Raw genomic sequence first — 54,942 nt, forward strand, 5'->3', positions numbered from 1 at the left:
ACAGCTGTTCGCCGATCTCGGACACGGTCAGGCCGTCGCGCTCCCACAGCACCAGCATCACCAGGTACTGCGGATAGGTCAGGCCGATGCCATCGAGCAGGGGCTTGTACAGCTTGGTCATGGCCAGCGATGCCGAGTACAGCGCGAAGCAGACCTGGTTGTCCAGGCGCAGAAGCTCGGAGCTGTCGAGAGGAAGGGGGGGGCTGCTGGGCATGGGTTGAATTATTGCTGTCAATTAAATTGTGCACAACTTAATTTGAAAAACCCCTTCGGATCGGAAGGTGAAGATCCGCAGGGGTCGAGGGACCGAGGGGGCCTATCGGCCCGTGAAGCGAGCGGGGCGTTTTTCGATGAAGGAGCGCACGCCCTCGGCCGCATCCTCGCTGCTGGCCAGGCGCTGCTGCACGGGAATGAAGTCGGCCACGGCGGCGGCCTGGCCCAGCTCGATGGCCTTGAGCACATTGAGCCGCGTGGCCACCACGGCCTGCGGGGCCTGGGCGGCAATGCGCTCGGCAATGCGCAGCGCCTCGGCCAGCTCCTCGCCGGCCGGCACCACCTTCTGCACGAAGTTCAGGCGATAGGCCTCGGCGCTGTCGAATTCGTCGGCCGTCAGCAGGTGCAGCATGGCATTGCCCACGCCCGCACGTTCGGCCATGCGCAGCGTGGCGCCGCCCGTGGGCATGATGCAGCGCTGCACCTCCAGCTGGGAAAAGCGGCAGTCATCGGCCGCGACCACGATGTCGGCGCCCAGCATCAGCTCGATGCCCACCGTGAAGCAAATGCCCTTGACCGCCACCACCATGGGCTTGGCGCGGCGCCGGTAGCCGACCAGGCCGTAGTCGTGCGGCTCCACCAGGCCTTGCGGGATGGCCTTCCTGCCCGAGCGCAGGTACTCCGCCATCACCGGCAGGTCCAGCCCCGCCGTGAAATGGCTGCCGAACGCATGCAGCACGCCCACGCGCAATTGCGGGTCGTCGTCCAGCCGGGTATAGGCCTCGGCCAGCTGCTGGAACATGGGGGGCGTCCAGCCGTTGCGCTTGGCGGGACGGTTGATGCCGATCAGCAGCACATGGCCGCGCACTTCGCAGCTGATGCAGCCTTCGGGCGGCGGGGTGGGGGTGTTGATGTCCATGCGTGTCTCCTGCGCATGGACCTTAGAGCAGGCCAGGGATGGGTGCAGTCGCGCAGAGGACGGTTGAAAACGAAATGAATATCTAAGCAATGCTTTCGTTTTCTGAGGTTTGGGAAGCTGATCGATGAAAATCGATAAGTTCGTTTCGATTCATTGCCAGCGCCATTGCCGATCGATAAGATCGAAACCATGCTTTCGATTTCATTGAAGCCATGAAGATCTCCATCGACTCTGTGGATGCACTCGGTGACGCGGTATGGGCCGTTCGCAAGGCGCGGCGCTTGCGCCAGGACGATGCAGCAGGCGCCGCAGGCGTGAGCCATGTCTTTGTGCGGGACGTGGAGCGCGGCAAGCCCACGGTCCAGTTTGGGCGCGTGCTGCAACTGCTGTCCGAACTGGGAATCGAGGTGCTCATCGACCTTCCCGAGGGAACCGAGCAGGCCTATCTGCAGCGCCGCCAGGCCAGGCTGCCACCTGAGTCCCATGGTTCCCACGAGTACCGAACGCGCCAGGGCGCACCGGACGGAGGGCCAGCCGCTGAAGTCAGGGAGGAGCCCGGTGCCCGCGACTCGGACGATGCGTTCTTCCGCACCGCCTTCGAAAAGAACAGGCCGTGACCGCACGCATCCTGGACGTATTCATCAACGGCCGGCTTGCCGGAAAGCTGGTCGAAAACAGGGATGTCTGGGGCTTTGCCTATGAGGAGGAGTGGATGGGCGACCCTCGCGCTTTCCCATTGGCGCCCGGCATTTCCTTGGCAAAGCGCAGGCACATCGACGGATCTACGCACCGCAGCGTCCAATGGTTCTTCGACAACCTGCTGCCCGAGGAAGCACTGCGCAGTGCGATCAGCAAAGAGCTGGAGGTGAATGAGCACGATGCCTTCGGCCTTTTGCAGGCCCTTGGCGCGGAATCGGCCGGATCCCTGGTCCTGCTGCCGCCTGGGGCGGGTGCAGCCGAGCGCGGCGCAAGGAGGCTGGAGTTCGGCGAACTGTCGCTGAGACTCAGGAACTTGCCGCGCACATCCTTGCATGCCGGATCACCCAAGCGCATGTCCCTGGCTGGAGCGCAGCACAAAATGGTGGTGCTGTACGACGAGAAAACCGCTCGCCTGCAGGAACCCTTCCAAGGGACGGCTTCCAGCCATATCCTCAAGCCGGACTCCACGGCCGAAGGCTATCCGCACTCGACCGTCAACGAGGCCTTCACCATGAAGCTTGCCGGGCGCCTGGGGCTTGATGTGCCGCCGGTACACCTGCTGTACACGCCCGAGCCGGCCTATGTCATCAACCGCTTTGACCGCGTGTTTGATGAAGCGTCCCAAGAGTGGCTGCGACTGCATGTGGTGGATGCCTGCCAACTGCTCGACCTGGCCCGGACTTTCAAATATCAAGGAGCCAGCATCCAGACACTGGCGTCGTTGATGGACCGCTGCCGCGAAAAGGCGCAAGCCCGGATGGGCATCTATCAGTGGCTGCTGTTCAACACCCTGGTGGGCAACAGCGACAGTCATCTGAAGAATCTGTCGTTCCTGGTGGACCGGGGCGGCGTCAGGCTGGCGCCGTTCTACGATCTCCTGAGCACCGCCGTCTATCACACGCGGGCTTACGCCGATGAACATGCGGTATGGCCACAGGAGCGGCTGACGGTTCCGCTTGCGGGTGCGGCCTTCTTTGCCGACGTGACCTACGGAAAGCTGCTGGCCGCAGGTACGGCCTTGGGCCTGACCCAGAGCACAAGCGGACGTGTGCTCGACAGGATGCTTGGCATGCTGGCTCCGCAGGCCGATGCGTTGATCGCAGAATTCGAGGCTGGCCAGCTCCACCAGCCTGCCGACTCTGCAATGGACCATTCCACAAGAAGTGCCCACCTGAGAATGCTCAGGTCGATACGTCACATCGTCATCGAGGACATGCTGGCGCTGGTGCGCAAAACCAAGTAGCGCGCGGCCACCAAAACAAAAGGCGAAGGCCAGCCTGAGCTGCCTTCGCCTTCGCCTTCGCTTGGCCTTGGGGGCGGTGTATCAGTAGCTGTACACGCCGCGGCCCGTCTTGCGGCCCAGGCGGCCGGCGGCCACCATTTCCTTGAGCAGGGGGCAGGCGCGGTACTTGCTGTCGCCGAATTCCTTGAGGTAGACCTCCATCACGGCCAGGCACACGTCCAGGCCGATCATGTCGGCCAGGGCCAGCGGGCCGATGGGCTGGTTGCAGCCCAGCTTCATGCCGGCGTCGATGTCCTCGGCCGATGCCAGGCCTTCGGCCAGCACGAAGAAGGCCTCGTTGATCATGGGCACCAGGATGCGGTTGACCACGAAGCCGGGGGCATTCTTCACGGTGATGGGGCTCTTGCCCAGGCGCTCGGACAGTTCCTTGACCGTTGCGTGCGTCTCGTCGCTGGTCTGCAGGCCGACGATGATCTCCACCAGCGCCATCATGGGCACGGGGTTGAAGAAGTGCATGCCGATGAACTTGTCGGCACGGCCCGTCACGGCGGCCAGCTGGGTGATGGAGATGGACGAGGTGTTGGTGGCGACGATGACGTCGGCATCCAGCAGGGCGTCCAGCTGCTTGAGGATCTTGACCTTGAGCTCGTAGTTCTCGGTGGCGGCCTCGATGACCAGTTGCGCGCCCTTGAGCGCCGCGTAGTCGGTCGATGTCTTGATGCGGGCCAGGGCGGCGGCCTTGTCGGCCTCGGTCAGCTTTTCCTTCTTGATCAGGCGGTCCAGGCTGCCCGAGACGGTGGCCACGCCCTTCTGGACGGCGGCATCGGAGATGTCCACCATGACCACGTCGATGCCCGATACCGCGCAGGCCTGCGCGATGCCGTTGCCCATGGTGCCTGCGCCGATGATGCCTACGGTTTGAATTGCCATGACTGTCAGTCTCCTCAAACGAACAAAGTGAATGCGAACGTGAATGCGATCCAGCGATCGTAGCGGGATTCGGAGCATCCACCGGGTTTGCCCCGGCTTGCGGCGCCGCGCAGGCGACTGCAACAGTGGATGGCTACACCGCAGGGGAGGGGGAGGCATGCTGGACTACATCGTGATCGGAGGCGGCTCGGCGGGCTCGGTGCTGGCCGGGCGGCTCAGCGAGGATGCGCAGACGCAGGTGGCGCTGCTGGAGGCCGGGCCGGCCGACTCCAGCGTGCTCATCCACTGTCCGGCAGGCATGGCCGCCATGGCCAAGGGCGGTCGCCACAGCTGGGGCCTGTCCACCGTGCCGCAGCCGGGCCTGGGCGGGCGGCGTGGCCACCAGCCGCGCGGCAAGGTGCTGGGCGGCTCCAGCGCGGTCAACGCCATGGTCTATGTGCGCGGGCAGCCGGCCGACTACGACCACTGGGCCGCCCAGGGCAATCCGGGCTGGAGCTGGAGCGAAGTCCTGCCCTACTTCCTGCGCGCCGAGCACAACGAACGCGGCGCCGATGCCTGGCACGGCACGGGCGGGCCGCTGAACGTGGCCGAGCTGCGCGATCCCAACCCGCTGTCCCGGGCCTTCGTGCAGGCGGGCGTGCAGGCCGGCCATGCGCACAACGCGGATTTCAACGGCCAGGCGCAGGAGGGCGTGGGCCTGTACCAGGTCACCCAGCGCAACGGCGAGCGCCACCACGTCGCCAAGGCCTATCTGGCGCCGCACCGTGCCAGGCCCAATCTGCGCGTGGAAACGGGTGCCCAGGTGCTGCGCATTCTGTTCGAGGGCCGGCGCGCCGTGGGCGTGGAGTACCTGCAGGGCGGTACGGTGCAGCAACTGCACTGCCGGCGCGAGGTGCTGCTTTGCGGCGGCGCACTGCTGTCGCCGCAGCTGCTGATGCTGTCTGGCGTGGGGCCGGGCGATCACCTGCGTTCGCTGGGCATCGATGTGGTCCACCACCTGCCCGGCGTGGGCGCCCATCTGCATGACCACCCGGATGTGGTGCTGGTGGTCGATGGCGCGCAGCTGACCGACAGCTTCGGCCTGTCACTGGGCGGTGCGCGCAGATTGCTGGCCGCCGTGGGCCAATGGCGCAGCCAGCGGCGCGGCATGCTGACCACCAACTTTGCCGAGGCGGGCGGCTTCATCCGCAGCAGCCCCGGCGAGGCCGCGCCCGACCTGCAGCTGCACTTCGTGGTGGCCAAGCTGGTGGACCATGGGCGCAAGACGGTCTGGGGCCACGGCTATTCCCTGCATGTCTGCGTGCTGCAGCCGGCCAGCCGCGGCAGCCTGCGCCTGGCCAGTGCCGACCCGCTGGCCCTGCCGCTGGTGGATCCGGCCTTTTTCTCCGACGCGCAGGACCTGCGGCGCATGGTGAACGGCGTGCGCTGCGCCCGCGAGATCCTGGCCCAGCCGGCGCTGGCGGCCCTGGGCGGGCGCGAGATGCCGGCCTCGGCCGGCGCGCAGGACGATGCGGGCATCGAGGCCTTCATCCGCAGCCATGCCGACACCATCTACCACCCCGTGGGCAGCTGCCGCATGGGGCCGGGGCCCATGGACGTGGTCGATGCGCAGCTGCGCGTCTACGGCATCAAGGGCCTGCGCGTGGTCGATGCCTCGGTCATGCCGCGCATCGTCAGCGGCAACACCAATGCGCCCACGGTGATGATCGCGGAGAAGGCGGTGGACATGATCCGCGCCGCAGCGCGCTGAAGAACGGCCGGATCTCAGGCCCTGAAGCGCCTGCGCGTCATCGCCAGCGCAAACCAGTAGGCCGCCACCGTGGTGGCGGCCAGCACCAGGCCGTGGCGCAGCGGGTGGGCCGGCCACTCGTCCATGAATAGCGGGCGCACCAGCTCCACGGCATTGGTCAGCGGCAGCCAGTCCGAGGCCAGGCGCACGGCCTCGGGCAGCTGCTCGCGCGGGAAGAACACGCCGGACAGGAACATCATGGGCGTGAGCACCAGGGTGAAGTAGTAGGTGAAGAAGTCATAGCCCTTGGCCAGGGCGTTGAAGATCAGCGCGATGCTGGAGAACATGATGCCCACGCACAGCAGCACGGGCCAGGCCACCAGCAGCCTGGGCGAATGGCTGATGCCCAGCGCCAGCATCACGCCCAGGATGGCGGTGACCGTGAACAGCGCCTTGAAGGCGGCCCAGAGCATCTCGGCCAGCAGCACGCTGTCCAGGCTGATGGGCGCGTTCATGATGCCGTCCCAGGTCTTTTGCACATGCATGCGCGAGAAGGCCGAGTACAGCGCCTCGAAGCTGGCGGCATTCATGGCGCTCATGCAGATGGAGCCGCTGGCCAGGAACAGGATGTAGGGCACCTGCCGGCCCGTGGCGCCCACGGTGACGTCGCCCACCAAGGCGCCCATGCCGTAGCCGAAGGCCACCAGCCACATCAGCGGCTCGGCGATGTTGCCGATCAGGCTGGGCAGGGCCAGCTTGCGCCACACCAGCAGGTTGCGCAGGAACACCGGCCACCAGCGCAGCGACAGGTCGGGCGGGCGCCAGATGCTGGGGGTGTCCGATGCGGGTTCGGTCATGGTGGTTCAGCCGTCGGTTCTGATCTGTCGGCCGGTGAGCTTGAGGAACAGGTCCTCCAGGTTGGCCGGGCGGTGCAGGGTGCGCAGGTGGCTGTGCGCGGCCAGCGCCTGCAGCAGCGGGCGCGCGTCGTGCGTATAGAAGAAGACGGTGTCGCCACTGACCTCGGTGCGCCCGGCCAGTGGGCGCAGTGCCGCGTCATGCGCCAGGCCCAGGGCGCCGTTGCCGTAGGCCTCGACCACTTCGGGCTCCAGGTGCTCGGCGATGAGTTCGCGCGGGCGGCCTTCGGCGATCTTGCGGCCGTGGTCCAGCACCAGCAGCCGGGAGCACAGGCGCTCGGCCTCGTCCATGAAATGCGTGGTCAGCAAGATGGCCTTGCCCTGCTGCAGCAGCCACTGCAGACGCTCCCAGATCAGGTGGCGTGCCTGCGGGTCCAGGCCCGTGGTGGGTTCGTCCAGCAGCAGCAGGCGCGGGTCGTTGACCAGGGCGCGCGCCAGGGACAGGCGCCGTTTCATGCCGCCGGACAACTCGCCCGGCCTGGCCGCGGCCTTGTGCGACAGCGCCGCGAAGTCCAGCAGCTGCGGTATGCGGTCACGCATCTGCACCGTACCCAGTCCGAAGTAGCGCGCGTAGACGCCCAGGTTTTCCGCGCAGCTGAAGTCGGGGTCCAGCGTGTCGTTCTGCGAGACCACGCCCAGCCGCGCCTTGATGGCCAGTGCATCGGCAGGCATGTGCAGCGGCGGCGAGCCGTCTTCGGGGTGGTAGAGAACATGGCCCGCATCGGGTGCCGTCAGGCCCAGGCAGATGCGCAGCGTGGTGGTCTTGCCCGCGCCATTGGGGCCGATCACGCCCAGGCATTCGCCGGGAGCGATGGAAAAGGACAGGTCATCGACCACCGTGGTGTCGCCGTAGCGCTTGCGCAGGTTCAGGGCGTCGAAGAGCGCGGGCATGGAGCGTTTTCCTGGGGTCCGGGGCTAGCGCGCAGGCTTGGCGGCCAGGGCGGGCCTGGCCGGCGCATCCGGCGTCTCCGGCGTCTCCGATACAGCTGGCGCATCGGCGCAGGCCTGCTGCTGCGGCGGGCTCAGCCGCACCTGCGTCCAGCAGTCACGCCCGCGGCGCTTGGCAGCGTAGAGGGCGGCATCGGCGGCGGGCAGCAGCATTTCCAGGCGCAGGCCGTCCCAGACCTGGGGCGCGTGGGCGCAGCCGGCACTGAAGCGGACTTCGAAGCCCAGCGTCTGCGTCGAGGCCTGCAGCAGCGCGGACTGCAGCCGGGTGCACAGGGTGTCCACACCGTCGTCCGTGGTGTAGAGCAGCAGGCAGAACTCCTCGCCGCCCCAGCGCGCAGCGATTTCGTCACTGCGCAATTGCTGCTGCAGCAGGCGGGCGAAGAGGCACAGCGTACGGTCGCCCGTGGCATGGCCGTATTCGTCGTTGACATGCTTGAAGTGGTCCAGGTCCAGCATCACCAGGGCCAGGGCCTGCCGGTGGCGCTGGGCATGCGCCAGCATGGCGGGGGCGCGCTCCAGCAGGGCGCGGCGGTTGGGCAGGCCGGTGAGCATGTCCTGCAAGGCCATGTCGCGCAGCTGCTGGTTGGTCTCGTCGCGCCAGGCCACCAGCACGGCCACCATCAGCAGCGTGCTGCTCAACGTGACCAGCAGGGCGAATATCTGGTTGGCGCCGCTGTCGGCCGTGAAGCTGGGCAGGAAGGGCGTGGCCAGGGCCAGGTAGCTGCGCACCAGAAGTACCAGCCCCATGAAGACGGCCACGCCGCACATCAGATAGCGCCAGCTGCGTGCCACGGGGCGGCGTGGCGCCAGGCACAGGCCGGCCAGCGCCAGCAGGCTCAGTCCGTGGGCGGCGCTGAACCAGCCGGTGCGCAAGGACAAGTGGGGCAGCAGCAGGGTGAAGCCCAGCGGCCCCAGAAAGCACAGCGCGATCAGGCCGCGTTCCAGCCAGGGCGGCCGGGGCCCCAGCCATTCGCGCAAGGCGCGCGCCATCTGCCACTGTGCCGATGCCGCGCAGGCTGCTGCGCCCAGCGACAGCAGTTCGCGCGAGAGCAGGCCTTGCGGCAGGCGGCTGGCGATGAGGATGAAGATCCAGGCCCCGGCCTGGATCAGGAAGAAATGCTGGGCATGGCGCGCGGCACCGCTGACGCGCCGCCCCATGGCCAGCGGCAGGGCGGCCGACATGGCCATCATGTTGAGGGCCACGACCGAGGTCATGGAGAAAAAATCCAGGGTGGGCAGCGTGGATGGCATGTGCGTCCCTGGATGGCGGTGCGAAGCGGGGCCCTTGGAAGAAGGTGGCCGGTGGCGGGGCGCTACTGGAACGCCACCTCCGCGAAGCTGCGCAGCTTGCGGCTGTGCAGGCGCTGGGTGCCGCCCTCGCGCAGGATGTCGATGGCGCGCATGCCGATGCGCAGATGCTGGTCCACGCGCTCGCGGTAGAAGTGGTTGGCCATGCCGGGCAGCTTGATCTCGCCGTGCAGCGGCTTGTCGGACACGCACAGCAGCGTTCCATAGGGCACGCGGAAGCGGAAGCCGTTGGCCGCGATGGTGGCGCTTTCCATGTCCAGCGCCACGGCGCGGCTCTGGCTGAAGCGCAGCTGGGGCAGGTTGTTGGGCAGCAGCTCCCAGTTGCGGTTGTCGGTGCTGGCCACGGTGCCGGTGCGCATGATGCGCTTGAGGTCGGGCCCGTCCATCTGCGTGACGTCGGCCACGGCCTGCTGCAGGGCCAGCTGGATCTCGGCCAGCGCGGGAATGGGCACCCACAGCGGCAGCTCCTCGTCCAGCACATGGTCCTCGCGCACATAGGCGTGGGCCAGCACGTAGTCGCCCAGCTGCTGGCTGTTGCGCAGGCCCGCGCAGTGGCCCAGCATCATCCAGGCGTGCGGGCGCAGCACGGCAATGTGGTCGGTGATGGTCTTGGCATTGGCCGGCCCCACGCCGATGTTGACCATGGTGATGCCGCTGTGGTCGGCGCGCACCAGGTGGTAGGCCGGCATCTGCGGCAGGCGCGGCGGCGGCGTGCCCAGCTCGTCATTGGGCTGGGCCGGCAGGCCGGTGCGGCGCGTGACCACGTTGCCGGGCTCGATGAAGGCCACGTACTCGCTGTCCTCCCGGGCCATCTCGGCGTGGCCCAGGCGGATGAACTCGTCGATGTAGAACTGGTAGTTGGTGAACAGCACGAAGTTCTGGAACCACTCCGGCTGGGTGCCCGTGTAGTGGCGCAGCCGGTGCAGCGAATAGTCCACGCGCGGGGCCGTGAACAGCGACAGCGGCAGGGCCTCGCCCGGCTGGGGGCGCCAGGTGCCGTTGGCGATGCCGTCGTCCATGGCCTCGAGGTCGGGCAGGTCGAACACATCGCGCATCAGCTGCCGGCGCTCGCGCGACAGCGTGCCTTCGATGTGGTCGTTCTCGGCAAACGAGAAGTGGATGGGGATGGGCTTGTCGCTCAGGCCCACTTCCAGCGGCACGCCGTGGCTCTTGATCAGCAGGCGGAACTGCTCGGCGTAGTAGCGCGAGAACAGGTCGGGCCGCGTGAGCGTGGCCTCGTGCGTGCCCGGCCCCTCGACGAAGCCGTAGGCCAGCTGCGTGTCCGCGCGTGACACGGTGGCCGTATGCATGCGCACGAAGGGGTAGTAGGCGTGGACGGGGGCGGCCGGGGTTTCACCGGAGACGAAGCGCTGCATGTTCGTGCGCAGGTGCTCTATCTGCTCCCGGTAGATCTGCTGTACGTGCTCCAGGGCCCGCTGGGGGTCGGTGTGCAAGGTGGCTGCGGCCCGTGAGGCCTGCGAGGGGTTGTGAAGCGAAACCATGGGCTATTGTCGTTGGACTGGATGACTGTTGTGCAACTGCCAGGCGCGCGCTCTGTCGGCCGGCATGGGCGGCGCCACAAGGTACCCCTGCATCATGCCGCAGCCCAGGTCGCGCAAAAGCTCCAATTGGGCAGGTGTTTCCACGCCTTCAGCGACGATGTCCAGATGCAGGCTGTGGCCCATCTGCACGATGGCGGTGACGATGGCCGTGTCGTCCTCGCTATCGGGCACGTCGGCGATGAAGGACCTGTCTATCTTGAGCTGGTTGATGGGGTGGCGGCGCAGATAGGCCAGCGAGGAATAGCCGGTGCCGAAGTCGTCGATGGCCAGGCCCACGCCCAGGGCCTGCAGCGCCTGCAAGGTGTCCTGCACCTGGCCGCTGGTGTGCATCAGCGTGGACTCTGTCAGCTCGATGTGCAGCCAGCGCGCTTCCAGGCCGGTTTCCTCCAGCACCAGGGCCACCTCGCGCGCCATGTTGCGCTGGCGAAATTCCAGCGCGGAGACATTCACGGACAGGGGTACGGGCCGCAGCCCCTCGTCCTGCCACTGGCGAGCCTGGCGGCAGGCCTCGCGCAGCACCCAGTGGTCTATGGCCGAGATCAGGCCGCGCGCCTCGGCAAAGCCGATGAACTCGCCGGGCAGCACCAGGCCGCGCTGCGGGTGGCGCCAGCGCACCAGGGCCTCGAAGCCCGCCAGCCGGCCATCGGCCGTGAAGGTCTGGGGCTGGTAGTGCAGCTCGAACTCGCCGCGCTCCAGCGCGCCGCGCAGTTGCTGCTCCTGCATCAGCATCTGGGTGGCCTGGCCGCCGTGGGCGGGTGCGTAGAACTGCAGGTTGCGCCGGCCGCTGTCCTTGGCCGTGTGCGTGGCGCTTTCGGCGCGGTTGAGCAGTTCCTCTGCGCTTTTTCCGTCGCCCGGGTACATGGCGATGCCCATGCATGGCGAGACCACCAGCGGCGTGCCGTCGATGGTGCAGGGTGCCTCGATGATGCGTTGCAGGTGCCTGGCCTGGGTCTCGGTCTCCTGCGGATCGGGATCATCGGTGAGCACGACCACGAATTCGTCGCCGCCCACGCGCGCCACCAGATCATGGGCGCGCACGCTGCCGCGCAGGCGCTGGGCGACCTCGCACAGCAGCAGGTCGCCGGCCTGGTGGCCCAGCGAGTCGTTGATGGTCTTGAAATGGTCCAGGTCGATGAGGAGCACGGCCAGCGTGCGCTGCTTGACCGAGGCCAGCGACAGCGCCTGGCGCAGCATCTGGATCAGGCGCACCCGGTTGGGCAGCTGGGTCAGCTGGTCGTGCTGGGCCAGGAAGTCCATGCGCTCCTGGGCCAGCTGGCGCAGCGTGATGTCGCGCACCAGCACGATGCGGTAGGGCCTGCCCCCGGCCGGCATGGTCTTGGCCTCGATCTCCACGGGAATGCGGTGGCCGTCCTTGTGCTGGAGGGCGCCATCGAAACGGTCCTCGCGGCCGCTGCGCATGTACTGCAGCGCGTAGAGGCGGAATTCCGGGCAGATGTAGTCGAGGATGGGGCGGCCGATCAGCTCGTCCAGCGTGTAGCCGGCCAGGCGGGACAGGGCCTCGTTGCCGTCGATGATGAGGCCGTCGCGGTGCATGACGATGGCCTCGGTCGTGACCTCGGTGAACTTGCGCATGCGCTCTTCGCTGTCACGCACCTTCTGCGCCACATGGTGGTGGTGGCTCACGTCGGTGATCTGCACCACGGCGCCCTGCAGCCGGCCCTGCTCGAAGTGCGGCATCAGCAGCGACTCGATATGGCGAGGCGGGCCGTCCGGCTGGGGCACTTCGCGCTCGTAGCGCACATGCTCGCCGCGCAGGCCGCGCTCCACCTGCGGCGCGATGAGCTGCCACACGGCCTCGCCCACGATCTCGCGCACGGTCTTGCCCACGGCCTCGGCGGGCGTCAAGCCGAAATTGCGTGCGTAGTTGATGTTGGCGAAGCGGCAGCGCAGCGTGCGCGCATCGAAATAGGCCAGCATGGCCGGAGCCGTGTCTGCTATCAGCCGCAACAGCGCATCATCGGGCCCCGTGTCTTGCGCATCGATGTTCTCTGGCATGCGTCCCCCTCGCTGGGGATTTATAGCGGAATCGCAGAGATTTTGATAGCGCTCTTGTGCGAGGGTGAGCGGCCGCTGACGCGTGGGGGCGCGTGCGGCTGTCGGGCATCAGGGGCCGCCGTGGCGGCCTGTCTTTTTTTTGCAGCGCCGCATCAAGGGCAGGCGCGGCCGGGCGCGGTGCGGCGCAGTGTGGTAGCCCTTGCGGGCGCCTTACTTGAGCAGTTCCTGCACCTGGCCCAGCGCGGCCTGGGCGCATTTGTCGTCCAGGTGGCCGCCAGGCGCGCCGCCGATGCCCACGGCGCCGATCACCTCGTTGCCCACCTTCACCGGCAGGCCACCGCCCAGCAGCAGGTAGCCGGGAATATTCACCAGGTTGGCGGCGCCGGGGTTCTTCTGCGCGCCCTCCATGATGGCCAGCGTGCTGTTCTTGGCCGATGCGGCCGTGTAGGCCTTCAGGCGGCTGGCCTCCAGCGTGTGGGGGCCGGCATTGTCGGCACGCTGCACGGCGCGCACGGTGCCGGCGCGGTCCACCACGGTGGCGGTGACGGCATGGCCGTCGGCGGCGCAGGCGGCCACGCTGCGTGCGGCGATCTGGTTGGCCAGCTCCAGCGACATGTTCTTTTCCGTGCGCACGGCATCGGCCTGCGCGGCGGTGGCGATCAGGCCAAGGGTCAGGGCGGCGAGGGTGGCGAGCTTGGTGGTGCGGCGTTGCATGGTCTTCTCCTTGGGGGTCAGGACGGCCCGGGACACAAGCCCGGACGGCATGCATGCACTGTAGAAAATGCCGTCGCCGCGCACCATTCGGACGGTTACGCGCGCCGCTGCGTAGAAATACGGAGAAGCCAGGCGCGCTGGGCGCGGCGGTGGAGCTTCAGGCGCCTGCCGCCGGATCGGCCAGGCTGGCGTAGCGGCGTATGAGCTGCGCCAGGCTGGGCGCATCCAGCTTGGCGAACAGGTTGGCGCGGTGCGTCTCCACCGTGCGGGGCGACAGCTCCAGGCTGCGGCCTATCTCCTTGTTGGTCAGCCCCTGCACGATCAGCCCCAGCACCTCGCGTTCGCGCGCGGAAAGCTGCGCAAAGCGCTGCTGGGCATCGCGGTCGGCCTGCTGGCGTTCGCGCGACTGCACATGCTGGCGCACGGCGCTTTGCAGCGCATCGATCAGCACCTCGTCGTCCACGGGCTTTTCCAGGAACTCGGCCGCGCCGGCCTTGAAGGCGCGCCGGCACATGTCCACCGTGCCATGTCCGGTGAGCATGATCACGGGCTGGTCCACACCCTGCTCCATCAGCCGGCCCAGCAGGGCCAGCCCGCCGATGCCGGGCATGCGCACGTCCAGCACGATGGCGCCTATGCCCTGGCGGTCCAGCCCGTCGAGAAAGGCCAGCGGATCGGCCCAGCACTGCACGCGCAGGCCCACGGTGCCGATCAGCAGGGCCAGGCTGTCGCGCACGGCCTCGTCGTCATCGACCAGATGGATCAGCGGGGACAGGTCTTGGGCGGGCGCGGCAGTCATGGGGTCAGTGGTTCCTGAGGGGCGTTGGGTGCGGCAGGTGCCGGGCCATGGGCCGCAGGCAGCAGCAGCTCGAAGCGCGCCCCGCCTTGCGGCGGGGTGGCGGCGGATGCGGCCAGCTCCAGGCTGCCGCCCATGGATTCGGCCAGGCTCTGGCTGAGCGTCAGGCCCAGTCCCAGGCCCTGGGCGCGGCCCGTGGCAAACGGGGTGAACAGGCGCTGGCGCATCTCGGGCGCCACGCCGGGGCCGCTGTCGTGCACGGCCACCATCAGGCGGCTGTCGCGGCGTGCCAGCTCCACCCGCAGATGGCGGGCTGCGGGCGGCTGCTCGTCCATGGCCTGCAGTGCATTGACCAGCAGGTTGTGCAGTATCTGCTGCACCGCCACGGGGTCGGCCTGGGCGGCGGGCAGATCGGCGGCCTGCACCATGACCTGAACCTGGCGGCGCCGCAGCTCGGGCTCCAGCAGATACAGCGCCTCGGCAACGGCCTGGCCCAGATCCAGCGGCTCGGCCTGGGGCGCCAGCCCCGGCCGCTCCACCAGGCGGCGCAGCCTGCCCACCACGGCCGATGCGCGCTTGGCCTGCTCGGCAGCCTGCCCCATGGCCTGGCGTGCGGCGTCCATCTCGGGCGGGTCCTCGGCCAGCAGGCGGCGCGCGGCCTGGCTGTTGGACAGCACGGCCGTCAGCGGCTGGTTCAGCTCATGCGCCATGCCGGCCGCCAGTTCGCCCAGCGTATTGAGCCGCGCCACCTGGCCCAGCTGCAGCAATTGCTCGGCGCGGCGGCGGGCCACGCGCTGGCGCAGCAGGGTGCGCAGCGCGCCCACCGCCAGCGCGCAGCCCAGGGCCCAGCCCAGCATGGCCGTCCAGGGCAGTACCGAGGCGTCCAGCGGCTGGCGCAGGTGCAGCACCAGCGGCTGGCTGGGCGAGGCCAGGGTCTTGCTCACCTCCCACGACCATGTGTTCCAGCCGTGCGCGGCGGCTCGGCCCGGCTGGATCACGAATTCCTGCCCGCCCAGGGCCAGCCATGCGCGCACCGGGCTGGTGGCGGGCGGCAGCGGCCACTCGTCGGCGGGAATCGTGGCGCGCAGGTCCAGCAGCAGCGCGTAGCTGGCCGGCAGCCCGGCCTGCACCAGGTACAGGCGGCCCCGGACCAGGTCGGCCAGGGCCAGTTCGGCCTGGCCGCTGGCCTGGGAGCGGCGCTCGGCCTCGGCCATGCCGGGCGGCCAGGTCTCGGGCCAGGACTCGCCTGCGGTGGCCGCGCGGCGCGCCACATCCAGCACCTGGGGATACAGGCGCGGCAACTGCTTCCATGAGGCCTGGCCGGATGCGGGTTGGCGCGGCTGCAGCAGGGCCAGCGTGCCCAGAACGGCGTCGTGCTGCACCATGCGCTGGCTCAGCAGCCGGTGGGCGATGCGGGCATCGGTGTCGAAGACCTCGCGCAGCGACTGCAGGCGCTTGTGCGCCAGCCACGCCGCGCCGCAGCCTGCGGCCAGGGCCCAGGCCAGCACCCACCCCGCTGCTCGCTGCCATCCATTCATGGCGCGGATTCTGTCATGCGGCTCGTGCACGCGGTGGTCTAATCCGGAGCACCCCCCCACGTACCGCAGCGCAGCATGGCCGAACCCACTCCCTCTACTGCCAACGCTCCCGCCCCCGCTTCCGCGGCCGGCTGGATGGCGCCGCACAGGCTGCTGCGCATCTCGGTGGCCGTGGCCCTGCTGACCATCGTGCTCAAGACCCTGGCCTGGTGGCTCACGGGATCGGTGGGCCTGCTGTCGGATGCGCTCGAATCCTTCGTCAACCTGGCCGGCGCCGTGTTCGCGCTGACCATGGTCACCATCGCCAAGCGGCCGGCGGACACCGACCATCCCTATGGGCACCACAAGGCCGAGTACTTCTCTGCGGGCTTCGAGGGCATCCTGGTCATCGGAGCCAGCCTGGCCATTGGCTGGGCGGCGCTGGCGCGGCTGTGGAACCCGCAGCCGCTGGAGCAGCTGGGCTGGGGCCTGGCGCTGTCCGTGGCCAGCTCTGCCCTCAACGGCCTGCTGGCCGTGGCCATGCTGCGCTCGGCGCGCCAGCACCGCTCCATGGCGCTGGAGGGCGATGCCCGCCATCTGCTCACCGATGTCTGGACCTCGGCCGGCGTGGTCATCGGCCTGATGGGCGCAGCGCTCACAGGCTGGCTGTGGCTGGACGCGGCCGTGGCCATCGGGGTTGCGATCAACATCTGCGTGCAGGGCGCGCAACTGGTCTGGCAGTCTTCCCAGGGCCTGATGGACCAGGCCCTGGACGCGCCCGAGCGCCTGCGCATCGACGCCGTTCTGGACCGCCATGCGCACCGCGCGCATGGCGTGGTCTTTGACAACATCTCCAGCCGGCGCGCCGGCGAGCGCAGCTTTGCCGACCTGCACATGCATGTGCCCGGCGACTGGAGCGTGGCCCGCGCCGCCCGGCTGCGCACCGAGATCGAGGCCGAACTGCTGCAGGCCGTGCCCGGCCTGTACGCGCGCATAGAGCTGCTGCCGCTGGGCATGCAGACCGCCATGGAAGCCGCCATCGAGGCGGCAGGCCAGGCGGACACTTCTTCCCCATCCACCGACAAGAAACCGAACCCCGAACCATGATCAGCATCCTGCAGCGCGTGCAACAGGCCCGCGTGGAAATCGATGGCCAGGTCGCCGGCAGCATAGGCCCTGGCCTGCTGGCCCTGGTCTGCGCAGAGCGCGGCGACACCGAAGCCGAGGCCGACAAGCTGCTGGCCAAGATGCTCAAGCTGCGCATCTTTGCCGACGACGCGGGCAAGATGAACCGCAGCGTGCAGGACCTGGACGGGCAGGGCGCCTGCGGCGGCCTGCTCATCGTCAGCCAGTTCACGCTGGCGGCCGACACCGGCGGCGGCAACCGCCCCAGCTTCACGCGCGCCGCGCCACCGGCCGAGGGAGAGCGCCTGTACGACTACATCGTGCAGCGGGCGCGCGCCCTGCACCCGGAAGTCGCCACGGGCCGCTTCGGCGCCGACATGCAGGTGCACCTGCTCAACGACGGGCCCGTGACCATCCCGCTGTCGATAGCTCCGGCCACCGCGGCATAGCGCGCCGCAGACCTGCTGTTCTGGGGCGGATTCTGGCGCGATCTGCGAGCGCGGCCTGGTCGGAACATGCCTGCAAAGCCCGTATTCTTGCGGCCTCAGCATTCATCGACAGACCGACGACCATGAAGAACCATCCGTTCAAAGCCTCCACCCTGGCCCTTGCCATGAGCATGGCCCTGGCGTGGAGCGGCGCGGCCGGCGCCGACACCCTCAGGAAGCCCGCGCTGGACGCGCTGGCCCAGGCGCAGCCGGCACCCACCGACTTCGCCAGCTTCCTGAAGCAGGCCGCGGCCGCGCAGCCTGCCATCGCCCAGGCCGTGCAGCGCCATGCCGCAGGCGCCGCGCTCACGGGGGATGAACTCAACCACATCGCCCGCCTGCTGGGCCTGTACACACGTCTCACGCAGGAGCGGGCCGTGCTGGCCAGCATCGAGCGCATGGTCGCCCTGCCCACGGTGCGCGATGCCAAGGTGCCGCCGCACGAAAGCCCGGCCATCCTCGCCTTCGGCGAACTGGTGCAGCAGATGGCCAAGGACTTCGGCCTGCAGTACCGCAACGTGGACAACCGCATCTTCGAAGTCACCCTGCCTGCGAACACCGCGAACGCCACGAACGCGGGCACCGATGAATTCGGCATCCTCACCCACGCCGACGTCGTGCCCGTCGTCCCCGCCGAATGGGTGCTGGACGGCCAGGCCATCGACCCCTTCAAGGTCACGCGCGTGGGCGACAAGCTCTACGGGCGCGGCACCATCGACGACAAGGGCTCCATCGCCACCGTGCTGTTCGCCATGAAGGCCGTCAAGGACAGCGGCCTGCCCCTGTCGCGCGGCATACGCCTCATGATCGAGACCACCGAGGAAACCGGCGGCGACGCCATGAAGTACTACCAGGGCAAGACCACGCTGCCTGCCTACAACATCGTGCTGGACAGCAAGTACCCGGCCGTTGTCGCGGAAAAAGGCTCGGGCGCGCTCAAGGCCGTGTTCGACGACGTGAAGACCGACCCCGCCCGCCCGGCCATCACCGCCATGGCCGGCGCCGCCTCGGCCAACGCCATTGCGCAGACCGCCACCGCCACCATCACGGCCGGCGACGAAGCCGCCATCGAAGCCATCGCCGCGCGCCTGCAGGCGGCCAAGGGTGACTTCACCACCAGCTATGCAGGGCAGGGTGGGCCGTTCACCATCGACATCCAGCGCAGCGGCACCGCAGCCACCGTCAAGGTCACGGGCACCTCGGCCCACGGCTCGCGCCCTGAGGAAGGCGTCAACCCCGTGCCGCGCCTGACGCTGTTCCTGCAGCAGGTGCTCATGCCCACCGATGGCGTGGCCCTGGTCCAGCCCAATGCCTACAGCAACGCCCTGCGCTACATCAACGGCGCCTTCGGCCTCGACTACCTCGGCAAGCAGCTGGGCGTTGCCTATGCAGACGACTTCATGGGCCCGCTGACCCTGTCGCCCAACCTCATCAAGGCGGCCGACGGCAAGCTCGAAGTCACCACCAACGTGCGCATGCCGCGCGGCAAGACGCCCGAGCAGCTGCGCGCCGAAGTCGAGCAGCGCATCACCCGCTGGAGCGAGGCCGCCAAGGTTCCCCTCACCCTGCAGTACACCCAGGGCAACTGGATGGCGCGCGACCCCAAGGGCGCCTGGCTGTCCACCCTGCTCAACATCTTCGGCGACACCACGGGCCTGGACGCCAAGCCCGTGCCCACGGCCGGCAGCACCACGGCCAAGCTCATGCCCAACGCCATCAACTTCGGCCCCGCCATGCCCGGCAAGAAGTACACGGCGCACAACGCGCTCGAATACAAGGAACTGCCCGACCTGCGCGCCGACATGCAGATGTTCACGGAAATGCTGGTGCGCATCGGGAATCTGAAGCAGATGCAGTGACACTCTCCGGCTATTGAAATGCGAAAGTGCCTTGTGAAAGCAAGGCGCTTTTTTATTCCTGGGACAATCCGGCGAAGGGGATTGGAGCATTGATGAAAATCCCTGCGGGAGGCATTCATGCAGGACATCAAAGGCCAGGATCTCAAGACCATTCTCCATTCCAAACGCGCCAACATCTATTACCTTGAGCACTGCCGTGTCCTGGTCAATGGCGGGCGGGTGGAATATGTGACCGATGCCGGCAAGCGCAGCCTGTATTGGAATATTCCCATTGCCAACACCACCAGCATCCTGCTTGGCACCGGCACCTCCATCACGCAGGCGGCCATGCGGGAGCTGGCCAAGGCTGGGGTGCTGGTGGGCTTTTGCGGCGGCGGTGGAACGCCCTTGTTCAGCGCCAATGAAGTCGATGTGGAAGTCGCCTGGCTCACTCCGCAAAGCGAGTACCGCCCCACTGAATACCTGCAGGCCTGGGTCCAATTCTGGTTTGACGATGAACTGCGCCTGCATGCCGCCAAGCAATTGCAGGCTTTGCGATTGCAGCGGATGCAGCAGGAATGGGGCGCACGAGCCTTGCGCGAAGCAGGGTTTTCCGTGGACATGGAGCGCCTGAAGGCGCTGGTGCAGCAATTTGCGGCGCTGATGGCCAATGCGCCCGATGTCATGACACTGCTGACCGATGAGGCACGGCTGACCAAGGCCTTGTTCAAGCTCGCCGTGGACGCCGTGGGATATGGCGAATTCACGCGCGCCAAGCGCGGCACCGGCACCGATGCAGCCAACCGCTATCTGGACCATGGCAACTACCTGGCCTACGGACTGGGCGCCACGGCCACCTGGGTGCTGGGCCTGCCCCACGGTCTGGCCGTTCTGCATGGCAAGACGCGGCGCGGCGGCCTGGTGTTCGATGCGGCCGACCTGGTCAAGGATGCCGCCATCCTGCCCCAGGCCTTCCTGTCGGCCATGCGCGGCGACGACGAGCCGCAATTTCGCCGCCAATGCATAGAGGCCCTTACGCGCAGCGAATCGCTGGACTTCATCATCGACACGCTCAAGCGCATTGCCGTCGACACGGCGCGCATGGCCGGCGCGCCCACCACGCCCACAACGCCCGGCGCTGCGCAAGAGGGCGGCACATGAACGTGCTCTTCGTCTCCCAGTGCAGCAAGCGCGCCCTCACCGAAACGCGCCGCATCCTCGACCAGTTTGCCGAGCGGCGCGGCGACCGCACCTGGCAGACACCCATCACGGCGGCCGGGCTCGATACCGTGCGCAAGCTGCTGCGCCAGAGCGCGCGCAAGAACACCGCCGTGGCCTGCCACTGGATACGCGGACGTGACCACAGTGAACTGCTGTGGATCGTAGGCGACGGGCGCCAGTTCAACGCCGAAGGCGCCGTGCCCACCAACACCTCGGCCAGCAACGTGCTGCGCGCCGAAGATGAAAGCCACTGGCACCACCTGCCACTGATCACGGCGCTGGCCGCTTTGGCGGCCCTGGTGCATGACCTGGGCAAGGCCACCCAGGCATTCCAGGACCGGCTGAAGAATCCTGGCCTGCGCGAGCGCAACCACTACCGCCATGAATGGGTGTCGGTGCGGCTGTTCCAGGCTTTCGTGGGCGGCGACGGCGACGCGGCATGGCTGCAAAGGCTGGCAGCCTGTGTGGATGAGGCCGCCGATGCCCGGGCCTTTGAGGCGCAATGGCTGGATCACCGCAGCGGCCGCCTTCTGCGCGATGGCCTGGACGAGCCGCAGGCCAGCCAGCATCTGCCGTTCAAGGCGCTGCCGCCGCTGGCCACCGCCGTGGCCTGGCTGGTTCTGACACACCATCGGCTGCCCTGCATGCCGGTCGCTGCAGGCCGGCAGGAGTCCTACGACGATCTGGAGCCCGACCGCCGCCAATGGTGCCGCTTCGGCGCGCGCCCGCGCTTCGTCAACAGCAATGAGATCGAGCAGCTGCTGCAGTGCATCAGCGCCGACTGGAACGAGCCGCGCGAGAAAGCCGACCCGGCGAAAGTGCGCTCCCATTGGGACTTCCCGCAGGGCCTTCCGGTGGCCACGGCCGCCTGGCGCAAGCAGGCGGCGCGCTATGCGCTCAAGCTGCAGGAGTTGGCGGGCCGGTCGCTTGACGCTGCAAGCCTGGGCGATCCGTTCACGCTGCACCTCTCGCGCCTGTGCCTGATGCTGGCCGACCACCACTACTCCAGCATCGAGGACGAAGCGCGCCGCCAGCCTTTCCGCAACGCGGGCTATCCGCTGTACGCCAACACCCGGCGCAAGAGTGCAGCTCCAGGCGCCGCGTCCGCTTTCAACCAGACGCTGGACGAGCACCTGCTTGGCGTGCAGGCCCATGCCACGCTGGTGGCGCGCTCGCTGCCCACGCTGGCGCGCAGCCTGCCGGCACTGCGCAGCCATCGCGGCCTCAAAAAGCGCAGCAGCAACGCGCGCTTCCAGTGGCAGGACAAGGCTGCCGACCTGGCTGCCAGCGTGCGCCACCGGGCCGCCAGCCAGGGCGGCTTCATCGTCAACATGGCTTCCACCGGCTGCGGCAAGACGCTGGGCAATGCCCGCATCATGAACGCGCTGGCCGACCCGGGCGTGGGCATGCGCTGTGCCTTCGCCATCGGCCTGCGCACGCTCACGCTGCAGACGGGGCGGGTGTTCCAGAACGACCTGGGACTGGGCGACGACCAGCTCGCCATCAAGGTCGGCGGCGCGGCCAGCCGCGCGCTGTTCGAGTACTGGGAAGCGCAGGCCGAGGCCACGGGTTCGGCCTCGCGCCAGGCGCTGCTCGACGAAGGCGGGCAAGTCCTGTTCGACGGCAATGACCAGCACCCGCTGCTGCAGCGCCTGACCGACGATGCGCAGGTGCGCTCGCTGATCGCCGCGCCCGTGCTGGCCTGCACCGTGGACCACCTCACGCCCGCCACCGAAAGCCTGCGCGGCGGCCGCCAGATCGCGCCCATGCTGCGCCTCATGACGGGCGACCTCGTACTGGACGAGCCCGATGATTTCGACATGGCCGACCTGCCCGCGCTCACGCGACTCGTGCACTGGGCGGGCCTGCTGGGCTCACGCGTGCTGCTGTCCTCGGCCACCTTGCCGCCAGCGCTGGTGGAGGGGCTCTACCTAGCCTACCGCGCCGGGCGCGAGATCTTCCAGCGCCATCGCGGCGAGCGGCCCGGCGAGCCCGTGGCCGTCTGCTGCCTGTGGGTGGACGAATTCCACCAGCAGGCACTGGACTGCGCCGATGGCGCAGGGTTTCGCACAGGCCACGGAAGCTTTGTGCAAAAGCGCGTGGCCCAGCTCGCCCGGGCCGAGGTGCGGCGCTTGGCTGCCATCGCTCCCCTGCCTGCCGGCTGGCAGGGGCTGGACCCGGCCGCGCGGCGCCGGGATTTTGCGCGCATCGCGCTGGAGCATGCATGGCAGTTGCACCAGCAGCCGGGCAACCATGGCATTGACCCCGCCAGTGGCAAGCGCGTGAGCTTCGGCCTCATCCGCATGGCCAACATCGAACCGCTGTTCGACGTGGCCGTGGCCATGTATGGCCAGGGCGCTCCTGCACCGGGCGTGCGGGTGCACCTGTGCGTCTACCACTCGCAGTTTCCGCTGCTGGCGCGCTCCAGCATCGAGCGGCACCTGGACACCGTGCTGGACCGCCGCTCCCCCGACGGCGCAGACCCCATCATCCAGAGGCCGGCCATCCGCGCATTGCTTGATGCCAACGATGAGGTCGACCACCTCTTCATCGTGCTCGGCTCCCCCGTCACCGAAGTGGGCCGCGACCATGACTATGACTGGGCCTTGGTCGAGCCCTCTTCCATGCGCTCGCTGATCCAGCTGGCCGGACGTGTGCGGCGCCACCGGCCGGGTGCGGTGCAGGAGGCCAACATGCGGGTGCTGGACAGCAACCTGCGCGCTTTCGAGCATCCAGGCCGGGCGGCATTCTGCAAGCCGGGTTTCGAGATGGAGCCGGTGGATGACAAGGCAGATACGGCGCGGTACTTCCACCTGCGCTCGCATGACCTGCAATCGCTGCTGGCCAAGCACACCAAGGGCGAGCCCCTCTGGCCCGTGGATGCCCGCGCACGCATCGAAGTGGCCAGGGAGCAGTTCCACCCGGCCAGGAACCTCGTGGACCTGGAACACGCCCGCATGCACGACACCATGCTGCCGCGTCCCGCAGGCAGCCCGGATGCCACGCCGGTGCTGCGCGCCGCCAGCCTGCACTGGGCCAGCCCTGCCTGCTTCTGGCTCACGGGCCTGCTGCCGCAGTTCCAGCGCTTCCGCTACGACCCGCTGCCGCGCGTGGATGTGGTGTTTCTGCCGGACGAGGAGGAAGAGGGCCTGCACCTGCACCGCGTGGTCGATGGCCAGCGGCGGGGCGACAAGCTCCATGTGCTGGTGCAGGACAGCCTGCTGCACCGGGAGCCCTTGGACCCACGGAAGGGGTCTGTCACTGCATGGGGGCAGGCCGACCTGATGCAGGAACTGTTAGCCCTGGCGGAGGGCAAGGGGCTGGCGCTGGATGCCTGTGCAAGCAAGTACGCCACGGCCAGCCTGCCCGACAAGGCACAGGGCTGGCGCTGGCATGGCGCGCTGAGCTTTGTGGGCCGGGCCTGAGGATCAGGCGGTATGCAGCTGCATCGGATGAACTTGCCTCACGGACGCCTGCAACTCCGCGTTCAGCTCTGCCGTGCGCAGGTCGTAGGCGGTCTGAAGGTTCAGCCAGGACTGCGCGTCGCCCCCAAAGAAGCGGCTCAGCCGCAGCGCCGTGTCGGCCGTGATGCCGCGCCGCTCCAGCACGATGTCGTTCACGCGCGAGGCGGGAACGTGCAGGTGCCTGGCCAGCGCGTTGGCGCTCATGTCCATGGGCTTCAGGTAGTCCTCGCGCAGGACTTCACCTGGGTGTATGGGGCGCATGCCGTTCCTCGTCATGTTCCTGCTCCTATCTTCACGTGTTCGGTGTGCTTGAAGTTTTCTGCACGTGCGATATGCCAGCGTCATCCGGCCTTAAGAAGTAATGCTGGCGGTTTGCATGTTGGTGCTGCCGAAAACATAGCTGCCTACACGGCAGAAAAAGAGCACCACCACTGCGGTATTTGCTGAGCTTCCTTCTCGGAACACGATCACTGAGGTATGGTTTGACTTTGCATAAAGCCCACTCCACAATAGGAGCCGTCGCCGCTGCTCCACAACGGCGACGGTCCATCAACACCAGCTTCCAGGCTACCAAAGGATTGGAGGAACAGTGATTAGCAACCACGTCACCTTATTAGTTCGTTGACGGCTTGCCGTCAGTTCCACTTTCTCCGGTCGGTTTGTGCTGACCGGGGAATTATCTTTCATTTCTCACGAAAGGTGATCCCTATGTCCAACGCCCCGGCAACAGGGCGCAAGGCAGGTTTTCGTGCGGCAATCGACCAGTTCCTGCAAGAACGATTGCAATCCAAGCTCGAAAAGCTCAAGCCTGACGATCCTCAGCGCGACGAACTCGTCGCATCATTCCTGCGTGATACCTGGGTGGCCAGTGCTGCCAAGCGCGTCGATCAAATCCAGGCCGTCACCCACTCCCTCAAACCCATACACCCCGACGCGCGCGGCACCAATCTCTATGTGGAGCCGGCCAGCCTGCCCGTGCTGCAGGAACTGGGAAGCCATGCGCTGGGGCAGTCATTCGCCGGCGACGTGGTGGGCAATGCGGCGGCGCTTGACGTCTACAAGTTCCTCAAGGTCGAGGTGGAGGGCACCAGCCTGCTGGCCGCGCTGCTGGCGCAAGACCCGGGCGCGCTCCAGGCCCTGCATGAGGACCCGCAGCAGGCCATGGGCTTGCGCGATGCCTTCGTCGGCCTGACCCAGCCGCGCGCGGGCGCACCCAGTTCGCACACGCGGGCCAAGCAGTTGTACTGGCTGACGGGCAGCGATGCCTGTGCCGATGAAGGCTATGAATTGCTGGCGCCGTTGTTTGCCACCTCGCTGGCGCATGCCGTGCATGCGCAGGTGCAGGAAGACCGCTTTGGGGAAAGCAACAAGGCGGCCCGGCAGGCGCGGCGCGAGCGCAAGGCGCATGACGGCGTCTTCCATGACTACCCGGGGCTGGCCGTCCAGAAGATGGGAGGGACAAAGCCACAGAATATTTCCCAGCTCAACAGCGAGCGTGGCGGGGTCAACTACCTGCTGGCTTCGCTGCCACCGGTCTGGCGCAGCAGCGATGTACGGCTGCCGGTGCATGCCAGCTCCGTGTTCGACAAGCTGTTCATCGGCCGTCCCGAGGTGCGCAGCACGGTGCGCAAGCTGCGTGCCTTCCTTGCGACCGACCCGGAGCCCAACCTGCAAACGCGTGAGCGCCGCGAAGCCTTCGTCGATGCGCTGATCGATGAAATGGTCTCACTCGCCGGCGAAGTGCAGCAGGCCCTGCCCGCTGGCTGGAGCTGCGACTCGGAACGCTTCGGCAAGCTGGTGCGTGAAGAGCAATTGTGGCTGGACCCATTGCGGGCCGAACTGCGCGATGAGGCAGATTTCGCCCGCGAATGGCTTTGGATGGACTGGCCTGCCGAGGTAGGCAAGCGCTTTGCCAACTGGCTCAACAGCCAACTGTTCGGCCAGTTGCCCGTGGGCGACGCCGAGGCGCGTGTGTGGCGGAAAGAGCTGCTGACCGATGAGGATGGTTTTGTGCAGCAGTTGCGCGAACTGCGCAAACGGCTTGAAGACAGGGAGGACGCGCAATGAGCCAGTCTCCACAAGCGCTTCTCGTTTTTCCCCATCTGCGCGTGCAGAACGCCAACGCCATCTCCAGCCCGCTCACCCATGGCTTCCCCTCCATCACCGCCTTCACCGGCCTGATGTGGGCGCTGGAGCGCAAGCTGGCGCAGGCCGGCATCCCCTTGCGCCTGCACGCGGTGGGCGTGGTCTGCCACCACCATCAGGAGCAGGTGACGCAGGGCTATGTGCGCAGCTTCAACCTCACGCGCAACCCGGTGGACAAGGACGGCAGTACCGCCGCCATCGTGGAGGAAGGGCGCATCCACCTCGACATCTCCCTGGTCTTCACCGTCTCGGAAAAACGCGTCCCTGGCTCCAACTCGGCCCCGACCCTGGTGCAAAGCGCTGCCGAGCCGATGCAGCAATGGGCCGATGAAGCCGGGCAAATCCTGTCGCAAATGCGGGTGGCCGGCGGCAGCCTGCTGCCATCGCGTGCCGCGCCCGGCAGGCGCGTGCGCCCCAGGCTGTCCGTGCTGGCAGAAGACGCCACGGAGCGCAGCCGACAGTTCCGAGAATGGCGGCGCCAGTGGCTGCCGGGCTTCGCCCTGGTGGGGCGTGACGACCTGCTGGCCGACCGCCTGCACAGGCTGCGCGACAAAGCGGCGCACACCACGCTGCTCGACGCCTGGCTGCATGCATCGCGCTTCAACCACGAGCCCGTGGCAGCGGCCGAAGGCCAGCCCCCGCCTGCCGATGGCAAGCAGCCATGGGCAGACCCCTGGCGCGGCCCGGGCAGCGGGTGGATCGTGCCTGTGCCCGTGGGCTATGCGGCGCTCTCGCCATCGCATGCCGCAGGCGAAGTGCTCAACGCCCGCGATGCCACCACGCCGCTGCGCTTCGTGGAGTCGGTCTACTCGCTGGGCGAATGGATCAGCCCGCACCGCCTCACCCATCTGGAGCAACTGCTGTGGCATGCGCACACCGATGAAAAGCGGGGCCTTTACCGCTGCCGCAGCGGCTACGTGCCAGACCCCGCAACCGTGGCCGACCCTGACGACGCCGCAGCCCAGGAGCAGGAAGACGACGACAGCTATGCATACACCTGACCCGCGTCCTTGCACCGCCGCCTTTCACACCGTATTGCCAAAGGATTGAACACCATGTCCAGCACCCTCAAGACCGCATCCGTCCTCGCCTTCGAACGCAAGCTCGACCCCTCCGACGCCGTCTTCCACGCAGGCAACTGGGATGACCGGGCGGCCTCCGCCTCCTGGCCCTCCGTCAAGCTGCGCGAGAAATCCGTGCGCGGCACCATCTCCAACCGCCTCAAGACCAAGGACCAGGACCCGGCCAAGCTCGACGCTGCCATCGAGAACCCCAACCTGCAGACCGTGGACGTGGCAGCCCTGCCCGCCGATGCCGACACGCTCAAGGTGCAGTTCACGCTGCGCGTGCTGTCTGGCGCAGGCACCCCGTCTGCCTGCAACAGCGCCGAATACCAGGCCAGGCTCGCGCAAACGGTGCAGGCCTATGCCTCGGCCCAGGGCTTTGCCGAACTGGCCAACCGCTATGCGGCCAACCTGGCGAACGGGCGCTTCCTGTGGCGCAACCGCGTGGGCGCGGAAAGCGTGCAGGTGCAGGTGGTGCAGCTCAAGGATGGCAAGGCCGGGCAGGCATGGTCGTTCGATGCGCTGGCCCACAACCTGCGCACGCTGGAGCAGCCTGACGAGAAAGTGGCTGCGTTGGGCAGCGTGATCGCGCAGGGGCTTGAGGGCAAGGCCCATGTGCTGCTGCAGATCACCGCCTTTGTGCGCCTGGGCGCGGGCCAGGAAGTCTTCCCCTCGCAGGAACTGATCCTCGACAAGGGCAGCACCAAAAAGAGCAAGACGCTCTACCAGATCGGGGAAAAAGGCCAGGAGGTCGCCGCCATCCACTCCCAGAAAATCGGCAACGCCCTGCGCACCATCGACACCTGGTACGACGGCGCGCAGGACCTGGGCCCCATCGCGGTCGAGCCCTACGGCTCCGTCACCACCCAGGGCAAGGCCTGGCGCCAGCCCAAGCAAAAGCAGGACTTCTACACCCTGCTGGACGACTGGCTGCTCAAGGACAAGGTGCCGCCCGTCGAGCAGCAGCACTTCGTGATGGCCGTGCTGATCCGTGGCGGCGTCTTCGGCGATGCGAGCTGATGGCCATGACCTCGCACTACATCGACATCACGCTGCTGCCTGACCCGGAATTCAGCCACGCCCACCTGCTGGGCGCGCTGGTCGCCAAGCTGCACCGCGCGCTCGTGCAACTGGGCAGCGCTGACATAGGCATCAGCTTTCCCGGCTACAGCCTGCGTCCACGCACTCTGGGCACCATCCTGCGCCTGCATGGCAGTGAAGCCGCGCTGCGCGGCCTGATGGAACAGCCCTGGCTGCAGGGCATGCGCGATCACGTGCACTGCACGCCGCCAGCTTTGGTACCAGAGGGCGCCGTGCCCTGCCTGGTGCAGCGCCGGCAATTCAAGACCAGCCCCGACCGCCTGCGCCGACGCCGCATGCGGCGCAAGGGAGAAACCGCTGAACAGGCCGCGGCCGCCATCCCCGACAGCGTGGAGCGCACCCCGGACCTGCCCTACGTTCAACTGCGCAGCGCCAGCACCGGCCAGCCGTTTTGCCTGTTCGTGGAGCAGAAAGCGGTGCAGGGCACGGCGGGCCAGGAAGGCTTCAACACCTACGGGCTGAGCCTGGGAACTGCTGTTCCCTGGTTCTGAGCCTTTTTCTGGCGGCCTGAAGACTGCCTTGTAAATCAACAGCTTGGCGGATGCCCCGGAATTTGGGGTGTTCGCCAGCTGGAGGTGAAAGCTCTTTCAAAATCAATGGATTAGGGAATTTTTTGCCTAGTTCGCTGCCGCATAGGCAGCTCAGAAAAGCAGCAGGTCGACGTGCAGGCCCAGCGGCACGTTCGCTGCCGCATAGGCAGCTCAGAAATCCTACAAATCCGGCGATGCATGGGCGTGCATGTTCGCTGCCGCATAGGCAGCTCAGAAATGGCGACCGAGCGCGCGGCCGCAGCTGCAGCGGTTCGCTGCCGCATAGGCAGCTCAGAAATGACACAGAGTCCACAAGTGTGCTGGATCCCTGTTCGCTGCCGCATAGGCAGCTCAGAAAAAAGCGCCTATGACATCAACCGGGAGCACGTGGTTCGCTGCCGCATAGGCAGCTCAGAAACTCTGAAAAACGCATAAGCTCGCGCAGCATTGAGTTCGCTGCCGCATAGGCAGCTCAGAAATGACGCCGCAACCGTCGCCCGCCACCCTGCCCGTTCGCTGCCGCATAGGCAGCTCAGAAACCGAGTCCGATCGATAGGACTCACACATTAGGGTTCGCTGCCGCATAGGCAGCTCAGAAAAACGAAGAAGCCCACGCCAAGACGTGGGTTCGGTTCGCTGCCGCATAGGCAGCTCAGAAATTGGGAGAGATGGGTTGGCGGTAGCCTGGAGAGTTCGCTGCCGCATAGGCAGCTCAGAAATGGAAGTCCGCAAACCGGCGCACTGCATCTGCGTTCGCTGCCGCATAGGCAGCTCAGAAAGGGCGCGCGCTTGGCGGGCTGCTTTCGATGCCGTTCGCTGCCGCATAGGCAGCTCAGAAATGACGGCGACCCCTGGGGCCTGGCGGGCTTGTGTTCGCTGCCGCATAGGCAGCTCAGAAACGAGGCTGCAGCACTTGAGCGCGCACAGGAAAGTTCGCTGCCGCATAGGCAGCTCAGAAATGAGTCTCGTAGACGTTCTTAGGCGTCGCAGTGTTCGCTGCCGCATAGGCAGCTCAGAAAAGCGTAGGTGTGGCCGATGCGGCCCTCTGCGTGTTCGCTGCCGCATAGGCAGCTCAGAAATCGGGCGTGTAGGGGAACGCTACCCACAACACGTTCGCTGCCGCATAGGCAGCTCAGAAAGGGTCGGGCACGCGCTCGAAGTGGTAATCGCGGTTCGCTGCCGCATAGGCAGCTCAGAAATTCGGGAAGCCTTCACCCTGCCGTGCCTCCAGGTTCGCTGCCGCATAGGCAGCTCAGAAACAGTTGGGTTCATCGAACGTCGTCGCGGGAATGTTCGCTGCCGCATAGGCAGCTCAGAAAGAGCGCAATCGCTGACTCCTGATCTCGACTGAGTTCGCTGCCGCATAGGCAGCTCAGAAATTGGGGGAGATCGGCTGACGGTAGCCAGGCGAGTTCGCTGCCGCATAGGCAGCTCAGAAAATAGAGGCGAAGTGGTTCAGCTTGGAAGAAGTGTTCGCTGCCGCGTAGGCAGCTCAGAAAAACGCAGGGCATCTGGGTCGTGCTGGTCCACCGTTCGCTGCCGCGTAGGCAGCTCAGAAAGTGACGCTCATCGCCGAGCCGGTAATCGGCCAGTTCGCTACCGCGTAGGCAGTTCAGAAATTGAAGCGCAGCATCCAGCGCTGCGGGATCGCGTTCGCTGCCGCGTAGGCAGCTCAGAAAAGACGAGGCGCGCGCTGCGGTGTCGAGAGACTGTTCGCTGCCGCGTAGGCAGCTCAGAAATACAAGGAGCTTTCGGACCGTCTCGTCGGGGCGTTCGCTGCCGCGTAGGCAGCTCAGAAAGTCAAGGAAGCCCTTGTTCGCGGCATCAATAGGTTCGCTGCCGCGTAGGCAGCTCAGAAAACGCCGAACTGCAGCGTGATCGAGCCCGTGGCGTTCGCTGCCGCGTAGGCAGCTCAGAAAACTTGGCCCCCATGCTGGCTGACCAGCCACGATGTTCGCTGCCGCGTAGGCAGCTCAGAAATCAGAAAGATGTGGTTCGAGTTTAGGGACTGGGTTCGCTGCCGCGTAGGCAGCTCAGAAAATGGCCTACGAAATGATCTCGCGCCCCGTGGCGTTCGCTGCCGCGTAGGCAGCTCAGAAAATGGATTGCGGGCCGTTCCAGACCACGGCATGGTTCGCTGCCGCGTAGGCAGCTCAGAAAGAAGCCCGGCGAAGGCCTGCCCTGCGGCCACTGTTCGCTGCCGCGTAGGCAGCTCAGAAACTGGAGGATTGGGCCGGCGCCTTCCTCGAAAAGTTCGCTGCCGCGTAGGCAGCTCAGAAAAGCAGGGCGCGGACCATCGGCCCGCTGAACAGGTTCGCTGCCGCGTAGGCAGCTCAGAAATCGATGAGGTCTTCCGCCATAGCCTCTGCGCTGTTCGCTGCCGCGTAGGCAGCTCAGAAAATGATGGCGTCCGGGTGGCCCGCGTAGCCCAGGTTCGCTGTCGCGTAGGCAGCTCAGAAACCACTGGGCACAAGGAGAGCTGACATGCAGACGTTCGCTGCCGCGTAGGCAGCTCAGAAAACCCGTCAGCAGGGCCACAGCGCCCGTGACGCGTTCGCTGCCGCGTAGGCAGCTCAGAAACGATCCTGTCCGTCTGCTGGAGATGACTCAGGGTTCGCTGCCGCGTAGGCAGCTCAGAAAATCGACATCACGCGCGCCCAAGCCGCCGCCGAGTTCGCTGCCGCGTAGGCAGCTCAGAAATACGGGGAGCAGGCGCAGGCTTTCCCCCGGCAGTTCGCTGCCGCATAGGCAGCTCAGAAATGCTTGATCGCCAGGTCGCGGTCGGTAGTTGCGTTCGCTGCCGCATAGGCAGCTCAGAAATTGAGGCACTGGACCTCTGTATTGCTGATCCAGTTCGCTGCCGCATAGGCAGCTCAGAAATGGAACCAGTTGATGGGCAACAACCAGACCGGGTTCGCTTCCGCATAGGCAGCTCAGAAAGATGCAATCTGAGGACACACCATGAACTGGCAGTTCGCTGCCGCATAGGCAGCTCAGAAATGACCCCCTCCCCCGGCTCGTAGCCGTGGAACGTTCGCTGCCGCATAGGCAGCTCAGAAACCGCCGGGGGCTCGGATCGATACCCGCCACGGGTTCGCTGCCGCGTAGGCAGCTCAGAAATGTCCAAAGTCTGCTTTGGCGCCGGTTGCGTCGTTCGCTGCCGCGTAGGCAGCTCAGAAACTGGCCAAGCTCGCAAATCATGTGGCCAAAGAGTTCGCTGCCGCGTAGGCAGCTTAGAAAATCTCGGGCCAGATCCGTTTCCACCGCACAGGGTTCGCTGCCGCGTAGGCAACTCAGAAAACGGAGCCGCCCGGCGCGGGGGGGGCGCTCAGGTTCGTTGCCGCTTAGGCAGCTCAGAAAGGCTGCTGACTTGGAGGCGACAGAGAAGCCTCTGCATTCAACCTTCCGGGCCATGCTCCGCGTATTCCACAAAGGACGGTGCTTCATCAAACAGTTGCAAGAGCAGTTTGAGGCGCCGGGCGTAGAGGCTCTGTGGCCGGTTGAAGGCCTGGGCTGCCAGGGCGATGGCTGCGCGGGCGAGATACCACTCGTTGTCGAATTCGCTGGCGTCCTCGAATACCTTGTGCCGAATTTGCCGGATGTGATTCAGCGCCAGGTCTGCGGCCAGGTCCACCTCTACATCCGCGTCATGCCAGTCCCTGTCGGCACAGCGTGTTTCGATCAGGGCAACCAGCCCCATCTCTGCGCGGGCAATGGACAGGGCGATCATTTGCTGCATGGTGGGCCAGGCAGCGGTGTCCATCGTGCAGGGCTTGTTCGTTGGGTGTCGTGACGCAGCCATATCGATTCCTTTGTCGTCGCTTCAATGACTCGGGCTTTCTATGCACGATCTATGCACTCAATATTCTATGCACTGTGCATAGAAAATGGCAAGTGTGTTCCATGGCAAAGTGCGCGGATGGCACGCGACGACCCAACCATCTACATGCGTATCCCTCAGGAGCTGAAGGATCTGCTGGATGCCGCTTCCGAAGAGAACCGGCGCTCAATGACTGCCGAGGTCGTGGCTCGGCTACAGCAGACCTTTGCGGCGCCGCGCGTTTCGGGCATGGACAGCGATAGTTCGCAAATGAATCTGGATACCCGCGTCGGTGACGAAACGCTGGAAACCGTGAAGCGTATCGAAGAGCGGTTGCAATCGCTTGCGCAAGCCCTGGCCCAGCCACAGAGCGGCTCTCAGCCAGCCACGGATGCGGCGACGCCGGAAAAATCCATAGGCAAGCGCGTATCAAAGACAGTGCGGAGTGCGGCGCCGAAGAAGTAGCTTTCTGGCCTCACTGCCTCCAGAAAAACACCCCCGCCATCACCAGCCCCGTCAGCACGATGCCCGCGCGCAGCCATTCGGGCGGGATGCGGCGCGCCAGGCGGGCGCCGCCGTAGCCGCCTGCGGTGGCGGCAATCATCATGACCAGGGCCTGCTCCCACTGCACGACGCCGCCGGCCGCATAGATGGCGACGGCAATGGCCGTGAGCAGGGCGGAGACCAGGTTCTTCATGCCGTTCATGGCATGCAGCCTTGTCTGGCCCAGCAGGCCGAACAGGGCCAGCAGCAGGATGCCCAGGCCGCCGTTGAAGTAGCCGCCGTAGATGGCCACGACCAGCATGCCGGCGCCGGCCTTCAGGGGCGATGCATGGGCGGCATGCTCGGCGCTGCCGCGTGATGCCATGCGCCTGAGCTGGGGCGCGAAGGCGAACATGGCGGTGGCGGCCAGCAGCAGCCAGGGGACGACCTTGCGGAACAGGTGGTCGGGCGTGACCAGCAGCAGGGCCGCGCCCAGCGAGCCGCCGATGAGCGACAGCACGATGACGCCGCGCATGCCCAGGCCGGGCGGCGGCTCCATGTCCTGGCGAAAGCCCCAGGCACCGGCCATGTAGCCGGGCAGCAGGGCGACGGTGCCGGTGGCGTTGGCGGCCACGGGCGGCACGCCGGTGAAGACCAGGGCGGGCAGGGTGAGGAAGCTGCCGCCCCCGGCGACGGCATTGAGCGCGCCGGCCACGAAGGCGGCGCTCATGAGCAGTGCGATGTCCCACATGGGTGTTGTCTCCTCCTGGAGCCGGGCATCGGCAGGCCGCCGTGGCCTTGCGCGGCCAGGCCGGTGTTATAGGTCGAGGCCGATCTTAGTGCCGGACCATCGGGCGGGCTGTCGCACCGGCATGGCGGCTGGGTCAGGGCTGCTTTGCGCAAAAGGACAGGATCGCGCCGGCGTGGTGGCCACCAGGCGACTAGGGCGGCTCCACCACCGGGCCGGGCAGGCCCAGCGTGGCGCGCAGCAGGGCGACGCGCGGGTTGGCGACGGCGCTGCGGTAGATCAACGCCACGGGGCCCATGGAGATGGCGGATGTGACATGCACCCTGCGCACCCCCAGCGACCGGTGCGAGGCCTGCAGCGTGGAGTCGGGCACGGCGCTGAGCCCCAGGCCGGCCCGGACCAGTTGCAGGTTGGTGAAGGGGCTGGTGGATTCGATGACGGGCGTGGGCGCGATCACGCCTTCGCGGCGTAACACCTCTTCCATCATGCGGCGCAGCATGGAGCTGCGCGTGGGCAACCGGGGCTATACGGGCAGCCCGGCGGCCGACACCTACCGGTGCGCCGACGGCTGGCTGTCCACGGCCGCCAACACGCCGCAGCAGTTCCGCAGGCTCGCCAGCGTGCTGGGGCTCGATGCCCTGTGCGAGGACGCCACGCTGCTGGACCTCGATGCCTTCAATGCGCCCGAGGGCGGCTTTGTTGCCGCGCGCGATGCGTCCGCGCTGCAGCGGCTGCAGGCCTGTCTGGCCGAGGCCTTCGCCGCACGCAGCGCACGGGACATGGAAGCCCGGCTCAACGCCGTGGGCGTGCCTGCCGCCAGGGTGCGGCGCCTGGGTGAATTCCTGGGCGAGGCCCGCGCCGCCGGCACCGTGTCACCTGTGAGCTATGGCGCCGGCGGCGCTGCGGTGGACACTCCGGGACTGGGGTTCCGGTGGATGGATGCCGAGCCCCTGCCGGGTGCCCCGGCCCCCGTCCTGGGCGATGGCAACCTTGCGCTGCTGCGGGAGATGGGGATGGCGGATGAGGCCATCGCCCGCCTGTGCCGCAGCGGCGTGCTGGGCGCGCCGCAGTCCTGATTGCCTTTGGATTCCTTTGCCACTGCCTTGCTGGAGACCCCATGTTCAAAGCCTTGCTGCTGACCCAACCCGTACCGCGTGAAACCCGTGCCGAGTGTGTGGAGCTGGACGAAGCCAGCCTGCCCGCCGGCGCGGTGCGCGTGGCCGTCTCGCATTCCACGCTCAACTACAAGGATGCACTGGCCATCACGGGACGCTCGCCCGTGGTGCGCCAGTTCCCCATGGTGCCTGGCATCGACCTGGCCGGCACGGTGCTGGACAGCGAGGACGCGCGTTTCCAGCCCGGCGATGCCGTGCTGCTCAACGGCTGGGGCGTGGGCGAGACCCACTGGGGCGGGCTCGCCCAGCAGGCGCGCGTGAACGGCGACTGGCTGATCCGCCGGCCCGAGGCCTTCAGCGCACGGGATGCCATGGCCATAGGCACGGCCGGCTATACGGCCATGCTGTGCGTGATGGCGCTGCAGGCGCATGGCATCGCGCCCTCCAGCGGCCCGGTGCTGGTGACGGGGGCCAACGGCGGCGTGGGCAGCATTGCCGTGGCCCTGCTGTCGCGCCTGGGTTTCGAGGTGCACGCCGGCACCGGGCGGCCCGAACAGGCCGAGCACCTGAAGGCGCTGGGCGCGGCGCGGATCGTGGAGCGCAGCAGCCTGGATGCGCCCGGCAAGCCGCTGCAAAAGGAGGTCTGGGCGGCGGCCGTGGACAGCGTGGGCAGCCATACGCTGGCCAATGTGTGCGCCAGCCTGCGCTACGGCGGCTGCGTGGCGGCCTGCGGGCTGGCCCAGGGGCTGGACCTGCCGGCTTCCGTGGCACCGTTCATTCTGCGTGGCGTGTCGCTGCTGGGCATCGACAGCGTCTATGCGCCGCAGGCGCGGCGCGAGCAGGCCTGGGCGCGGCTGGCTGCCGAACTGCCGCGCGAGGTGCTGGAGCGCAATACCGAAGAGGCGGGCCTGGCCGATGCGGTTGCGCTGGCGCCCAGGCTGCTTGCCGGCCAGGTGCGCGGCCGGGTCGTCATCGATACGGCGCGCTGAGGCCCGCGCGGGGCCTGGTGCCGCCTACTTGGCGTAGGGGTCGGCAAAGCCCAGCTCGACCATGATCTCGGTCTCGTAGGCTTCCATTTCCTCAGCGTCCTGCTCGCTGGTTTCATGGTCCCAGCCCTGGGCATGCAGCGTGCCGTGCACCAGCAGGTGGGCGTAGTGCTCCTCCAGCGTCTTGTTCTGCTCGCGCGCCTCGCGCTCGACCACGGGGGCGCACAGCACCAGATCGGCCATGGCGGTGGGCTCCTGCTGGTAGTCGAAGGTCAGGACGTTGGTGGCGTAGTCCTTTTGCCGGTACTCGCGGTTGAGCTGCTGGCCTTCCTCGGCATCGACGATGCGCACGGTGATCTCGGCATCGACGGCCAGGGCGTGGCGTATCCAGCGCGTGACCTTGCTGCGGGACAGCACGGCGCGGTGGGCGGGCGCCTCGGCAAAGCGCGCGAATTGCAGGGACAGTTGCAGTTGGTTCAGGGACATGGGGAAGTGCGTGGGCGTGAGCTTGTGCTTTGGAGCGCCCGTGGGCGGGCGTCTGCTGTGGCTGTCGGGATCAAGGCGCTGCAAGGCGCGGTGCGGCACGGCGTGCCGGGGCCTGGCCGCGTGCGTCGTAGGCGTCCACGATGCGGGCCACCAGCGGGTGGCGCACCACGTCGGCGCTGGTGAAGTGGTTGATGGCGATGCCCTTGACGCGCTTCAAGACGCGCTCGGCATCGATCAGGCCGCTCAGGGCGCCCTTGGGCAGGTCGATCTGGCTGACGTCGCCCGTGACCACGGCGCGGGCGCCGAAGCCGATGCGCGTGAGGAACATCTTCATCTGCTCGGGCGTGGTGTTCTGCGCCTCGTCCAGGATGACGAAGGCGTTGTTCAGCGTGCGCCCGCGCATGAAGGCCAGCGGCGCGATCTCCAGCACATTGCGCTCGAAGGCCTTTTGCACCTTCTCGTAGCCCATGAGGTCGTAGAGCGCGTCGTACAGCGGGCGCAGGTAGGGGTCGACCTTCTGCGTGAGGTCGCCGGGCAGAAAGCCCAGGCGCTCGCCTGCTTCCACGGCCGGGCGCGTGAGCACGATGCGCTGCACGGCGCTGCGCTCCAGCGCGTCCACGGCGCAGGCCACGGCCAGGTAGGTCTTGCCGGTGCCGGCCGGGCCGATGCCGAAGGTGATGTCGTGGCGGGCGATGTTCTCCAGGTAGGCCGACTGGTTGGCCGTGCGCGCGCGCAGGTCGGGGCGGCGCGTGGACAGCTGGATGGCGTCCAGGGGCTGCTCGATGAGTTCGGTGTCGCCGGCCAGCATGAGCTGCAGCGAATCGTCCAGGATGGGGTCGTCGGCCATCTCGTAGAGGGCCTGCAGCAGCTCCAGTGCGTCGTTGGCCTTGGCCTTGGGGCCGTCGATCTTGAATTGCTCGTGGCGGTGGGCGATCTTGACGCCCAGTGCGATCTCGATGGTGCGCAGGTGCGCGTCGGCCGGGCCGCACAGATGGCTCAACCGGTTGTTGTCGTGGGGTGTGAATGTGTGGCGCAGGATCACGCGGATAATTCCAGAGATTCCGGGCGGCGGCCAGCGCGAGGGCGTGGTGCCATACCCTGTGAATGGGCCGGCGTTCGGTTGCGGACGGGCATGAAAAGCCGCCCCTGGGGCGGCAAAGGACACCAATGATAGGCAAATTGACAGGAACGCTGCTGGAAAAAAACCCGCCCGAGGTGCTGGTGGACTGCGGCGGCGTGGGCTACGAGGTGCAGGTGCCCATGAGCACCTTCTACAACCTGCCGGCCAGCGGGGCCAGGGTCAGCCTGCTGACGCACTTCGTGGTGCGCGAGGATGCGCAGCTTCTGTACGGCTTTGGCACGCACAGCGAGCGCCAGGCGTTCCGCGAGCTGATCAAGATCACCGGCATCGGCCCGCGCATGGCGCTGTCGGTGCTCAGCGGCATGAGCGTGGAGGACCTGGCCCAGGCCGTGACGCTGCAGGAGGTAGGCCGCCTGGTCAAGGTGCCGGGCATCGGCAAGAAGACGGCCGAGCGCCTGCTGCTGGAGCTCAAGGGCAAGATCGGCGCCGATACGGGCGCGCAGTCGCTGTTCGTGAACAACGACCAGAACGACATCGTGCAGGCGCTGATGGCGCTGGGCTATTCCGACAAGGATGCGGCCGCCGCGCTCAAGAAGCTGCCGCCCGACGTGGGTGTGACCGAAGGCATCAAGCTGGCGCTGAAGGCGCTGGCCAAGTGAGCGGCGCATGAGCATCCATACCGACGATTTCGGGCAGGGCGGCTTTCCGCAGGGCGGTTTCGCGCCCGACAAGGCACCGGAAAAGCCGCGCATGATTTCGGCAGCGCCGGTCTCGCGCGGGGAAGAGGCCATGGAGCGCGCCCTGCGCCCCAAGCTGCTGCAGGAGTACGTGGGCCAGGCCAAGGCGCGCGAGCAGCTGGAGATCTTCATCGGCGCGGCCCGAAAGCGCAGCGAGGCGCTGGACCATGTGCTGCTTTTCGGCCCGCCGGGCCTGGGCAAGACCACGCTGTCGCACATCATCGCGGCCGAGCTGGGCGTGAACCTGCGCCAGACCAGCGGCCCCGTGCTGGAAAAGCCCAAGGACCTGGCGGCGCTGCTGACCAACCTCGAAGCCAACGATGTGCTGTTCATCGACGAGATCCACCGCCTGTCGCCCGTGGTCGAGGAAATCCTCTATCCGGCGCTGGAGGACTACCAGATCGACATCATGATCGGCGAGGGGCCGGCGGCGCGCTCCATCAAGCTGGACCTGCAGCCGTTCACGCTGGTGGGCGCGACCACGCGCGCGGGCATGCTGACCAACCCGCTGCGCGACCGCTTCGGCATCGTGGCGCGGCTGGAGTTCTATACGGCCGAGGAGCTGGCGCGCATCGTGCGGCGCAGTGCAGGCCTGTTGAACGCGCCGATTGACGACGAGGGCGCCTTCGAGATCGCGCGCCGCTCGCGCGGCACGCCGCGTATTGCCAACCGCCTGCTGCGCCGCGTGCGCGACTATGCCGATGTGCGCGGCGACGGCAGCATCACGCGCGAGCTGGCCGACCGCGCGCTGGCCATGCTTGATGTCGATCCCCAGGGCTTCGACCTCATGGACCGCAAGTTGCTGGAGGCCGTGGTGCACCGCTTCGACGGCGGCCCCGTGGGCCTGGACAACATCGCGGCCAGCATCGGCGAGGAGGCGGGCACCATCGAGGATGTGATCGAGCCCTACCTGATCCAGCAGGGCTTTTTGCAGCGCACGCCGCGCGGGCGCATGGCGACCCAGGCGGCGTACCGCCACCTGGGCCTTCCCGTGCCGGGCGACGACGCCAGCTGACGCAGGCTCACTCCTCCGTGCCGGCGTTCCAGAAGGCCTGCAGCACGCCGGGCAGGGCCTCGATGGCGGCGATCACGCGGTCCAGCTCGTCGGAGTCCACCGAGGTGGCGTAGAGCATGGCCTCGATCTCCGTGTCCTGCGGCCCGAAGGCATGGGTTTCCACGCCGCGCACGGGGTAGCTGGCGTTCTCCAGCAGCTCCAGCATCTGCTCTCGCACATCGCCCTGGGCGCCGCGGTGGCAGATGGCGTAGACGTAGTAGGTCGACTCCGTGGATTCGTCATCCACCGGGCGGCGGTTGATGCGGTTGACCACGGGGCGCAGCAAGGTGTTGCTGGCCAGCACGAAGAGCGTGGCCAGGCCGGCCTCGGCCACCAGGCTGGCGCCCGCGCAGGCGCCCACGGCGGCCGAGCCCCACAGCGTGGCCGCCGTGTTCAGCCCGGTGATGTTGGCCCCTTCCTTCATGATGGCGCCCGCACCCAGGAAGCCCACGCCCGAGACCACGTAGGCCACCACGCGCGTGGCGCCCTCGGCCCCGCCCAGGCGCACGGCCAGGTCCACGAAGACGGCCGCGCCCACGGCGACCAGGGTGTTGGTGCGCAGCCCCGCCGTGCGCTGGCGCACCTGGCGCTCCAGGCCGATGAGGGCGCCGAACACGAAGGCCGTGGTCAGGCTGACGAAGGTGTCCAGCATGGCGCCGGGGTTGAGGTTCTGCAGGGCCTGCATGGGGTTCCGGGCTTTCCTGGTGAATGGGTTGAAGGGGCGTTGAAAGGGGCGCTGAAGGGTGCGTCACTGCCAGCCGTAGCGGCGGATGTAGACGCGCTTGAGCAGCGTGGCCAGGCAAGCGTAGCCCAGCAATATGGCAATCATCCACGGGAAGTAGGCCGCCGGCAGCGCCTGCAGCTTCAAGTAGCCGGCCAGGGGCCCCATCGGCAGGAAGATGCCGGCCGCCATCACGGCCGCCGTGGCCAGCAGCAGCGACCAGGACGGGCGGCTTTGCAGGAAGGGGATCCTGGGCGTGCGGATCATGTGCACGATCAGCGTCTGCGTGAGCAGCCCGATGACGAACCAGCCCGACTGGAACAGCGTCTGCTGCCCGGGCGTGTTGGCGGCGAAGACGAACCACATCAGCGCGAAGGTCAGGATGTCGAACAGCGAGCTGATGGGCCCGAAGAACACCATGAAGCGGCCCAGGTCGGCCGGGTTCCAGCGCAGCGGCTGGCGCACCAGTTCGTCGTCCACGTTGTCAAAGGGGATGGCGATCTGCGAGAGGTCGTACAGCAGGTTCTGCACCAGCAGGTGCAGCGGCAGCATGGGCAGGAAGGGGATGAAGGCCGAGGCCACCATCACCGAGAACACGTTGCCGAAGTTGGAGCTGGCCGTCATGCGGATGTACTTCAGCATGTTGCTGAAGGTGCGCCGGCCCTCGATCACGCCCTGCTCCAGCACCATCAGGCTTTTTTCCAGCAGGATGATGTCGGCCGCTTCCTTTGCGATGTCCACGGCGCTGTCCACGCTGATGCCGATGTCGGCCGCGCGCAGGGCCGGGGCGTCGTTGATGCCGTCGCCCATGAAGCCGGTGATGTGGCCGTTGGCGCGCAGCGCATGCACGATGCGCTCCTTGTGCAGCGGTGTGAGCCGTGCGAACAGCTGGTGCCGCTCCACCGTCTGGCGCAGCATCTCGTCGTTCATGTGCTCGATCTGCGTGCCCAGGACGATGTGGTCTGCGGGCAGCCCCACATCGCGGCAGACCTTGGCGGCCACCAGTTCGTTGTCGCCGGTCAGCAGCTTGACGGCCACGCCGTGCGCGGCCAGGGCGGCCAACGCCTCGGCCGTGGTTTCCTTCGGTGGGTCCAGGAAGGCGATGTAGCCGATCAGGGTCAGCTCCGACTCGTCGGCCACGCCGTAGTCGCTCTTGTGCGGCGGCACTTCCTTCATGGCCACGGCGACCACGCGCAGGCCCTCGCGGTTGAGTTCGCGCGTCACGCGGCGCACGCGGGCCAGCTGCTCCTTGTCCAGCGGGCGCGTGCCGTCGCCCTCGCGCAGCCGGGTGCAGGCGCCCAGGATTTCCTCGACCGCGCCCTTGCAGATCAGCTCGTGGTGGTGGTTGCGCTCGGCCACCACCACGGACATGCGGCGGCGCTCGAAGTCGAAGGGGATCTCATCGACCTTGCGGTAGTCCTCGGCCACGCGCATCTGGGTGTGCAGCTCCACGTGTTCCAGCACGGCATGGTCGAGCAGGTTCTTCAGGCCGGTCTGGTAGTGGCTGTTGAGGTAGGCGAAGCGCAGCGTCTCGTCGCAGGGCTGGCCGAAGGCGTCGGTGTGCCGCTCCAGCACGATGCGGTCCTGGGTCAGCGTGCCGGTCTTGTCGGTGCACAGCACGTCCATGGCGCCGAAGTTCTGGATGGCGTCCAGCCGCTTGACCACGACCTTGCGGCGCGACAGCACCACGGCACCCTTGGCCAGGGTGGAGGTCACGATCATGGGCAGCATCTCGGGCGTCAGGCCCACGGCCACGGACAGCGCGAACAGGAAGGCCTCGGCCCAGTCGCCCTTGGTGTAGCCGTTGATGAACAGCACCACGGGCACCATCACGGCCGCAAAGCGGATCAGCAGCCAGCTGACGCTGTTGACCCCGGTCTCGAAGGCCGTGGGCGCGCGGTCGTTGGAGGTCACCCGCGTGGCAATGGTGCCGAAATAGCTGCGGTTGCCCGTGGCCAGCACCACGGCCAGCGCCGTGCCCGAGACCACGTTGGTGCCCATGAACAGCAGGTTGCTGGCGTCCAGCACGCCGGTGCCATTCGATGCACTGGCGTCGGCGCGCTTTTCCACGGGCAGGGATTCGCCGGTCATGGCGGACTGGCTCACGAACAGGTCCTTGGCGCTGAGCACGCGGCAGTCGGCAGGGATCATGTCCCCGGCCGACAGCACCACGAAATCGCCGGGCACGACCTCGCGCAGCGGCACCTCGTAGCGGCGCGCCTGCTGGCCGAAGCCGCTGTGCGGGGCGTCTGCGGAGTCGGCATCTGCAGGGGCCGGTGGGCCGCCATTGCGGCGCAGCACCGTGGCCGTGCTGCTGACCATGGCCTTGAGCCGCGCGGCGGCGCGGTTGGAGCGGCCTTCCTGCACAAAGCGCAGCAGCGTGGACAGCAGCACCATGGAGGCGATGACGACCGTGGCCTTCATGTCCTCCGTGGCGTAGGAGACCACGGCCAGCAGCGTCAGCAGCAGGTTGAAGGGATTGCGGTAGCAGTACCACAGGTGCAGCCAGCCGGGCAGCGGCTTTTCGTGCTCGACCTCGTTGGGGCCGAGACGTGCGAGCGCGCCGCGGGCCTGCTCGCGGGTCAGGCCGTCCTCGCTGGAGCTGGTGCGCGCCAGCACGGCGGCGATGTCATCGCGCGAGGCGCGCAGCAGCTCGCGCGTGAGGGTCGGCGATACCGGGCGCGAGTGGTGCACGGCCGTGCCCGAGGGCAGGGCATTGCGCCGGAACAGCCCCAGGGCGTGGCGGCTGCGCAAAAAGGCCTGGAACAGGTGCTTGAGGTTTTTCATGGCGACCTCCCCGGTGGCTCAGGCCTGGCTCGAGCGAAGGGTGGCGCGCAGCCAGTGCCAGTTGCGCTGGCAGGCGCACAGCAGGCGGCGGCGCAGCGGCGGGCGGGCCACGGTGGCCGACTGCAGCCATTGGCGCCGCGCGTGGGCGGGCAGGTGGCGGTAGACCTCGGCGCGCTCCTGCGCCGCCAGCAGGGACAGGACGTCGGCCTGCTGGCGCTGCGTGAGCGCCACGAGGGCATGGGCAAAGAGGTCGGGGCCGTGTTGCTGCAGCAGGGTGTGCAGTTGCCCGGTGTGGCGTGCCGCAATGGCGGCTTGCAGGGCCAGCTGCAAGGTGCTGGCGCGGGTGGTGTGGGAGGTGCGGCTGGCGCGTGTGGAGACGGGTGCTGTGGCGGGCGTGGTTGCCGGCGTGGTCCGCAGCGCGGTGATGACGTGTTGCATGGCGGGCTTCTTTCGTTGCGGCCGAAAGAAGCCCGGCACCTATCCGTCAATGGACGTGCGCGGGTCTCCCGGCCGGGGCCTTGGGAAGGGGCGGAAGGGCCGCAGGCATGTGCGGCCGGACCGTATCGGAGGGGTCAGGGCAAGATCGACTCGGATCGGGGTCCATGGGGGAACTCCTTTCTGACGATGGGGCGGACAAGGCTGCGGCGCGCGCTCAGCGCGGCTGCAGGCTCAGAAAGCTGCGGATGCGGTGCGTGGGCCAGTGGGTCTGCAGGTCCAGGTGCATGGCGTGCTCCATGGCCGATGGGGCCTGGGCCTGCATCTGTGCCTTGGCCTGCATTGCTGCCTGGGAGGCAGCCACGCGCGTGCCGGTGGCGCCGGGGCAGGGCGCGGCAGTGGCAGGCTGCAGGCGTTGCATTGCGGGGCGGACGAACGGTGTGGACATGGCTTTCTCCTTGGCGAACCAGGAAGACTGCCGCGGGCAGGGCCGTCAAGCAGCGTGGGCCGCGCGCTGCTCGATGGCAGCCACACGGGCACGCGGTCAGTGATCAACAGCCATTGGAATCTTCGGTGCAGGAGCGGCCTACCTGATGCATGCCAAGCGCAACTGCAGCGCCGGGCGGGCGCGAAGATCCAAGGGGAAACGCAGCAATGGATGGAAGCCGACCGACATGGCCGCTCCCATCACAGGAGTCGGTCAGTCAGCCAGCAGCGTAGCCATTGCGGCGCGCTGTTTGTCACTGGTTGAACTGGCACTGTCCACGGAAGGACTCCTGAAAATGCGATCCCGCGATTGTGCCTTGCGAGCTGCCTCGGGTCAACCCTGATGTCGATGCGCCACGGGCCAGCCAGCCTTGCACGATCAGCAACTGCGCCGCGTAGTAGGTGGACAGCACGGCGGCTTGCGCCCCGTCGAAAGGCTGCACGAAGCGGTTGATGGCCAGCAGCGAGTCGCTGACCATGAAGAAGCAGGCGCCGATGGCCACGGTCCAGGCAGGCTGGCCGCCCAGGTGCCTGGCGCGGCCCAGGGCCTGGGCCGCCATCAGCGCAATGACCAGCACATAGGCGGCCACGGGCAGGCGCAGCGCGGCGGGCAGCCCGCCCTGCCAGAGCACGGCATACATGCCCGCGCCCAGGGCCAGCGTGGCGGCCAGCGAGGGCCGGTGCGCAAACCAGGGGGCGTCCTGGCGCAGCAGCACGATATAGGCCAGGTGGGCCAGCAGAAAGCTGGCCAGGCCCGGGATGAACAGATCGGGCAGCATCAGGAACACGTCGCCCGCCATCGAGGCCGCCAACGCCGCGGCCAGCCAGCAGGCGCCGCGCGCGGGTTTCGCCAGCGCCGAGAACGCCGCGCTGCCGCGCCACAGCTGCATGACAGCGATCAGCGCAAAGACCATGGCCAGCGGCTTGAACAGCCAGTGCCAGTGCAGCATGTCCAGCACGCTGGTGGCGGTGGCCAGCGCGCCGGCCTCGATGGCCAGGGCCACCCACAGGCTGATGCGCCCCTGCATGGCCGCGCCCAGTGCCCACTGGCAGGCCAGCAGCACGCCAAACCACAGCGCATTGCGCGCCGTCGAGGACTGGTCGGCATGCCACAGGAACAGCGACACCCCTGCGATCAGCGCCACGAACTGCAGGCCCGCAAACCAGCGCAGGCTGCGCTGCATGTCGGGTGCGTAGAGCACGCGGTGCGCGTCCAGGTCGAAGGCCGGCCTGGGAAAGCGCTGCGCCACGTCGGCAGGGCGCCACCCGGGCGGCTTGAGCCAGACGCGCAGCTTGTCGCCCCAGCGCCGCGCATGCCAGCTGTCATGGATGAGTTGCCGGTACACCACGGCGTTGGCCCACAGCGGGTCCCAGCTTTGCAGCAGGCCGCGCGTGCCGTAGACGCAGGGCTCGCTGTCGTCCTCGGGCTTGAAGGTGCCGAACAGGCGGTCCCAGACGATGAGGATGCCGCCGTAGTTCCTGTCCAGGTAGCAGTCATTGACGGCGTGGTGCACGCGGTGGTTGCTGGGCGCGCAGAACCAGCGGTCGAACCAGCCCAGGCGCCGCACCTGCTCGGTATGGACCCAGAACTGGTAGAGCAGATCGATCAGGCCCACGATGGCAAACACCAGCGGCGGCACGCCGGCCAGCGCCATGGGAAGGTAGAACAGCCAGCCCAGCAGCGCGCCCGAGCTGGTCTGGCGCAGCGCCGTCGACAGGTTGTAGTCCTGGCTCTGGTGGTGCACGGCATGCGCGGCCCACAGCACGGCCACCTCATGGCCCATGCGGTGCAGCCAGTAGTAGCAGAAGTCGTAGAACAGCAGGGCCAGCAGCCAGCCGGGAATGCTGGTCCAGAAGGCATCGTTGCGCCACAGCGCCAGGTGCTCGAAGGCCAGCGTGTACAGGCCCACGCGCAGCAGCGTGGTGAAGACGGCGCTGGTCTGGCTGAGCATGCCCAGGCTGATGGAGCTGATGGCGTCGGCCAGCCGGTAGGCATTGCGCCCGCGCCACAGGCTCACGCCCCATTCCAGCGCGATCAGCAGCAAAAAGGCAGGAGTGGCGAAGACAATGACTTGGCTGGGTGAGAGCATGGTCAGCCGATTCTGGGCATGGCGGCGGGGCAGCGCCTTAGGCGAGAACCCTAGGACACGGAATCACAAGGGTTGAAACGGATTGCAATAAATAGGGCTTCGTGGCAAGCGTGTGGCAGGAAAATTGCGCCCTATGGCAGAATCGCCCGCTTTCCACGCGCTGGCCGTCCCTGCCCTGCAGGCCATTGCCAGCCCGCACCGCCTTCGCCGGCATGCGCCGCGCATGCCCACGCTCCATGCACCTGTCCCGACGCTCCCTGCTATCGGCTGCAGCCTCAGTGGCTGCGGCCCTTGCTGCCGCACCCGCCGCCCATGCCGCGCCGGGCGCGGGCAAGCCCTGGCCGGCAGCCGGGCCCATCACGCTGATCGTGCCCTTTGGCGCGGGCAGCGATGTGGACGCCACGGCGCGGCTGATCGCCGAAAAGCTGGGTGCGCGGCTGCGCCAGTCGGTGGTGGTGGACAACGTGCCGGCCTCTGGCGGCGTGCTGGGCGTGAGCAAGGTGGCGCGCTCGCATGCCGATGGCTACACGCTGCTGCTGGGCTTTGACGGGCCGGTGAGCATTGCGCAGCTGGTGAACTCCTCCGTGCGCTATGACGCCGAGCGTGATCTGGCTCCCGTGGGCCTGACTTCGGTGGCGCCCATGGTGATCGTGGCCCGCCCTGGCCTGCCCGTGCACAACCTCAACGAGCTGATCAGCATGGCCCGCGCCCGGCCCGGCGCGCTGACCTATGCCACCCCGGGCGTGGGCACGGTGCTGCACCTGGCCATGGAGCGGCTGCAGGAGCGTGCCCGCATCCGCCTGGTCCATGTGCCCTATCGTGGCGTGGCACAGGTCACCAGCGAGGTCATGGGCGGCCAAGTCGACCTGGGCATTCTGATGACCACCGGCGCCACGCCGCTGGTGCAGCAGAAAAAGCTGGAAGGCGTGGGCGTGACCTCGGCCCAGCGCATCGACTTGATCCCTGAAGTGATGAGCTTTGCCGAGGCGCCCGATCTCAAGGGCTTCGAGCTGGAAGCCTGGACCGGCCTGTTCGCCCCCGCCCGCACGCCCGAACCCGTGGTCAGCCGCCTGGCCGCCGAACTGGCCGAGGTGCTGAAGCTGCCCGAGGTCCGCAAGCGCCTGCAGGACAGCGGCGCCACGCCCGGCTCGGGCACGCCGGCCACGTTCGCCCAGTTCCTGAAGAAGGAAAAGGCGAGCTACACGCAGATCGTCAAGTCCGCCAATATCCAGGTGGAATGAGGGACTGCGCTGCAGTGCAGGCGTTCAGCTGAAAACCTCGTCGCGCGCACCGCCTTCCAGGTGCTGCACATCGCCCCAGCCGACCAGGCCCAGGCCCTGGGGCGTCCACAGCAGGCGGTTGATGGCCGCGTTGCCCAGCGCCCAGGTGCGTGGTGCCTGCACTTCCTGGTGCGTGGCCAGGCGGTAGAGCACATCCATCACGCCGCCATGCGCCACGATCACGATCTGCTCGCCTGCGTGGCGGCCGGCCAGGCGGTTCACCGTGGCCGAGATGCGGTCGCGCAGCATCAGCAGCGACTCGCCGCCGCCTGCGGGCACGAACTCGGGATCGCGCTTGCGCCAGCGCAGCGCGTCCTCCGGGTGGGACGCCTCGATATCGTTGAAGGTCTGGCCCTCGAAGCTGCCGAAGCAGCGTTCGCGCAGGCCCTTGTCGGCCGTCAGCGTCGCGCCCGTGCTTGCGGCCACGGCTTCGGCCGTGGCATAGGCACGCAGAAGGTCGCTGCTGTAGATGGCGGCCACCGGCTCGCCCGCCAGGGCCTTGCCGGCCTGGGCGGCCTGCCAAAGGCCCAGGTCGTTGAGAGGAATGTCCAGATGGCCCTGGATGCGGGCGTCCACATTCCAGGCGGTTTCTCCGTGGCGGATGGCAATGATGCGCGTGGCTTGCATGAGGGGCTGGCGTGGGGTGCTGCAAAAAGAGCAGGCATTGTCCCGCAAGCCAGGCAAGCCTGCATCGCGCGCCGCCGTTGAAACTGGCGCGGCCCCACTCAGGGACGCAGAGCAAGAGCCGCCTCGCGGCGGGGGCGCCCAGCCGAAGGTGTCGTCCCCCTCCGCGAAGCGAGAAGGGGGAAGCGGCGCAGCCGCTCAGGGGATCAGATCAGCGATTTAGCGTTGTCCAGCACGAAGTCGCAGGCCTTTTCCTTGAGGTCGCCCTTGAGCTTGTCGATGCTGAAGCTCTTGCCGTTGGCGCCGGTGACCAGGCCGCCCAGGCCGTTCTGGAATCCCGTGTCCTTGGGCTCTTCCTGCTTTTGCATGCCCAGCTTGCCCAGCAACTGGTCCTTGACCTGGGCCGCCTTGTCGGCATTGAGGTAGTTGTTCTTCATGCAGTAGGAGATGACGCCTGCCGCATTGCCGGCCGTGGCCGAGGGGCTCAGGCCCAGGGCGGACAGCGCGCCCGCACCGCCTGCCCCCGCACCCAGCATGCCGCCAAGGCCGGAGCCGGCGCCTTCGCTGCTGGCGGCGGCCTTGTCACCGCCAAGGCCCGAGGCCTGGCGCAGCGAGTCGCCCAGGCCCGACGCCTGGGCAGGCAGGGCGCCCAGGCCCAGCATGGCGCACAGCAGTGCGCTGGCAATGGATGTCTTCATGGATGCTTCCTTTCCGCGGAAACCCGCAGGCTCGATACAGGGTCTGAAATTAGCACGCCGTGCGGCGCAGACCTGTGCCCGATTGCAAACCTTTGCCAGAGCGGGCCGTGTCGGTCTTTCGCGTTTTCACTAGCTGTCAAAGCCGTTGGCCTGTCCATGATGGCCGCACATCATTGGCGGGCCGCGGCGGCAGTCTTGTTATTTGAAAATGGCTTTTAAGTATAAAAATCAATTCAACAAGCTGAAAAAGTTATTTAAAGTGGGGCGCACCTATATGGCCCGCTTCTTGCGGCGCCCGGGCTGCTGCGTCGCATGGCCGCCGCCTTTCCAATCAATCCACAGGGGAGCAGACAAATGATCATGAAGATTCTGGGCAGTTCTTTGCTGGCCGCAGGCCTGTTGACCTCGGCCGCGCTGGCCCAGGCCGAGACCGTGCGCTGGGCGCGCGGCTCCGATCCGACTTCGCTGGACCCGCATGCCTTCAACGTGGGCACCAATTTCGTGCTGCTGCACCAGATCTACGAAACCCTGGTCATCCGCTCGGCCGACGGCAAGCTGGTGCCCACGCTGGCCACCTCGTGGAAGATGACCTCCGACCCGTCGGTCTGGGAGTTCAAGCTGCGTCCCAACGTCAAGTTCCATGACGGCACGCCGTTCACGGCGCGCGACGTGGTCTTCTCGCTGAACCGCGCCAAGGGCGAGAACGCCCAGGTCAAGTCCCTGCTGTCCTCGATGGAGGAGGCCAAGGCCGTGGACGATCTCACGGTGCATGTGAAGACCAAGGGCCCGAACCTGATCTTCCCCGACAACCTGACCAACCTCTTCATCATGAGCGAGAAGTGGTCCAAGGCCAACGGCGCCGAGACCACGCAGGACACGGCCAGCAAGACCGAGAACGGCGCCACGCGCGCGGCCAACGGCACGGGCGCCTATGTGCTGGCCAGCCGCGAGGTCGATTCGAAGACGGTGATGAAGCTCAACCCCGACTACTGGGGCAAGGGCCAGTTCCCGCTGCAGGTGACCGAGCTGGTCTACCTGCCCATCAAGTCCCCGGCCACGCGCGTGGCGGCCCTGCTGTCGGGCGAGGTGGACTTCGCACAGGACATTCCCGCGCAGGACGTGGCGCGCCTGAAGCAGGACAAGCGCCTGCGCATCAATGAAGGTCCCGAGAACCGCTCCATCTTCCTGGGACTGAACGTGGGTGCGGCAGAGCTCAAGAGCAGCAACGTCAAGGGCAAGAATCCGCTGGCCGATCCCAAGGTGCGCCAGGCCATCGAGCTGGCCATCGACCGCGATGCGATCAAGCGCTCGGTGATGCGCGGCCTGTCGATTCCCACGGGCGTGATCGCGCCGTCGTTCGTCAATGGCTATGACAAGGCCTTTGCGGCCTATCCCAAGGCGGATGCCGCCAAAGCCAAGCAGCTGCTGGCCGAGGCGGGCTACCCCAACGGCTTCACCATCACGCTGAACACGCCCAATGACCGCTATGTGAACGACGAGGCCATTGCCACGGCGGTGGCGGGCTTCCTGGGCCGCATCGGCATCAAGACCGAAGTCTCGGCCCGGCCGATTGCCATGCACAGCGTGTCGCTCACCAAGGCGGACAGCGACTTCTACCTGTACGGCTGGGGCGTGCCCACCTATGACTCGGCCTACATCTTCGACTTCCTGGTGCATACGCGCGGCAAGGACAGCCGTGGCGCGCAGAACGCGACGCACTACAGCAATGCCGATGTGGATGCCAAGATCCTGTCCCTGTCCTCGGAGAGCGACAAGGCAAAGCGCGATGCCACCATCAAGAGCATCTGGGAGACCGTGCAAAAGGAGCGTTTCTACATTGCGCTGCATGACCAGGTGATCCACTTCGCGTCCGTGCCCCGGCTCAATGTGCCCGTGCACCCGGACAACGCGCTGCACTTCAAGTTCGTCAAGTTCGAGAAGAAGTAAGCGCCGATGCTGGTCCATCTGCTGCGCCGGCTGGGCCAGTCCGCCCTGGTCCTGCTGGCCGTCTCCTTTGTCTCGTTCATGGTGTTCCGCCATATCGGCGATCCCACGATCAGCCTGCTGGGCGAGGACGCGACGGTTGCCGAGCGCGAGGCGCTGACGGAAAGCCTGGGCTTCAACAAGCCCGTGCCGCTGCAGTACCTGGCTTACGTGGGCAAGGTGCTGCAGGGCGACCTGGGCATCTCCTACCGGCTCAAGCGCCCCGTGACCGAGATCATTGCCGAGCGCCTGCCCGCCACGCTGGAGCTGGCGATGACGGCGGCGCTGTTCGCCCTGGTCATCGGCGTGGCGCTGGGCGTGTACACGGCCATACGGCGCGAGGGATGGCTGAGCCGCTCGATCATGACGGTGTCGCTGGTGGGCGTGTCCCTGCCCACCTTCCTGATCGGCATCGCCCTGATCTACCTGTTTGCCGTGGAGCTGCGCTGGCTGCCGTCCTTCGGGCGCGGCGAGACGGTGAAGCTGGGCGGCTGGGAGACCGGGCTGCTGACGGCTTCGGGCTGGTCGGCGCTGATCCTGCCGGCCATCACGCTGGGCTTCTACAACATGACGCTGATCATGCGCCTGGTGCGCGCCGAGATGCTGGAGGTGCTGCGCGCCGACTACATGCGCTTCGGCCGTGCGCGCGGGCTGCGTGAGCGCGATCTGTACTTCGGCCATGCGCTGCGCAATACCCTGATTCCCGTGATCACCATCGCGGGCCTGCAGATCGGCTCGCTGATCGCCTTTGCCATCGTCACCGAGACCGTGTTCCAGTGGCCCGGCGTGGGCCTGCTGTTCATCTCCTCCATCCAGGGTGTGGACGTGCCGCTGATCGCCGCCTACCTGATGTTCATCGCGCTGCTGTACGTGGGCATCAACCTGCTCGTCGATTTCCTGTACGTGATCGTGGACCCCCGCTTGAGAAACCAATGACCGATTCCGCCAAACAAGCAATCCCTCCCACGGGCTGGCGCGCCAGCGACTCGCCGGTCAAGCGCGCCTTTGCACGCTCGCGCCTGGTGCAGGCGGCGGCGCTGGTGCTGGCGCTGATCGTGGCGGCCACGCTGCTGTCGCCCTGGCTGGCCTGGCAGAACCCCTTCGATCCGGCCAATCTGGACCTGATGGATGCCTTCACGCCGCCGGGCCAGGCGGGCACCAGCGGCACGCTGTACGCGCTGGGCTCGGACGACCAGGGCCGCGATGTCTGGAGCGCCATCCTCTACGGGCTGCGCATGTCGGTGCTGGTGGGCGTGTCGGCCGTGGGGCTGTCCCTGCTGATCGGCGTGCCGCTGGGCCTGGTCTGCGGCTATGCGGGCGGCTGGTTCGACACGCTGATGATGCGCATCGCCGATGTGCAGCTGACCTTTCCCGTGATCCTGGTGGCGCTGCTGGTCTTCGGCATCGCACGCGGCCTGCTGCCCGAGGGCTACCGCGACGACATGGCGGTCTTCGTGATCATCGTGGCCATCGGCCTGTCCGACTGGGTGCAGTACGCACGCACCGTGCGCGGCGCGGTGATGGTGGAAAAGCACAAGGACTACGTGCTGGCGGCCCAGCTCATAGGCCGCAGCCGCGTGGCCATCCTGGTGCGCCACATCCTGCCCAACCTGCTGGCGCCCATCCTGGTGATCGCCACCATCAGCTTCGCGCATGCCATCGTGGCCGAGTCCACGCTGTCCTACCTGGGCGTGGGCCTGCCGCCCACCCAGCCTTCGCTGGGCACGCTGATCCGCATCGGCCAGGGCTTCCTGTTCTCGGGCGAGTGGTGGATATTGCTGTTCCCCTCGCTGGTGCTGCTGGCGCTGGCGCTGTCCGTCAACCTCGTCGGCGACTGGCTGCGCGACGCACTGAACCCCAAGCTGCAATGAGCACGACACAAGAATCCGGGCAGCGCCCTGCACAGCCTGCGGTGCTGAGCGTTCGCGGCCTGTCCGTCACCTTCGACACCTACAAGGGCCCCGTGCAGGTGCTGGACGATGTGTCCTTCGACATCGCGCCCGGCGAGATCCTGGGCGTGGTCGGCGAGTCTGGCGCGGGCAAGTCCATGACGGGCGCCGCCGTGATCGGCCTGATCGAGCCGCCGGGCCGCATCTCGGCCGGCACGGTGCAGCTGCGCGGCGAGCGCATCGACACGCTGCGCGGCGAGGACCTGCGGCGCATACGCGGCCGGCGCATAGGCTCCATCTTCCAGGACCCGCTGACCAGCCTGAACCCGGTCTATACCGTGGGCCGGCATCTGGTGGAGACCATCCGCACGCACCTGCCCGTCTCCGAGAAGGAGGCCGAAGCCCGCGCGCTGGCCCTGCTCGAAGAGGTGGAGATCCCGCAGGCGCGCGAGCGCATGGCCCAGTATCCGCACCAGTTCTCGGGCGGCATGCGCCAGCGCGTGGCCATCGCCCTGGCGCTGTGCGCCGAGCCCGAACTCATCATTGCCGACGAGCCCACCACGGCGCTGGACGTGTCCGTGCAGGCGCAGATCATTGCCCTGCTGCGCCGCGTGTGCAAGGAGCGCGGCGCGGCCGCCATGCTGATCACGCACGACATGGGCATCATCGCCGAGACGGCCGACCGCGTCATGGTCATGTACCAGGGCCGCGTGCTGGAAACCGGCCCCGTGCGCCAGGTGCTGGACGCGCCGCAGCAGCCCTACACCCAGGTGCTGATGGGCGCCATTCCCAGCGTGCACCACCGCGTGCAGCGCCTGCCCGTGCCCGAGGTGGGCGGCGGCCCGGCCGCGCCCGCCGTGCCCTGGCAGCCCGGGGCCGGAGCGCAGGAGCCCGCGGCTGCCCTGCTGGAGGTCAGGGATCTGTGCAAGGAGTTCGACCTGTCCAGCGGCTGGCTGGCCCGGCTGCTGGCGCGCGAGGACAAAAAGATCCTCAAGGCCGTGGACGGCGTCGGCTTTTCGATCCGCAGGGGCTCCACCTTCGGCCTGGTCGGCGAGTCCGGTTCGGGCAAATCCACGGTGGCGCGCATGGTGGCCGGGCTGACGCCGCCCACCAGCGGCACCGTGCTGTTCGACGGCGTGGACAAGTGGAGCCCGGCCGCCCAGACCGTGGCCATGCGCCGGCGCTTCCAGATGATTTTCCAGGACCCGTATGCCAGCCTGAACCCGCGCTGGACCGTGCAGGAACTGATTGCCGAGCCCCTGCAGGTGCTGGCCCTCACGGCCGGCAAGGACGAGACGGCCGAGCGCGTGCAGGAGGCGCTGCGCCGCGTGCGCATGAAGCCCGACGATGCGCGCAAGTATCCGCACCAGTTCTCGGGCGGGCAGCGCCAGCGCATAGCCATCGCGCGCGCCCTGGCCAGCCGGCCCGAGTTCATCATCTGCGACGAACCCACCTCGGCGCTGGACGTCTCGGTCCAGGCCCAGGTGCTCAACCTCATGCGCGACCTGCAGGAGGAATTCGGCCTGACCTACCTGCTGATCAGCCACAACCTGGCCGTGATCCGCCACATGTGCGACGACATCGGCGTCATGCAGCGCGGCCGCCTGGTCGAGACCGGCGAGGCTGGCGCCGTGCTCGATGCGCCGCAGCATCCGTACACGCGCGCGCTGATGGCTGCCGTGCCGGATATGGAGCATGTGCACTGAGCAAAGTGCACTGTCATGGCCTGGCGTTCAGGTCGCGGCAACGACCCGCACGTCGAACCGGACCTGAAGCCAGTTCTTGATGGCGGCAAAGATCGCGGCAAGATTGTCCATGCTGGGGTTGCCTTTCGGCGAAAGCATGCGGTGCAGGCTCTTGCTCGGCTTGTGCGTGAGGTCGGCCAGCGTCTCGAATCCCACCGTTGCGTTGACGAGATCGCGCAGGACGAGGCGTGCCGTTTCTGGCTCACCGCTCAGAAAAAGAGTGGCCGCCTCATCAAGCAGCGCCTGTGCGAAAGCAGGGTCGCGCTCAATGCGCTGAATGACCGTTTGTTTGAAATCGCGGGTGAGCGTCATGGCTTCGTTCCTTTTTTGGCATTGTCCGAGGGGCGTTGCCTCTTGCGAGCCTTGTATTCGCTGTGCAGGGCCACGGCTTCGTCGATGGCCTTCTGCTGGCCCTTTTTCGTGCTGCCCCCGAACAGGATGATCAATCTTTCCCCGTCCTTGGCGAGATAGATGCGGTAGCCCGGGCCCCAGTCGATCTTGTATTCGCCAATACCCCGGAACCATTCGATATTGGAGGTGTTGCCCAACTCCATGCGGGCCATGGCGACGGCCACCTTGGCGGCCGCCTGGCCATCCAGCCCGTTGAACCATGTCTGGTACGCGCTGCTGCCGTCTTCGCGGATGTACTCCTGGAGCTGGATTCGCATGGATTGGATGGTAACTTATGAGTTACCAACGCTGCAAGGCGCTGTCCACATGACCTACAGCGTTCTCATGTTCCCAGGAACGAATGACAGCGATGGACCCAAAAAAGGCCTGCGGATGCAGGCCTTTGCTTCTGAGACACGATGGCTCACCGGGCGGGTGCTGGCGTGGCCGGTGCTGCCTGCGCTGCAGGCGCCGCCTGGGCCGGCGGCTGCGCCGGCGCGCCACCCTGCTGCACCGGACCGATGGTGGTGCGCACCACGCGCGAGCCCTTGGGCGGGTTGGGGAAGCCGGTCAGGGCGGCGTCGAACAGGATGCCGAAGATGGCCGGGTCGTCGGTCCAGACGTCCTGGCGCTGGGCCGAGGTCTCGTAGACGATCTGCTGCGTGGTGGCGTTGCGCATCACGATGCTGACGGCGCGGTAGTACTCCAGCGGCGGGCCGTCGAACATGAAGCTGCCGCCAAAGCCCATGCCCCAGCCGCGCCCGTAGCCCAGGCCCCAGCCCCAGCGCGGGCCGCCCCAGCGGTCGTAGTAGGGCCAGGC

Annotated in this window: 49 protein-coding genes and 1 CRISPR repeat array (2 of these 50 running past the window's edge); of the genes, 22 read left to right on the forward strand and 27 right to left on the reverse strand. The window is 67.3% G+C overall.

Annotation, left to right across the window (positions count from 1 at the left end; translation table 11 throughout):
• Positions 1–214 carry the beginning of a MarR family winged helix-turn-helix transcriptional regulator gene (locus ACF8ML_RS24650; RefSeq protein WP_016451895.1) on the reverse strand. 257 nt of this gene lie to the left of the window's left edge, so 214 of the gene's 471 nt are visible here — the first part of the coding sequence; the start codon lies at positions 212–214; its stop codon lies off the left edge, out of view.
• Between the two features lie 102 nt (positions 215–316).
• Positions 317–1,132 (reverse strand): crotonase/enoyl-CoA hydratase family protein, encoded by an 816-nt coding sequence (locus ACF8ML_RS24655; RefSeq protein WP_047218472.1) that lies wholly within the window; start codon positions 1,130–1,132, stop codon positions 317–319.
• 212 nt (positions 1,133–1,344) lie between these two features.
• On the opposite strand from ACF8ML_RS24655, the gene ACF8ML_RS24660 reads away from it, so the two are divergent.
• On the forward strand, positions 1,345–1,749 hold the full coding sequence (locus ACF8ML_RS24660) for a helix-turn-helix domain-containing protein (RefSeq protein ID WP_016446553.1): 405 nt from the start codon (positions 1,345–1,347) through the stop codon (positions 1,747–1,749).
• Complete coding sequence (locus ACF8ML_RS24665) at positions 1,746–3,074, forward strand: HipA domain-containing protein (protein ID WP_096914910.1); 1,329 nt, start codon at positions 1,746–1,748, stop codon at positions 3,072–3,074. The genes ACF8ML_RS24660 and ACF8ML_RS24665 overlap by 4 nt, the downstream gene beginning before the upstream one ends.
• Before the next feature lie 81 nt (positions 3,075–3,155).
• On the opposite strand, the gene ACF8ML_RS24670 is transcribed toward ACF8ML_RS24665, so the two are convergent.
• A complete protein-coding gene (locus tag ACF8ML_RS24670; protein WP_126311268.1) occupies positions 3,156–4,004 on the reverse strand; it encodes a 3-hydroxybutyryl-CoA dehydrogenase in 849 nt (282 codons plus the stop codon).
• 157 nt (positions 4,005–4,161) lie between these two features.
• Between ACF8ML_RS24670 and ACF8ML_RS24675 the strand changes: the two genes are divergently transcribed.
• Entirely contained in the window at positions 4,162–5,754 is a 1,593-nt protein-coding gene (locus ACF8ML_RS24675) for a GMC family oxidoreductase (protein WP_392408232.1), read from the forward strand.
• A 14-nt stretch (positions 5,755–5,768) separates the two neighbouring features.
• Here the strand turns inward: ACF8ML_RS24675 and ACF8ML_RS24680 are convergent, their stop codons facing one another.
• From ACF8ML_RS24680 to ACF8ML_RS24715, 8 genes are all read right to left on the reverse strand, one after another.
• On the reverse strand, positions 5,769–6,590 hold the full coding sequence (locus tag ACF8ML_RS24680; protein WP_392408233.1) for an ABC transporter permease: 822 nt from the start codon (positions 6,588–6,590) through the stop codon (positions 5,769–5,771).
• Positions 6,591–6,596: 6 nt separating this feature from the next.
• Entirely contained in the window at positions 6,597–7,538 is a 942-nt protein-coding gene (locus ACF8ML_RS24685; RefSeq protein WP_392408234.1) for an ATP-binding cassette domain-containing protein, read from the reverse strand.
• 24 nt (positions 7,539–7,562) lie between these two features.
• Positions 7,563–8,846 carry a GGDEF domain-containing protein gene (locus ACF8ML_RS24690; RefSeq protein WP_212645100.1) on the reverse strand — a complete coding sequence of 428 codons (1,284 nt, stop codon included), beginning with the start codon at positions 8,844–8,846 and terminating at the stop codon, positions 7,563–7,565.
• Positions 8,847–8,908: 62 nt separating this feature from the next.
• Entirely contained in the window at positions 8,909–10,405 is a 1,497-nt protein-coding gene (locus ACF8ML_RS24695; RefSeq protein WP_016446546.1) for an AMP nucleosidase, read from the reverse strand.
• 3 nt (positions 10,406–10,408) lie between these two features.
• The gene (locus ACF8ML_RS24700) at positions 10,409–12,481 is read right to left on the reverse strand and encodes a bifunctional diguanylate cyclase/phosphodiesterase (RefSeq protein ID WP_016446545.1); all 2,073 of its coding nucleotides are present in this window, start codon (positions 12,479–12,481) and stop codon (positions 10,409–10,411) included.
• A gap of 210 nt (positions 12,482–12,691) precedes the next feature.
• Positions 12,692–13,195, reverse strand: coding sequence for a heme-binding protein (locus ACF8ML_RS24705; RefSeq protein ID WP_026062812.1), 504 nt, complete (start codon positions 13,193–13,195; stop codon positions 12,692–12,694).
• A 157-nt stretch (positions 13,196–13,352) separates the two neighbouring features.
• Complete coding sequence (locus tag ACF8ML_RS24710) at positions 13,353–13,994, reverse strand: response regulator transcription factor (RefSeq protein WP_016446543.1); 642 nt, start codon at positions 13,992–13,994, stop codon at positions 13,353–13,355.
• Positions 13,991–15,529 carry a sensor histidine kinase gene (locus ACF8ML_RS24715; RefSeq protein ID WP_392408236.1) on the reverse strand — a complete coding sequence of 513 codons (1,539 nt, stop codon included), beginning with the start codon at positions 15,527–15,529 and terminating at the stop codon, positions 13,991–13,993. The genes ACF8ML_RS24710 and ACF8ML_RS24715 overlap by 4 nt, the downstream gene beginning before the upstream one ends.
• A 75-nt stretch (positions 15,530–15,604) precedes the next feature.
• On the opposite strand from ACF8ML_RS24715, the gene ACF8ML_RS24720 reads away from it, so the two are divergent.
• The 5 genes from ACF8ML_RS24720 (at position 15,605) to cas3f (ending at position 23,605) form a co-directional block, all read left to right on the forward strand.
• Complete coding sequence (locus tag ACF8ML_RS24720; protein ID WP_392408237.1) at positions 15,605–16,615, forward strand: cation diffusion facilitator family transporter; 1,011 nt, start codon at positions 15,605–15,607, stop codon at positions 16,613–16,615.
• Positions 16,612–17,082: a D-aminoacyl-tRNA deacylase gene (gene dtd, locus ACF8ML_RS24725; protein WP_017406418.1), complete on the forward strand. Its 471-nt coding sequence runs from the start codon at positions 16,612–16,614 to the stop codon at positions 17,080–17,082. Before ACF8ML_RS24720 ends, dtd begins: the two co-directional genes overlap by 4 nt.
• Positions 17,083–17,204: 122 nt before the next feature.
• A complete protein-coding gene (locus ACF8ML_RS24730) occupies positions 17,205–18,980 on the forward strand; it encodes a dipeptidase (protein ID WP_392408238.1) in 1,776 nt (591 codons plus the stop codon).
• Positions 18,981–19,097: 117 nt separating this feature from the next.
• Positions 19,098–20,120, forward strand: a complete 1,023-nt coding sequence (cas1f, locus tag ACF8ML_RS24735; RefSeq protein WP_392408239.1) for a type I-F CRISPR-associated endonuclease Cas1f — start codon at positions 19,098–19,100, stop codon at positions 20,118–20,120.
• Entirely contained in the window at positions 20,117–23,605 is a 3,489-nt protein-coding gene (gene cas3f, locus ACF8ML_RS24740; protein WP_392408240.1) for a type I-F CRISPR-associated helicase Cas3f, read from the forward strand. The genes cas1f and cas3f overlap by 4 nt, the downstream gene beginning before the upstream one ends.
• A gap of 3 nt (positions 23,606–23,608) precedes the next feature.
• Here cas3f and ACF8ML_RS24745 read toward each other — a convergent pair whose 3' ends face one another.
• On the reverse strand, positions 23,609–23,920 hold the full coding sequence (locus tag ACF8ML_RS24745; protein WP_034366817.1) for a HigA family addiction module antitoxin: 312 nt from the start codon (positions 23,918–23,920) through the stop codon (positions 23,609–23,611).
• A gap of 504 nt (positions 23,921–24,424) precedes the next feature.
• Here ACF8ML_RS24745 and csy1 point away from each other — a divergent pair.
• Genes csy1 through cas6f form a run of 4 tightly spaced genes read left to right on the forward strand, consistent with a single transcriptional unit; the run spans position 24,425 to position 28,445 of the window.
• Entirely contained in the window at positions 24,425–25,711 is a 1,287-nt protein-coding gene (gene csy1, locus ACF8ML_RS24750; protein WP_392408241.1) for a type I-F CRISPR-associated protein Csy1, read from the forward strand.
• Complete coding sequence (csy2, locus tag ACF8ML_RS24755) at positions 25,708–26,790, forward strand: type I-F CRISPR-associated protein Csy2 (RefSeq protein WP_392408242.1); 1,083 nt, start codon at positions 25,708–25,710, stop codon at positions 26,788–26,790. The genes csy1 and csy2 overlap by 4 nt, the downstream gene beginning before the upstream one ends.
• A gap of 54 nt (positions 26,791–26,844) precedes the next feature.
• Positions 26,845–27,873 carry a type I-F CRISPR-associated protein Csy3 gene (csy3, locus tag ACF8ML_RS24760; protein ID WP_016451881.1) on the forward strand — a complete coding sequence of 343 codons (1,029 nt, stop codon included), beginning with the start codon at positions 26,845–26,847 and terminating at the stop codon, positions 27,871–27,873.
• Between the two features lie 5 nt (positions 27,874–27,878).
• Positions 27,879–28,445, forward strand: coding sequence for a type I-F CRISPR-associated endoribonuclease Cas6/Csy4 (gene cas6f / locus ACF8ML_RS24765; protein ID WP_043789355.1), 567 nt, complete (start codon positions 27,879–27,881; stop codon positions 28,443–28,445).
• A 129-nt stretch (positions 28,446–28,574) separates the two neighbouring features.
• Positions 28,575–31,844: direct repeats of the CRISPR family, unit length 28 nt; unit sequence GTTCGCTGCCGCATAGGCAGCTCAGAAA.
• Positions 31,845–31,881: 37 nt separating this feature from the next.
• Here cas6f and ACF8ML_RS24770 read toward each other — a convergent pair.
• Positions 31,882–32,247 (reverse strand): hypothetical protein, encoded by a 366-nt coding sequence (locus ACF8ML_RS24770; RefSeq protein WP_034367332.1) that lies wholly within the window; start codon positions 32,245–32,247, stop codon positions 31,882–31,884.
• A 156-nt stretch (positions 32,248–32,403) separates the two neighbouring features.
• On the opposite strand from ACF8ML_RS24770, the gene ACF8ML_RS24775 reads away from it, so the two are divergent.
• On the forward strand, positions 32,404–32,769 hold the full coding sequence (locus tag ACF8ML_RS24775) for an Arc family DNA-binding protein (RefSeq protein WP_392408243.1): 366 nt from the start codon (positions 32,404–32,406) through the stop codon (positions 32,767–32,769).
• Positions 32,770–32,779: 10 nt separating this feature from the next.
• Here the strand turns inward: ACF8ML_RS24775 and ACF8ML_RS24780 are convergent, their stop codons facing one another.
• Both ACF8ML_RS24780 and ACF8ML_RS24785 read right to left on the reverse strand, forming a co-directional pair.
• Positions 32,780–33,538, reverse strand: a complete 759-nt coding sequence (locus tag ACF8ML_RS24780) for a TSUP family transporter (protein ID WP_016451878.1) — start codon at positions 33,536–33,538, stop codon at positions 32,780–32,782.
• A 190-nt stretch (positions 33,539–33,728) separates the two neighbouring features.
• Complete coding sequence (locus ACF8ML_RS24785) at positions 33,729–34,034, reverse strand: LysR substrate-binding domain-containing protein (protein ID WP_392408244.1); 306 nt, start codon at positions 34,032–34,034, stop codon at positions 33,729–33,731.
• On the opposite strand from ACF8ML_RS24785, the gene ACF8ML_RS24790 reads away from it, so the two are divergent.
• Together ACF8ML_RS24790 and ACF8ML_RS24795 are read left to right on the forward strand one after the other, a co-directional pair.
• Positions 34,033–34,611, forward strand: a complete 579-nt coding sequence (locus ACF8ML_RS24790; protein ID WP_392408245.1) for a CoA transferase — start codon at positions 34,033–34,035, stop codon at positions 34,609–34,611. The genes ACF8ML_RS24785 and ACF8ML_RS24790 overlap by 2 nt on opposite strands.
• A gap of 41 nt (positions 34,612–34,652) precedes the next feature.
• Positions 34,653–35,639 carry an MDR family oxidoreductase gene (locus ACF8ML_RS24795; RefSeq protein ID WP_016451875.1) on the forward strand — a complete coding sequence of 329 codons (987 nt, stop codon included), beginning with the start codon at positions 34,653–34,655 and terminating at the stop codon, positions 35,637–35,639.
• A 24-nt stretch (positions 35,640–35,663) separates the two neighbouring features.
• Here the strand turns inward: ACF8ML_RS24795 and ybeY are convergent, their stop codons facing one another.
• Both ybeY and ACF8ML_RS24805 read right to left on the reverse strand, forming a co-directional pair.
• Positions 35,664–36,122 (reverse strand): rRNA maturation RNase YbeY, encoded by a 459-nt coding sequence (gene ybeY, locus ACF8ML_RS24800; protein WP_016446534.1) that lies wholly within the window; start codon positions 36,120–36,122, stop codon positions 35,664–35,666.
• Between the two features lie 70 nt (positions 36,123–36,192).
• Positions 36,193–37,164: a PhoH family protein gene (locus tag ACF8ML_RS24805; protein ID WP_016446533.1), complete on the reverse strand. Its 972-nt coding sequence runs from the start codon at positions 37,162–37,164 to the stop codon at positions 36,193–36,195.
• Positions 37,165–37,289: 125 nt separating this feature from the next.
• Here ACF8ML_RS24805 and ruvA point away from each other — a divergent pair, with 125 nt between their 5' ends.
• Positions 37,290–37,862 carry a Holliday junction branch migration protein RuvA gene (gene ruvA / locus ACF8ML_RS24810; RefSeq protein WP_016446532.1) on the forward strand — a complete coding sequence of 191 codons (573 nt, stop codon included), beginning with the start codon at positions 37,290–37,292 and terminating at the stop codon, positions 37,860–37,862.
• 7 nt (positions 37,863–37,869) lie between these two features.
• Positions 37,870–38,955, forward strand: a complete 1,086-nt coding sequence (gene ruvB, locus ACF8ML_RS24815; RefSeq protein WP_392408246.1) for a Holliday junction branch migration DNA helicase RuvB — start codon at positions 37,870–37,872, stop codon at positions 38,953–38,955.
• A gap of 7 nt (positions 38,956–38,962) precedes the next feature.
• On the opposite strand, the gene ACF8ML_RS24820 is transcribed toward ruvB, so the two are convergent.
• From ACF8ML_RS24820 to ACF8ML_RS24840, 5 genes are all read right to left on the reverse strand, one after another.
• Complete coding sequence (locus tag ACF8ML_RS24820; protein ID WP_012203158.1) at positions 38,963–39,679, reverse strand: MgtC/SapB family protein; 717 nt, start codon at positions 39,677–39,679, stop codon at positions 38,963–38,965.
• Positions 39,680–39,742: 63 nt separating this feature from the next.
• Complete coding sequence (gene mgtA / locus ACF8ML_RS24825) at positions 39,743–42,502, reverse strand: magnesium-translocating P-type ATPase (protein WP_392408248.1); 2,760 nt, start codon at positions 42,500–42,502, stop codon at positions 39,743–39,745.
• A gap of 18 nt (positions 42,503–42,520) precedes the next feature.
• Positions 42,521–42,940, reverse strand: a complete 420-nt coding sequence (locus tag ACF8ML_RS24830; RefSeq protein WP_154835839.1) for a hypothetical protein — start codon at positions 42,938–42,940, stop codon at positions 42,521–42,523.
• A 214-nt stretch (positions 42,941–43,154) separates the two neighbouring features.
• Positions 43,155–43,385 (reverse strand): hypothetical protein, encoded by a 231-nt coding sequence (locus tag ACF8ML_RS24835; protein WP_338498457.1) that lies wholly within the window; start codon positions 43,383–43,385, stop codon positions 43,155–43,157.
• A gap of 292 nt (positions 43,386–43,677) precedes the next feature.
• Positions 43,678–45,513 carry a lysoplasmalogenase family protein gene (locus tag ACF8ML_RS24840; protein ID WP_392408249.1) on the reverse strand — a complete coding sequence of 612 codons (1,836 nt, stop codon included), beginning with the start codon at positions 45,511–45,513 and terminating at the stop codon, positions 43,678–43,680.
• Positions 45,514–45,749: 236 nt separating this feature from the next.
• Between ACF8ML_RS24840 and ACF8ML_RS24845 the strand changes: the two genes are divergently transcribed.
• Entirely contained in the window at positions 45,750–46,754 is a 1,005-nt protein-coding gene (locus ACF8ML_RS24845; RefSeq protein ID WP_392408250.1) for a Bug family tripartite tricarboxylate transporter substrate binding protein, read from the forward strand.
• Positions 46,755–46,778: 24 nt separating this feature from the next.
• Here the strand turns inward: ACF8ML_RS24845 and ACF8ML_RS24850 are convergent, their stop codons facing one another.
• Positions 46,779–47,420, reverse strand: coding sequence for a histidine phosphatase family protein (locus ACF8ML_RS24850; protein WP_047326235.1), 642 nt, complete (start codon positions 47,418–47,420; stop codon positions 46,779–46,781).
• Between the two features lie 203 nt (positions 47,421–47,623).
• Positions 47,624–48,115, reverse strand: a complete 492-nt coding sequence (locus tag ACF8ML_RS24855; protein WP_047326234.1) for a DUF2501 domain-containing protein — start codon at positions 48,113–48,115, stop codon at positions 47,624–47,626.
• A 354-nt stretch (positions 48,116–48,469) separates the two neighbouring features.
• On the opposite strand from ACF8ML_RS24855, the gene ACF8ML_RS24860 reads away from it, so the two are divergent.
• Genes ACF8ML_RS24860 through ACF8ML_RS24875 form a run of 4 tightly spaced genes read left to right on the forward strand, consistent with a single transcriptional unit; the run spans position 48,470 to position 53,693 of the window.
• Positions 48,470–50,062, forward strand: a complete 1,593-nt coding sequence (locus tag ACF8ML_RS24860; protein ID WP_126311288.1) for an ABC transporter substrate-binding protein — start codon at positions 48,470–48,472, stop codon at positions 50,060–50,062.
• Between the two features lie 6 nt (positions 50,063–50,068).
• Positions 50,069–51,034, forward strand: a complete 966-nt coding sequence (locus ACF8ML_RS24865) for an ABC transporter permease (protein ID WP_392408251.1) — start codon at positions 50,069–50,071, stop codon at positions 51,032–51,034.
• Positions 51,031–51,969 carry an ABC transporter permease gene (locus tag ACF8ML_RS24870; RefSeq protein WP_012203172.1) on the forward strand — a complete coding sequence of 313 codons (939 nt, stop codon included), beginning with the start codon at positions 51,031–51,033 and terminating at the stop codon, positions 51,967–51,969. Before ACF8ML_RS24865 ends, ACF8ML_RS24870 begins: the two co-directional genes overlap by 4 nt.
• Positions 51,966–53,693 (forward strand): dipeptide ABC transporter ATP-binding protein, encoded by a 1,728-nt coding sequence (locus tag ACF8ML_RS24875; protein ID WP_392408252.1) that lies wholly within the window; start codon positions 51,966–51,968, stop codon positions 53,691–53,693. The genes ACF8ML_RS24870 and ACF8ML_RS24875 overlap by 4 nt, the downstream gene beginning before the upstream one ends.
• Before the next feature lie 27 nt (positions 53,694–53,720).
• On the opposite strand, the gene ACF8ML_RS24880 is transcribed toward ACF8ML_RS24875, so the two are convergent.
• The 3 genes from ACF8ML_RS24880 to ACF8ML_RS24890 all read right to left on the reverse strand — a co-directional run.
• On the reverse strand, positions 53,721–54,044 hold the full coding sequence (locus ACF8ML_RS24880) for a DNA-binding protein (protein ID WP_012203174.1): 324 nt from the start codon (positions 54,042–54,044) through the stop codon (positions 53,721–53,723).
• Positions 54,041–54,400 carry a type II toxin-antitoxin system RelE/ParE family toxin gene (locus tag ACF8ML_RS24885; RefSeq protein ID WP_016451862.1) on the reverse strand — a complete coding sequence of 120 codons (360 nt, stop codon included), beginning with the start codon at positions 54,398–54,400 and terminating at the stop codon, positions 54,041–54,043. The genes ACF8ML_RS24880 and ACF8ML_RS24885 overlap by 4 nt, the downstream gene beginning before the upstream one ends.
• A gap of 146 nt (positions 54,401–54,546) precedes the next feature.
• Positions 54,547–54,942 carry the 3' portion of a DUF4136 domain-containing protein gene (locus tag ACF8ML_RS24890; protein WP_016446518.1) on the reverse strand. 300 nt of this gene lie beyond the right edge of the window, so 396 of the gene's 696 nt are visible here — the last part of the coding sequence; its start codon lies beyond the right edge, outside the window; its stop codon occupies positions 54,547–54,549.

The organism is Delftia sp. WSY_10 (assembly GCF_043104705.1).
In the GTDB taxonomy this organism is placed as follows: Bacteria; Pseudomonadota; Gammaproteobacteria; order Burkholderiales; family Burkholderiaceae_C; genus Comamonas; species Comamonas tsuruhatensis.

What these genes read in the sequence shown, in the direction of transcription:
- ACF8ML_RS24655 (WP_047218472.1), bottom strand. Translation starts at nt 1,132, where the DNA reads ATGGACATCAACACCCCCACCCCGCCGCCCGAAGGCTGCATCAGCTGC.
- ACF8ML_RS24660 (WP_016446553.1), top strand. Translation starts at nt 1,345, where the DNA reads ATGAAGATCTCCATCGACTCTGTGGATGCACTCGGTGACGCGGTATGG.
- ACF8ML_RS24670 (WP_126311268.1), bottom strand. Translation starts at nt 4,004, where the DNA reads ATGGCAATTCAAACCGTAGGCATCATCGGCGCAGGCACCATGGGCAAC.
- ACF8ML_RS24675 (WP_392408232.1), top strand. Translation starts at nt 4,162, where the DNA reads ATGCTGGACTACATCGTGATCGGAGGCGGCTCGGCGGGCTCGGTGCTG.
- ACF8ML_RS24680 (WP_392408233.1), bottom strand. Translation starts at nt 6,590, where the DNA reads ATGACCGAACCCGCATCGGACACCCCCAGCATCTGGCGCCCGCCCGAC.
- ACF8ML_RS24685 (WP_392408234.1), bottom strand. Translation starts at nt 7,538, where the DNA reads ATGCCCGCGCTCTTCGACGCCCTGAACCTGCGCAAGCGCTACGGCGAC.
- ACF8ML_RS24690 (WP_212645100.1), bottom strand. Translation starts at nt 8,846, where the DNA reads ATGCCATCCACGCTGCCCACCCTGGATTTTTTCTCCATGACCTCGGTC.
- ACF8ML_RS24695 (WP_016446546.1), bottom strand. Translation starts at nt 10,405, where the DNA reads ATGGTTTCGCTTCACAACCCCTCGCAGGCCTCACGGGCCGCAGCCACC.
- ACF8ML_RS24700 (WP_016446545.1), bottom strand. Translation starts at nt 12,481, where the DNA reads ATGCCAGAGAACATCGATGCGCAAGACACGGGGCCCGATGATGCGCTG.
- ACF8ML_RS24705 (WP_026062812.1), bottom strand. Translation starts at nt 13,195, where the DNA reads ATGCAACGCCGCACCACCAAGCTCGCCACCCTCGCCGCCCTGACCCTT.
- ACF8ML_RS24710 (WP_016446543.1), bottom strand. Translation starts at nt 13,994, where the DNA reads ATGACTGCCGCGCCCGCCCAAGACCTGTCCCCGCTGATCCATCTGGTC.
- ACF8ML_RS24715 (WP_392408236.1), bottom strand. Translation starts at nt 15,529, where the DNA reads ATGAATGGATGGCAGCGAGCAGCGGGGTGGGTGCTGGCCTGGGCCCTG.
- ACF8ML_RS24720 (WP_392408237.1), top strand. Translation starts at nt 15,605, where the DNA reads ATGGCCGAACCCACTCCCTCTACTGCCAACGCTCCCGCCCCCGCTTCC.
- dtd (WP_017406418.1), top strand. Translation starts at nt 16,612, where the DNA reads ATGATCAGCATCCTGCAGCGCGTGCAACAGGCCCGCGTGGAAATCGAT.
- ACF8ML_RS24730 (WP_392408238.1), top strand. Translation starts at nt 17,205, where the DNA reads ATGAAGAACCATCCGTTCAAAGCCTCCACCCTGGCCCTTGCCATGAGC.
- cas1f (WP_392408239.1), top strand. Translation starts at nt 19,098, where the DNA reads ATGCAGGACATCAAAGGCCAGGATCTCAAGACCATTCTCCATTCCAAA.
- cas3f (WP_392408240.1), top strand. Translation starts at nt 20,117, where the DNA reads ATGAACGTGCTCTTCGTCTCCCAGTGCAGCAAGCGCGCCCTCACCGAA.
- ACF8ML_RS24745 (WP_034366817.1), bottom strand. Translation starts at nt 23,920, where the DNA reads ATGACGAGGAACGGCATGCGCCCCATACACCCAGGTGAAGTCCTGCGC.
- csy2 (WP_392408242.1), top strand. Translation starts at nt 25,708, where the DNA reads ATGAGCCAGTCTCCACAAGCGCTTCTCGTTTTTCCCCATCTGCGCGTG.
- csy3 (WP_016451881.1), top strand. Translation starts at nt 26,845, where the DNA reads ATGTCCAGCACCCTCAAGACCGCATCCGTCCTCGCCTTCGAACGCAAG.
- cas6f (WP_043789355.1), top strand. Translation starts at nt 27,879, where the DNA reads ATGACCTCGCACTACATCGACATCACGCTGCTGCCTGACCCGGAATTC.
- ACF8ML_RS24770 (WP_034367332.1), bottom strand. Translation starts at nt 32,247, where the DNA reads ATGGACACCGCTGCCTGGCCCACCATGCAGCAAATGATCGCCCTGTCC.
- ACF8ML_RS24775 (WP_392408243.1), top strand. Translation starts at nt 32,404, where the DNA reads ATGGCACGCGACGACCCAACCATCTACATGCGTATCCCTCAGGAGCTG.
- ACF8ML_RS24780 (WP_016451878.1), bottom strand. Translation starts at nt 33,538, where the DNA reads ATGTGGGACATCGCACTGCTCATGAGCGCCGCCTTCGTGGCCGGCGCG.
- ACF8ML_RS24790 (WP_392408245.1), top strand. Translation starts at nt 34,033, where the DNA reads ATGGAGCTGCGCGTGGGCAACCGGGGCTATACGGGCAGCCCGGCGGCC.
- ACF8ML_RS24785 (WP_392408244.1), bottom strand. Translation starts at nt 34,034, where the DNA reads ATGCTGCGCCGCATGATGGAAGAGGTGTTACGCCGCGAAGGCGTGATC.
- ACF8ML_RS24795 (WP_016451875.1), top strand. Translation starts at nt 34,653, where the DNA reads ATGTTCAAAGCCTTGCTGCTGACCCAACCCGTACCGCGTGAAACCCGT.
- ybeY (WP_016446534.1), bottom strand. Translation starts at nt 36,122, where the DNA reads ATGTCCCTGAACCAACTGCAACTGTCCCTGCAATTCGCGCGCTTTGCC.
- ruvA (WP_016446532.1), top strand. Translation starts at nt 37,290, where the DNA reads ATGATAGGCAAATTGACAGGAACGCTGCTGGAAAAAAACCCGCCCGAG.
- ruvB (WP_392408246.1), top strand. Translation starts at nt 37,870, where the DNA reads ATGAGCATCCATACCGACGATTTCGGGCAGGGCGGCTTTCCGCAGGGC.
- ACF8ML_RS24820 (WP_012203158.1), bottom strand. Translation starts at nt 39,679, where the DNA reads ATGCAGGCCCTGCAGAACCTCAACCCCGGCGCCATGCTGGACACCTTC.
- mgtA (WP_392408248.1), bottom strand. Translation starts at nt 42,502, where the DNA reads ATGAAAAACCTCAAGCACCTGTTCCAGGCCTTTTTGCGCAGCCGCCAC.
- ACF8ML_RS24830 (WP_154835839.1), bottom strand. Translation starts at nt 42,940, where the DNA reads ATGCAACACGTCATCACCGCGCTGCGGACCACGCCGGCAACCACGCCC.
- ACF8ML_RS24835 (WP_338498457.1), bottom strand. Translation starts at nt 43,385, where the DNA reads ATGTCCACACCGTTCGTCCGCCCCGCAATGCAACGCCTGCAGCCTGCC.
- ACF8ML_RS24840 (WP_392408249.1), bottom strand. Translation starts at nt 45,513, where the DNA reads ATGCTCTCACCCAGCCAAGTCATTGTCTTCGCCACTCCTGCCTTTTTG.
- ACF8ML_RS24845 (WP_392408250.1), top strand. Translation starts at nt 45,750, where the DNA reads ATGCACCTGTCCCGACGCTCCCTGCTATCGGCTGCAGCCTCAGTGGCT.
- ACF8ML_RS24850 (WP_047326235.1), bottom strand. Translation starts at nt 47,420, where the DNA reads ATGCAAGCCACGCGCATCATTGCCATCCGCCACGGAGAAACCGCCTGG.
- ACF8ML_RS24855 (WP_047326234.1), bottom strand. Translation starts at nt 48,115, where the DNA reads ATGAAGACATCCATTGCCAGCGCACTGCTGTGCGCCATGCTGGGCCTG.
- ACF8ML_RS24860 (WP_126311288.1), top strand. Translation starts at nt 48,470, where the DNA reads ATGATCATGAAGATTCTGGGCAGTTCTTTGCTGGCCGCAGGCCTGTTG.
- ACF8ML_RS24865 (WP_392408251.1), top strand. Translation starts at nt 50,069, where the DNA reads ATGCTGGTCCATCTGCTGCGCCGGCTGGGCCAGTCCGCCCTGGTCCTG.
- ACF8ML_RS24870 (WP_012203172.1), top strand. Translation starts at nt 51,031, where the DNA reads ATGACCGATTCCGCCAAACAAGCAATCCCTCCCACGGGCTGGCGCGCC.
- ACF8ML_RS24875 (WP_392408252.1), top strand. Translation starts at nt 51,966, where the DNA reads ATGAGCACGACACAAGAATCCGGGCAGCGCCCTGCACAGCCTGCGGTG.
- ACF8ML_RS24880 (WP_012203174.1), bottom strand. Translation starts at nt 54,044, where the DNA reads ATGACGCTCACCCGCGATTTCAAACAAACGGTCATTCAGCGCATTGAG.
- ACF8ML_RS24885 (WP_016451862.1), bottom strand. Translation starts at nt 54,400, where the DNA reads ATGCGAATCCAGCTCCAGGAGTACATCCGCGAAGACGGCAGCAGCGCG.